We start from the raw sequence: 57347 nt of genomic DNA on the forward strand, positions 1-57347 counted from the left end.
GAGGCGCTGGGCGCCGCGCTGGACGGCTCGGCCGATCTGCGCGACCTGATCGCCTCGCCGGGTTTTGCACCCCCGGACCCCCGCAGGATATTTTTCAGCGATTGGAAACGGTCAGAGTTTGAGACGCGCCATGAGATCTGCGCGCGCGGCCTCGAGGCCGGACCAATCCGCCATCTTCGACGCAAAGAGCGTCGCCTGGCTTTGGTGGATCAGACCGTCCGATAGGATTTTGAGGTGGTTGGCGCGCAGGGTCTCACCCGAGGAGGTGATATCGGCAATCGCCTCGGCGGTGAGGTTCTTCACCGTGCCTTCGGTCGCGCCTTGGCTATCGACAAGTTGATAATCCGCCACACCCTCGCGCGTCAGGAACTCACGCACCAGCCGATGATACTTGGTGGCAATGCGCAGCCGGAACCCATGCGCCGCGCGGAAGGCATGGGCAGCGGCGTCGAGATCTTCGAGCGTATCGACATCCGCCCAGCAGGTCGGGACCGCGATGATGAGATCGGCGTGACCAAACCCCATCGGGGCCAGATCGTCGACCACGGCGTCCCAGTCGGCAAGCTTGTCGCGCACCAGATCAGAGCCGGTGACCCCCATATGGATACGGCCCGCGGCCAGTTCGCGCGGGATCTCGCCCGCCGACAGCAGCACCAGCTCGACGCCGTCGATACCATCGACCGCGCCCGCATATTCGCGCTCCGACCCGGTGCGTTTGAGCGTGATGCCCCGGTCCGCAAACCAGTCGAAGGTCTTTTCCATCAGCCGTCCCTTGGAGGGCACGCCGAGTTTGATGGTGCTCATGCCGTGCCTCCTTCGAGATCGACCAGAAGCCCCGGACGGATCACCCCTCCGACGGCCGGGATCGCCTGACCCTGCCCCAGCACACGGGTCAGCGCGTCATAGCGCCCGCCCGAGGCGACGGGTGGCAGGTCCTCATCCTCTGCGGCGAGGGTGAAGACGAAGCCGTCGTAATATTCCATCGTCGTGCGCCCGTGGCTCGCGTCGAAAGTCAGCTCTTTCAGGTTCACGCCCCGCGCTTCGAGCGCGGCCAGTCGGGTCTCAATCCGCGCAATCGCAGCGTCCAGCCCATCGAGTTTCACGGCGCGCAGACGGGCGGGCGCTTCGGCTGCGGGACAGCGCAGATCGAGGAGCGCCTCGAGCGCGGCAACGGTCTGCGCGGGGATCGGCGCGGCGGCGGCATCCTCGGTCAGGCGCGCGATGCGAGCATCCATTTCCTCGGGGCTGCGCAACCCGATCCAAGGCGCGTCGGAACGTGCCCCCGCGAGCAGGGCCGCGCGGGTTTCGGGCACCGGGGCCTGCCCGGAATAGCGCATCAAAAGCCCATGGAATCGCTTCGGACGCCAGATATGACGCGAGAGCGCACGTTTGCGCGCGGGCAGCGTCTCAAGCCCGGAAATCGCGGCCGACAAAACGCCCAGATCGCCGATCGTGGCGGTCAACGGCAGATGGGCGAGTTGCCCCGCCAGCAGCGCGAAGACCTCGGCATCGGCGGCCTCGGGCGCGGCGCGGTCAAAGACCTCATAGCCGACCTGATTATATTCGGACACACGCGCGGCACCGCGATGATCCTGCTTGCGGAACACCTCACCCAGATAGCAATAGCGCGCAGGCTCGGCGCCGTTGGCCATGTGCTCTTGCACGACCGGCACGGTGAAATCGGGACGCAGCATCTGCTCGCCCCGGATCGGGTCGGCGGTCACATAGGCACGGGCCCGGATATCCTCGCCATAGAGGTCCAGAAGCGCCTCGGCGGGTTGCAGGATGTCGGGCTGGATCTCGACCGCGCCCGCATCCCGGAAGGCGGCGAGGATCTGCGCGCCCCGGGCGCGGGCTGCGGCCTTGGACGCCATCGCTTAGTCCTCGTACCGGGCGAGGAGCGCGCGTACCTCGGCCACCAGATCGGCGCGGGCGACTTCGACCTGCGCAGGCTGCGATTTCCACTCTTCGAGGCTGGCCTCCTGCGCGATTTTCGCGCCGAGGATCAGGTCCTTGAGCTGCACAACGCCGCGCTCGGCCTCGTCGCCGCCCTGAATGACGGCCACCGGGCTTTCGCGCTTGTCCGCGTATTTGAGCTGGTTGCCGAAATTCTTGGGGTTGCCCAGATAGACCTCGGCCCGGATGCCAGCGGCGCGCAGTTCGGAGGCCATAGCGAGATAGTCGCCCATCCGGTCACGGTCCATCACGGTCACGACGACCGGCCCCGGCAGCTTGCCGTGCAGACGGCCCTTGGCGCGCAGCGCGGCCAGGAGGCGGTCGACGCCGATCGAGACGCCCGTCGCAGGCACGGCCTGACCGGTAAAGCGCTTGACCAGATCGTCATAGCGCCCGCCCCCCGCGACCGAGCCGAAGCTGCGCTTGCGGCCCTTCTCGTCGAGAATTTCAAAGGTGAGTTCCGCCTCGAAGACGGGGCCGGTGTAGTAGCCCAGACCGCGCACGACCGAAGGATCAATGACGATACGGTCGGGGCCATAGCCCTGCGCTTCGAGGAGCGAGGCGATGAGCTCGAGTTCTTCGACGCCTTCGGCACCCAGAGCCGACCCAGCAACCAACTCGCGCAGTCGCGCGCAGGTTTCGGCGCCGGTGTCGCGCTTGGCAGCCATGAAGCCCATGACGGTGTCACATTGCGCGTCCGACAGCCCGGCACCCTTGGTGAAGTCTCCGCTTCCGTCCAACCGGCCCGGCCCCATCAGAAGGCGGACGCCCTCCTCGCCGAACTTGTCGAACTTGTCGATGGCGCGGAGCACGGTGCCGCGCTCTTCCTCGAACTTCTCGGGATCGGTCGGATCGAGCACGCCCGCGACCTCCATCACGCCGTTCAGAACCTTGCGGTTATTGACCCGCACGATGTAGTCGCCGCGCGGAATACCCACGGCTTCGAGCGTATCGGCCAGCATCCCGCAGATCTCGGCATCGGCTGCGACCGAAGGCGCGCCCACGGTGTCGGCATCGCATTGATAGAACTGCCGGAAACGCCCCGGCCCCGGCTTCTCGTTGCGCCAGACCGGACCCATCGTGTAGCGCCGATAAGGCGAGGGCAGATCGTTGCGGAACTGCGCGGCGACGCGCGCGAGGGGCGCGGTCATATCATAGCGCAGCGCCAGCCATTTGCCGTCATCTTCCTCTTGCCACGCAAACACGCCCGCATTCGGACGATCCACATCGGGAAGAAACTTGCCCAGCGCCTCGACCGTCTCGACCGCCGAGGTTTCCAGCGGATCGAAGCCATGCGCCTGATAGACCTCGGCGATGGTGGCGAGCATCTCGTTGCGCTCGGTCACCTCGGCACCGAAATAATCACGGAAGCCTTTCGGCGTCTCCGCCTTGGGCCGGGGCTGTTTCTTGTCTTTCGCCATGGGGGTCCCCTGAGTCTTATGAGGCGGCTTTGGCCGGGGTCTAGCGGGTTCGGCCCAATGGGGCAAGGCGCGCGCGCGCGCAATGCGTGCAAACCCTCGCAAAGGCACCGGAAAGCAGCTATCACAACGACAAAGGAGAGCCCGATGAGTGACACGAAAACCGCGCTCGAAGAGCAGGTCGCGCATCTGACGCGGATCGTCGAGGACCTGTCCGACGTGATCGCACGTCAGGACCGCGAGATCGAACGGATCGCGCGGCGGCTGAGCCTCTTGATGGAGCGCGAAGCCGAGCGTGAGGCGGATCAGGGCGGGACGATCCCGCTCGCCGATCAGCGCCCACCGCATTGGTAAGCCGATGCGGCGCGTGCTCTGGTGGTTGGCGAGCGGGTTTCTCGCCATTCAAGCGGTAGCTTTTGTTGCGCTGCTGATCTGGCCGGCGACCGGCGACATGCAGGCCGTGTTGGCGCGGCTCGACATTCTGTTCGGGTTCCATTTCTTCGCCGCTCAGGCGGTGCTTGGCCTGCCGCTCTTGGCGGGGCTGAGTTGGGGGGCGAAGGGTGGCACGGTGCGCGCGCTTCTTGCGCTTTGCCTCGTCGCGGCGGGGATGCTCGCGCTGGCTCCGGCGGTCGAGATCGAGGTGATGAACCGGGCAGAGCCTCCGGCGACGCCCCTGTCCTTGCTCTTGCTGGCGCATTGGGTCGAAGCGGCGCTCGGTCTTGTCGCCTTGGCGCTGCTACAACTCGCGTGGCGGGCGGAACGGCTGCGCTGAGGCTCGGCGTCAGACTTCTTCGACCTCGGCCACACCCCGCAGCGAGCGGATCGCCCCCTTGATCTGCGGGTTTACCGGGTAGTCCTTACCGGTCGAGACCCGGTAGCGGCAGCCGCGTTCGGTATCGTAGACCATGAAACTGATCGGCCCGCGCGCGCGCTGTTTGGCCTCTGCCGCCAGTCGCTCCAGCAGGGCCGCGACCGAGCCCACAGCATCGGGCGTATCGACATGGATACAGAGCCCCGCGCCGCCCGCATCCGCCGCCACCTGGTCGATGGGCTGAGCGCCGCGCGCCAAGAGCTTCAGCGTCTCGCCCTCAAGCGTCGCCTCAACCGTCAGGACAACCGCCATCCCCGTCTCGAGGAATTGCCGCGTGGCCTCGAGCACATCCGAGAACATCGTGACCTCGTAGGGCCCGGTGGAATCGGACAGCGACACAAAGGCAAAGCGATTGCCCTTGGCCGATTTGCGTTCCTGCCGCGCGGCAACGGTGCCCGCGATCTTGCCGATGAACGCGCCGCCCTGCGCCTTCTGGGTGATCTCGTTCAGCGTCAGCACCTGCTTGCGCTTGAGTGCGGGGACGTAATCGTCAAGTGGGTGGCCCGACAGGTAGAAGCCAATCGCCTTGTGTTCCTCGGCCAGCCGTTCGGCCGGCAGCCAGTCATCGGTATCGGCCAGACGCGGCGCCGGCAGATCGTCTCCCGCCTCGCCAAAGAGCGAGACCTGCGCCGAGGCCTTGGCCTCTGCCACGGCCCCGGACCATGCGGCCAGCGCGTCGAGGCTTTCGAACACGCGCTTGCGGTTCGGGTCGAGCTGATCGAAGGCCCCAGCGCGGGCTAGCATCTCGAGCGGCCGCTTGCCGATCCGTTTCAGGTCGCAACGCCGGGCGAAATCGGTCAGATCGCGGAACGGTTCGTCGCCGCGCGCCTCGACGATCAGCTTCATCGCCTCGACGCCCACGTTCTTGAGCGCGCCCAGCGCGTAGACCAGCTTTTGATCGACCACGTCAAACGTCGCCAGCGAGCGGTTCACGCAGGGCGGCACCACCTCGATCTGCAAGCCCCGGCGCACCTCGTTCATGTAGATCGCCAGCTTGTCGGTCAGGTGAATATCGCAGTTCATCACCCCGCCCATGAACTCGACGGGGTGGTTCGCCTTGAGCCATGCGGTCTGGTAGGACACCACCGCATAGGCCGCCGCGTGCGATTTGTTGAAGCCGTAATTGGCGAATTTTTCGAGAAGGTCGAACACCTCCGAGGCCTTCTTCTTGTCGACCCCGTTTTCCGCCGCGCCCTTCTCGAATTTCGGGCGCTCGGCGTCCATCGCCTCTTTGATCTTCTTACCCATCGCACGCCGCAACAGGTCTGCGCCGCCAAGCGAGTAGCCCGCCATGACCTGCGCGATCTGCATCACCTGTTCCTGATAGACGATGATACCCTGCGTCTCTTCGAGAATATGGTCGATGGTCGGATGGACCGACTCGATCTCGCGCTTGCCGTTCTTCACATCGCAATAGACGGGGATGTTTTCCATCGGCCCCGGACGATAGAGCGCGACGAGCGCCACGATATCCTCGATGCAGGTCGGCTTCATCTGGCGCAGCGCCGACATCATGCCCGAGCTTTCCACCTGGAACACCGCGACGGTCTTGGCCTCGGCGTAAAGCTGATATGTCTTTTCGTCATCGAGCGGGATCGCGTTGATCTGGTTCTCCGCCCCCTCTGCGGGTTCGTAAAGCTGGTTGCCCGCCGCATCGACATGGATCGGGCGTCCCGACTTGAAGATCAGGTTCATCGCCGACTGGATCACCGTCAGCGTCTTGAGACCCAGAAAGTCGAACTTCACCAGACCCGCCTGCTCGACCCATTTCATGTTGAACTGGGTCGCTGGCATGTCAGAGCGCGGGTCCTGATAAAGCGGCACCAGCGCGTCGAGCGGCCGGTCCCCGATCACGACGCCCGCCGCGTGAGTCGAGGCGTTGCGCAAGAGCCCCTCGACTTGTTTCGCGTAGTCGAGAAGCCGGGCGACGACCTCTTCGGCCCGCGCGGCCTCGCGCAGACGCGGCTCATCCGCCAGCGCCTTTTCGATCGACACGGGTTTCACCCCCTCGACCGGGATCATCTTCGAAAGCTTGTCGACATGCCCGTAGGACATCTGAAGAACGCGCCCGACGTCGCGCACCGCCGCCTTGGACAAGAGCGCGCCGAAGGTGATGATCTGCCCCACCTTGTCGCGGCCGTATTTCTCTTGCACGTAGCGGATCACCTCTTCGCGGCGATCCATGCAGAAGTCGATGTCGAAGTCCGGCATCGACACCCGCTCGGGGTTGAGGAACCGTTCGAAAAGCAGCGAATAGCGCAATGGATCGAGGTCAGTGATGGTCAGCGCGTAAGCGACCAGCGAGCCCGCGCCCGAGCCCCGCCCCGGTCCCACCGGAATATCCTGATCCTTTGCCCATTTGATGAAATCGGCAACGATCAGGAAGTAGCCGGGGAAGCCCATCTGTTCGATGATTCCCAGCTCAAATTTCAGCCGCTCCTCATATTCTTCGACCGGCGCCGCGTGGGGGATCACATCAAGGCGCGCGCGCAGACCGTCCCAGGCCTGACGGCGCAATTCCTCGACCTCGTCATCGGCGAATTTCGGCAGGATCGGATCGCGCTTATAGGCGGCAAAGGCACAGCGCCTGGCGATCTCGACGGTGTTTTCCAAAGCCTCCGGCAGGTCCGCAAACAGCGCGCACATCTCGGCTTCGGACTTGAAATAATGCTGGGGAGTCAACCGGCGGCGAGGTTCGATCTGGTCAACATAGGCGCCCTCCGAGATGCAGATCAGGGCGTCATGCGCCTCGTACATATCGGATTTTGGAAAGTAGACGTCATTCGTCGCGACCAGCGGCAGGTTCAGGTCATAGGCCATCTCGACGAATGGCCGCTCGGTCAGACGCTCGGCCTCCGTCGGCTTGCCGCCCTCGCCCGGATGGCGCTGCAATTCCACATAAAGCCGGTCGGGATAGATCGCCGCCAGCCGCTCCATCAAGAGCCGCGCTTTGCCGGCCTGTCCGTTGCGCAGGAACCGTCCCACAGGCCCATCCGGCCCACCCGACAAACAGATCAGCCCCTCGGCATGCGCCGCAAGCTCGTCCATGGTGACCTGAACCTGCTCACCATGCTTGTCGACATAGAGACAGCTCGACAGCTTCATCAGGTTCTCGTAGCCGGTCTCGTTCTGCGCCAACAGAACGACGGGCGCGGGCATCCGAGGTTTCTCGCCGGGCTGCGGCGGATCATAGGCGACGGAGACCTGACACCCGACGATCGGCTGCAAGCCCGCCCCCAGCGCAGAGACGGAAAATTCGAGCGCCCCGAACATCGCATTCGTGTCGGTGATCGCGACGGCGGGCATTTTCGCCGCCTCGCACATCTTGATCAGCTTCTTGACCGGCACCGCCCCCTCAAGGAGCGAATATTCGGTATGCACGCGCAAATGGATGAATCGGGGGTCGGACATGGCGGCACGATAAGACGCGGACGCGCCATGCGAAAGCCCTTTGCGGGGCGTCGGCGCCACTGGCCTCCGCGCCCATTCTTTGACCATTCGATCCGAAAATGGGCGCAGCATCCGCGGCTTTCTCTTGCCAGCCTCGCCTCTATGGGCTTTGCTGAACCGATCAGGGAGATCCCCCATTCTACGCCGCATCGGATGGGCCGGACGACAGACCAGGTATCGCGGCGGATACACAGATGAGCATTACGTTTCTTCTCAATGGAGAAACCCGGACCGTGACGGTCCAAGACCCAACGCAATCGGTGCTGGACTGGCTGCGCGCCGAGGGGTTCACCGGCACCAAAGAGGGCTGCAACGAAGGCGATTGCGGGGCCTGCACGGTGATGCTGAGCGATGCACAAGGGGCGCGCGCGCTCAATGCCTGCCTGCTGATGTTGCCGCAACTTCACGGCAAGGCACTGCGCACCATCGAGGGCATTGCCGGGCCCGGCGGCGTACTCCACCCGGTGCAAGACGCGATGATCTCGCATCACGGCTCGCAATGCGGTTTCTGCACGCCGGGCTTTGTGGTCTCGATGGCGACGGCGCATCTGAACGGGCGCCGCGATCACGACGACCTGCTGGCGGGCAATCTCTGTCGCTGCACCGGCTACGCCCCGATCATCCGCGCTGCCGAAGCCGTCGCAGACCGGCCCATCCCCGACTGGATGCACGACCCGGCTCTCACGCTGCCCGAAATATCCTCGGGGGGTGAAGGCGCAGCCGAGGGGGGCGGACAGCCCCCCTTCCTGCCCACCAGCGCCGATGCGCTGGCCGACTGGTATCTCGCCCATCCCGACGCCACGCTGATCGCGGGCGCGACCGATGTGGGGCTGTGGGTCACCAAGCAATTACGCGCGTTGCCAGAGGTCGCCTTCCTTGGCGGTTGCACCGATCTTGCAACGATCACGCCCGAGGTCGGGGGGCACCGGATCGGAGCCTGCGTGACCATCGCGACGCTGCGCGACTGGGCGCAGGACCGCCACCCCGCGCTGGCCGAATTGCTCCGCCGCTTTGCCTCCGAACAGGTGCGCCAGGCCGCAACGCTGGGCGGCAACATCGCAAATGGCTCGCCCATCGGCGACACGCCTCCTGCACTCATCGCGATGGGCGCGACGCTCCGCCTGCGCCGGGGCGACGCCCGCCGCGAGTTACCCCTGGAGACCTATTTCCTCGATTACGGCCGGCAGGATCGCCAGCCCGGCGAGTTTGTCGAGAGCGTCTGGATACCTGACAGCGCGCCCGATCTTGCCTGTTATAAACTGTCGAAAAGGTTCGATCAGGACATTTCCGCGGTCTGCGGTTGCTTCAATCTGACCGTTGAAGGTTCGAAAATTGGAAGCGCCCGCATCGCTTTTGGCGGCATGGCGGGCGTGCCGAAACGGGCCTCTGCCTTCGAGGCGGCCCTGATTGGGCAACCGCTGACTGAGGCCGTCATCGAGGCTGCGCTGCCGGCGCTGACACAGGATTTCACGCCGCTCAGCGACATGCGCGCGAGCGCCGCCTACCGGCTTGAGGCGGCGCAGGGGATGGCGCGGCGCTACATCCGCGCCCGTCTCGGCCAGCCGGTCTCGGTCCTGGAGGTGCAGCCATGAGCGTCACCCGGCCCCTGCCCCACGATTCCGCACGCCTCCATGTGACGGGCGCCGCGCGCTATACCGATGACATCCCGACGCCTGCGGGCACGCTGCACCTCGCCTTCGGGCTCTCGACTGAAGCGCATGCCGAGATCACCGGGTTCGACCTGAGCGCCGTGCGCGCGGCCGAAGGTGTCGTCGCGGTTCTGACGGCGGCGGATATGCCCTTCGCCAATGACGCAAGCCCCTCCGCCCATGACGAGCCGGTTCTCGCGGCGGGCGAGGTTCATTTTGACGGGCAGCCGATTTTTCTTGTGGTCGCGGACAGCCATCTGGCCGCCCGCAAAGCCGCACGGCTTGGCAAGGTCAGCTACGCGCCGCGTCCCGCGATCCTGACTATCGACGAGGCGCTGGCCGCCAATAGCCGTTTCGAGGGTGGCCCCGTGATCTGGAGCCTTGGCGAGCCAGAAACCGCGCTGGCGGACGCCGCGCATCTGGTCGAGGGCGAGATCGAGATCGGCGGGCAAGAGCATTTCTACCTCGAAGGTCAGGCCGCGCTCGCCCTGCCGCTCGATGAGGGCGTCGAGATCAAATGCTCGACCCAGCACCCGACCGAGATCCAGCATAAGGTTGCCGAGGCGCTCGGGCTGTCGTTCCACGATGTCCGCGTCGAGATGCGGCGGATGGGCGGGGGCTTCGGCGGCAAGGAGAGCCAGGGCAACCACCTCGCCATCGCCTGCGCCATCGCCGCCCGCGCGACGGGGCGTCCCTGCAAGATGCGCTATGACCGCGACGACGACATGGTCATCACCGGAAAGCGCCACGATTTCCGCATCCGCTACCGGATCGGCGCGGATGGCAAGGGGCGCTTGCTCGGGGCGGAGTTCGTCCATTATGCCCGCTGCGGCTGGGCACAGGATCTGAGCCTGCCGGTCTGCGACCGCGCGATGCTGCATGCGGATAACGCCTATTTCATCCCGGCGATGCGGATCGAAAGCCACCGGCTGCGCACCAATACGCAATCCGCAACCGCATTCCGGGGTTTTGGCGGCCCGCAGGGGATGCTGGGGATCGAGCGCGCGATGGATCATCTGGCCCACGCGATGGGGATCGACCCGACCTTACTGCGGCACCGGAATTTCTATGCTGACACCGCGCCGGGAGCGCAGGCCCCGGCCCCCCGGAGTATTTCCGGTTCGGTGAAGATGCAGAGCACGCATTACGGACAAACCATCGAGGAGTTCCCGCTCGGCGCGCTCAGTGAAAGGCTGCAAAATTCCGCCGCGTTTCAGGCCCGAAAGGCGGAAGTCGCGCGATGGAATAGCCAAAATCCAACATTGAAGCGCGGGATTGCCTTCAGCCCGGTCAAGTTCGGGATTTCGTTCACACTGACCCATCTCAATCAGGCTGGTGCGCTTGTGCATGTCTATGCCGATGGATCGGTTGCGCTCAATCACGGCGGCACAGAGATGGGACAGGGGCTTCATCAAAAGGTCTGTCAGGTCGCAGCACGCGTTTTTGGCCTGCCGCCCGAGGCCATTCGGATCACCGCGACCGACACGTCGAAAGTGCCAAATACTTCGGCCACGGCGGCATCCTCGGGGGCCGATCTGAACGGAATGGCCGTGAAAGTCGCCTGCGAGACGATCCGCGCACGGCTGGCCGAATTCGCGGCGCAAGAAGGGCGATGCGCCCCCGATGAGGTGATCTTCGAGGCGGGCAAGGTGCGGGCGGGGACGCTGGAGACCCCGTTTGCCGAACTGGTCAGCGCCGCCTATCAGGCACGGGTCAGCCTCTCCTCTACCGGGTTCTACGCAACCCCGAAAATCAGCTGGGATCGGATCAAAGGCCAGGGGCGACCGTTCTATTATTTCGCCTATGGGGCGGCTGTGACCGAGGTGGTGATCGACACCCTCACCGGCGAGAACCGCATCCTGCGTGCCGACATCCTGCATGATGCCGGCCAAAGCCTGAACCCCGCGCTCGATATCGGCCAGATCGAGGGCGGCTATGTGCAAGGCGCGGGCTGGCTGACAACCGAAGAACTGGTCTGGGACGCCAAGGGCGCGCTCAAGACCCATGCGCCCTCGACCTACAAGATCCCCGCCTGCTCGGATCGACCGCGCATCTTCAACGTGTCCCTTTGGGATGCGCCGAACCGCGAGGAGACGATCTACCGCTCCAAGGCGGTGGGCGAGCCGCCCTTCATGTTGGGGATTTCAGCCTATCTGGCGCTGTCGGACGCCTGCGCGGCCTGCGGCCCGCATTACCCGGACCTGCGCGCGCCAGCCACGCCCGAGGCGGTTCTGACGGCAGTTCGCCGTGCACGGGGGGGCGGGCCATGAGGGTCGCAGACTGGCAAGAGGCGCTGGCTGCGCATGGCCCCTTCACCCGCGTCGTGGTGGCGGAGGTCAAAGGCTCTGTACCGCGTGAGCCGGGGGCGGAATTGCGGGTCTGGCCGCACCGCTTCGAGGGCACGATCGGTGGCGGACAACTTGAATTCGAAGCCCTGGCACGGGCGCGCGGACGGATCGGGCGCAGGGTCGAACGTATCCCGCTTGGTCCTGCGATGGGGCAATGCTGCGGCGGCGCGGTGACGCTGTGCTATGAACGGATCACGGAGTCCCAGGTGCCCCGTGCAGGCGAGATGCTGCGAGCCGTTGCGATGACCCCGGAAACCCCCGCCCCACTCTTCGTACACCGGGCGCAGGCGCGCGCGCGCGATCGGGGTGAACGTCCGGCGCTCCGGTTTGGCGGCGGCTGGTTACTCGAACCGGTCGATCCGCCGAAGCAGCCACTTTGGATCTGGGGGGCCGGCCATGTCGGGCGGGCGCTGGTCAACGTGCTCGAACCGCTTGGCACTTTGGCGATCACATGGGTGGATACCGACGCCCGGCGGTTTCCCGAGGCGAGCCAAGGTCCAGCCCGGCTGATCGCGGAAAACCCCGCCGATCTGGTCCCGCTGTCCCCGGCCAACGCGCAGCATGTCATCGCAACCTATAGCCATGCGCTCGACCTGGAGCTGTGCCACCGGCTGCTCAGCCAGGGATTCGCGGGTTGCGGGCTGATCGGATCGGCAACGAAATGGGTCCGGTTCCGCAACCGGCTGCGGATTTTGGGGCATAGTGACGCACAAATTTCACGCATTGCCTGCCCGATAGGCGATCCGACGCTCGGAAAGGCGCCAGAGGCCATTGCGATTGGTATCGCTGGCGCGCTACTGAAAACGCTGAGCGTTCAAAGTGACAGAGCCGGAACGGCCATACCAAGAAAGGGACGCGCCGGGTGACGGGGGAAGACAAGCTGCTGCGGATCGAGGGGCTGACCAAGGCCTATCCCGGTGTCGTGGCCAATGACGGGGTCGGCTTTGCCGTGGCGCCCGGAGAGATTCACGCGCTGCTCGGAGAGAACGGCGCGGGCAAATCCACGCTGGTCAAGATGATCTACGGGCTGGTCAAACCCGATAGCGGCACGATGGAGTTTCGCGGCAGCCCCTACATGCCGCCCGAACCGCGCGCCGCGCGTGCTGCGGGCGTTGCGATGGTGTTCCAGCATTTCTCGCTCTTCGAGGCGTTGAACGTGGCCGAAAACGTCGCTCTCGGCATGGAGAACCCGCCGCCGATCCGGCAACTCGCCCGCGAGATTCGCGAGATTTCCGAGACCTATGGCCTGCCGCTCGATCCGGCGCGGCTGGTGGGGGATCTCTCGGCGGGCGAACGGCAGCGAGTCGAGATCGTGCGCTGCCTGTTGCAGGACCCGAAGCTTCTGATCATGGATGAGCCGACGAGCGTTCTCACCCCGCAAGAGGTCGAGATCCTGTTCCACACCCTGCGCAAACTCGCGCGCGAGGGGACGGCGATCCTTTATATCTCGCACAAGCTCGAAGAAATCCGCAGCCTGTGCGACCACGCCACGATCCTGCGGGGCGGCAAGGTGGTGGGCACCTGCCTGCCGCGCGAGAAAACCGCACGCGAACTGGCCGAGATGATGGTCGGCACCGAGTTCAAATCGACCGATCGCAGTGGGCGCACCCTCGGCGAGACGGTCCTGTCGGTCGCGGGGCTGTCGCTCCCGCCGATGACCCAGTTCGGCCCGGCGCTCAAGGACATCCGCTTCGATCTGCGCGCGGGCGAGGTGCTCGGCGTGGGCGGCGTTGCCGGAAACGGGCAGGAGGAATTGCTCGCGACGCTGGCGGGCGAGCGGGTCTCGGCGCCCAGCACGGTCAAGCTGCACGGGACGGATATTGCGGGCCTTGGTCCGAATGCCCGCCGCGCCAAGGGCGTTCTGGCGGCGCCCGAGGAACGGCTCGGCCATGCGGCTGTGCCGAACATGAGCCTGACCGAGAACGCGATCCTGACCGGCACGGTTCGCAAGCCGCTAACGCGGAAAGGGTTTGTCGATCTGGCCGCCGCGCGCAGCTTTGCCGAGGATGTCATTCGCGCCTTCGACGTGCGCACACCGGGGCCGCATGTGGCCGCGCGGGCGCTCTCTGGCGGGAATTTGCAGAAATACGTGATCGGGCGCGAGGTGCTGCAAGAGCCCGAGGTTCTGATCGTCAACCAGCCGACCTGGGGCGTCGATGCGGCGGCGGCGGCGGCGATCCGGCAAGCGATCCTCGATCTGGCCGCCAAGGGCGCGGCCGTGATCGTGATCTCGCAAGACCTCGATGAGTTGATGGAGATCGCCGACAGTTTCGCTGCGCTGAACGAAGGGCGGATGAGCGCGCCTGTCCCCACCGAGGGCCTGACGCTGGAGCAGATCGGGCTGATGCTGGGCGGCGCGCATGGGATGCAGGAGGCGGCGCTGTGATACAACTCATCAAGCGACCGACGCCCTCCAAAGCCTGGGCCTGGGCGACACCGATCATTGCGGTTTTCGCAACAATGATCGCGGGCGGCATCCTCTTTGCGGCACTCGGCAAGAACCCGTTCGAGGCGATCCGCGTGATCTTCTGGGACCCGCTTTTCGGCTCGAACGCGGCCTATTTCCGGGGCCAGCTTCTGGTCAAGGCCGGGCCGCTGATCCTCATCGCGGCGGGGCTTGCGGTCGGTTTCCGCGCGGGCATCTGGAATATCGGCGCCGAGGGGCAATACATCATCGGTGCAATCTGCGGCGCGAGCCTTGCGCTCTCGGTCTACCCTTCTGAAAGCGCTTGGCTTTTCCCGGCCATGGTGATCGTCGGCGCGTTGGGCGGGTGGCTCTGGGGGATGATCCCGGCGCTCCTCAAGGTGACGTTCGGCACCTCGGAAATCCTTGTCTCCCTGATGCTCGTCTATGTGGCCGAGAACCTGCTGGCCTATATGGCCTTCGGGCCGCTCAAGAACCCCGAAGGCTTTGGCTTTCCGGGGTCGCGCAACCTTCAGCAATATCCCAGCGCCCATAACCCGGAACTGATTGCGGGCACGGGTGCGCATTGGGGTGTCGCCGCTGCGATTGTTGCGATTATTGCAACCTACATCCTGATGCACCGCCATATCGCGGGCTTCCGTATCCGCGTCGCGGGCGAGGCCCCGCGTGCCGCGCGCTTCGCAGGGGTCGTGCCTGCGCGGCTCGTGGTGTTCTGCCTCGGTCTTTCGGGCGCCCTCGCGGGGCTGGCCGGGCTCTTCGAGGTGGCGGGGCCGAGCGGCCAGATCACCGACAGCTTCAACGCGGGCTATGGCTTTACCGCAATCATCGTGGCCTTCCTCGGGCGGTTGCACCCGATCGGCATTCTGCTGGCAGGGCTGCTGATGGCGCTGACCTATATCGGCGGCGACATGGCGCAGCTCATGCTGCAACTGCCCGCCGCGGCCATTCAGGTGTTTCAGGGGATGCTCCTGTTCTTCCTGCTCGGCTTCGATGTGCTCACCAATTATCGCATTCGGATCGGAAAGGCGCAGGCGGCATGATGATCGGCGGTATTGATATCATCGCGTTGATCGCAACGCTCATGGCGGCTTCGACGCCGGTGCTTCTGGCTGCGACCGGAGAGCTGATCGCCGAGAAGTCGGGCGTTCTGAACCTCGGGGTTGAGGGGATGATGATCATGGGCGCGGTCGGCGGTTTTGCGGCCGCCGTGGCGACCGGAAACCCGGTGCTGGGCTTTGTCGCGGGCGCTTTTGCGGGCGCCGCGCTGGCGATGATCTTCGCGCTTCTGACGCAGGTTTTCCTGTCCAATCAGGTGGCGACCGGGCTTGCACTGACCCTATTCGGGCTTGGCCTCTCGGCGCTGATCGGCAAGGGCTATGAGGGCATCCGCCCGCCGCCGACGGCCAAGCTCGACTTCGGGCCGCTCTCGGATATCCCGGGCCTCGGGCAGATCTTTTTCCGCCATGACTGGGTGGTCTATCTCTCGCTGCTGCTGGTCGCGGCAACGTGGTATTTCCTGCGCAAGACGCGCGGCGGGCTGATCCTGCGCGCGGTCGGCGAGAACCATGACGCCGCCCATGCGCTTGGCTACCGGGTGATCGCGGTGCGCTTTGCGGCACTCGCTTTCGGGGGCGCGATGGCCGGTCTTGGCGGCGCTTACCTGAGCCTGGTGCGCGTGCCGCAATGGACCGAAGGCATGACGGCGGGCGCAGGCTGGATCGCGCTGGCTATCGTCGTCTTTGCAAGCTGGCGCGCCGAGCGCGTTCTGATCGGTGCCTATCTCTTCGGGGGCATCACTGCCTTGCAATTGCAGCTTCAGGCGGCTGAATATTCGATCCCGGTGCACCTTCTCTCGATGGCGCCCTATCTCATCACGATCATCGTTCTGGTGATCCTGTCCGCCATTCACCGCCACGGGGTGCAGGCCGCGCCTGCAAGCCTTGGCCGCTCTTTCCACGCCTCGAGCTGAGGCGTTCAACAAACGGGCGCTGCCGCCCATAACCAACGGGGAGTCACCCATGAAGCGCAGATCTTTCCTTGCCACCACCGCCGCAGCGGCGATGCTTGCCGCGACCAGCCTCCCGGCCTTCGCCGAAGAGCCACTGAAAATCGGCTTCATCTATGTCGGCCCGGTTGGCGACATGGGCTGGTCCTATCAGCACGACCAGGGCCGCCAGGCCATCGAAGCCGCCTATGGCGACAAGGTCCAGACCTCGTTCATCGAGTCAGTTCCCGAAGGCCCGGACGCAGAGCGCGCGCTCACCCAGCTTGCCCTCGAAGGCAACAAGCTGATCTTCGCAACCTCGTTCGGCTTCATGGACTCGGTGATGAATGTCGCGGCCAAATTCCCGGACGTGAAATTCGAGCACGCCACCGGCTACAAGCGCGCCGACAACGTCGCCACCTATGACGCCCGCTTCTACGAAGGCCGCGCCGTGATGGGCACCATCGCGGGCCGCATGACCACGTCGAATAAGATCGGCTATATCGGCTCCTTCCCGATCCCGGAAGTTATTCAGGGCATCAACTCGAGCTACCTGCACGCCAAGAAGGTGAACCCGGATGTCGAGATGAAGGTCGTCTGGGCCTACACCTGGTTCGACCCGGCGAAAGAGGCCGATGCCGCCGCCGCACTGATCGCGGAAGGCGTCGACGTGATCCTGCAACACACCGACTCGACCGCGCCGCAAGCCAAGGCGCAGGAAGCCGGCATCTACACCTTCGGTCAGGCCTCCGACATGGGTGCCTTCGCGCCGAAGCCGCGCCTGTCCTCGATCATCGACAACTGGGCGCCCTACTACGTGAAGCGCGCAGGCCAGATGCTCGATGGCACCTGGGCGTCGGAAGGCGCATGGGAAGGCATCGCGGAAGGCGCCGTGGAAATCGGTGAGATCACCGACGAGGTTCCCGCCGAGGTGAAGGCAGAGGCGCTCGCGCTCAAGGACAAGATCGCTTCGGGCGAATACCACCCCTTCACCGGCCCGCTCAACAAGCAGGATGGCTCGGTCTGGCTGGCCGAGGGCGAGACCCCCGCGGATGGCGACCTGGCCGGGATGAACTTCTACCTTGAAGGCATCACCGCCGAACTGCCGAAGTAAGCGCAGCATAGATGAGACACGGACGGGCGGGCCCATCGGTCCGCCCGTTCACATTTCCGAGGTGGGGAACTCGCGGGCGGGGTTTCGGGTTATGATCTCAGCGTGGCGTCGCGCCACAGGAGAGGAGAGCCGATGAAAGCCCTGAGAACCACCACCGCCCTTGTTGCCGGTCTGGCAGCCCTTGTGCCGACCACCGTTCCCGCACAGCAAAGCACGCAGGAAGGGATCGACACCGCGCTGACCGCCTGCATTGCATCCCAGATGGCCGAGGGGGTATCGCAAGCGGAGGCTGAGGCGAACTGCGTCACGACCGAAGTTGATACTGCCGAGCCCGCTCCAGGTGGCGCGCCGGCACCCGGAGGCGAAGCCGCACCGGGCGGCGAGGCTGCGACGGCCGAAGCGGCGCCAGAGGCCGGGGTCGCGCCCGTAGAGGCCGAACCGGCCCCCGCCGAAGCGCAGGCTGAAACGCCCGCCGAGGAAATCCCCACCCCGCCCGTGGCCGAGGCAGAGTTCCAGACTCCGCCCGCCGAGGAACAACCGCCCGCCGAGACCGAATCCGCTGCGGAGCCTGAACCGGAGGTCGCCAGCCCGGCTGAGCCGCAGGCATCCCCTGCGCCCGCAACGGAGACCGCCACCGAAACCGTAACCGAGGAACCGCCGCCCGCCGTCATCGCGGAGGAAGTTCCGCCTGCGGAGGCTCCGGCGGAAGCCACGGAAATCGCGCCGGTGGAACTCTCGCCCGAGGCGGAAGAGGCGGCAGCGGCACTGGCTGCCGCACTTGAGGAGGCACCTGCCGAGGAGGGTGCCCCCGTCGAGAACGAAGCGCTGATGAGCGACCCGGACACCGCGACGCCCGAGGCCGAGGCCAACGCAGACGCGCAGGTGGTCGAAGAGGTGATTACCGAAGACACGGCGCGTAGTTCGGACGAAGATTTCGAGACCACGGTCTCGGGTCAAGCCGCCGCGCCAGCGGCCGCGCCGAAGAAGGATGGCGGCCTCTCGGATGCCGAGAAGCTTGCGATCCTCGGTCTGGGGGCGATTGCCGTCGGCGCGCTGCTCAAGGACGGGCGCGAGGTCGCGGTCAATTCCGGCGACCGCGTGGTCGTGCAGAACCCCGATGGCAGCTATCAGGTGATCAAGGACGACAATGCGCTCCTGCGCCAGCCCGGCTCGACAATCCGCACGCAAAGCTATGCGGATGGCTCGACGCGAACCATTACGACCAAGCCTGACGGCGCGCAGATCGTGACCATCTACGACGCCCAGCGCCGGATCGTTCAGCGCACCCGGATCGAGCCCGATGGCACCCGTTATGTGCTGGTCGATGACTCGGTCGGCGCGGAACCGGTCGAGGTCTCGACCCTGCCGCAAGTGACGACGAGCGTGGACGCGACCGACGCCGATGCCCTGCGCGCCGCACTGGCCGCGCAGAATGCGATCGACCGACGCTTTACCCTTGCGCAAGTGCGCCAGATCCCGTCGGTCCGTGCCCTGGCACCCGCGATCTCGGTCGAGACGATCACCTTTGAGACCGGCTCTGCAGCGATCCGCCCGGATCAGGCGCGCTCGCTGGCGACGCTTGGCAACGCGATCCGTAACCGCATCGCCGAGAACCCGCGGGAGATCTTCCTGATCGAGGGCCACACGGATGCGGTCGGCAACGCCGCCTATAACCTCGCGCTCTCCGACCGCCGGGCGGAATCGCTTGCACTGGCGTTGACCGAGTATTTCGACGTGCCGCCCGAGAACCTCGTGGTGCAGGGCTATGGCGAGCAGTTCCTCAAGGTCGATACGCAAGCCGCCAACGAAGCCAATCGTCGGGCGAGCGTGCGTCGGATTACCGAGTTGCTTCAGGTCGCAACGTCGAATTGAGAGAACAGCACGAACGAAAGGGGCGCCTCGGGGCGCCCCTATGCTATTTGACCTGAGTCATGGCGCTTGACGCAACGATAGCTCACATTCAGGATTGCGCATATTTTGTCGGACGCAGGCGCGACCGGCCAGTGGGGAGGACTAAAATGGCTCATATCGTGGTTCTGGGTGCCGGGCTTGGCGGCGCCATCATGGCCTATGAACTGCGTGACACCGTTCGCGCAGAAGACAAGATCACCGTCATCACCAAGGACCCGAAATACCATTTCGTGCCCTCTAACCCCTGGATCGCAGTGGGGTGGCGCGACCGCAAGGATATTACTGTCGATCTCGCGCCCACGATGAAGCGCAAGAATATCGACTTCATCCCGGTGCCTGCGAAGAAGCTCCATGCCGAGACGAACACGGTCGAACTCGATGACGGTCGCATGGTCGAATACGATTACATTGTCATCGCCACCGGCCCCGAACTGGCCTTCGATGAGATCGAAGGACTTGGTCCCGAGGCGAACACCCATTCGATCTGTCACATCGACCATGCCGAGCAGGCCAAGATCGCCTTCGACCGGTTCTGCGAGAAACCCGGCCCGATCATCGTCGGCGCCGTGCAGGGCGCATCCTGCTACGGTCCGGCCTACGAGTTCACCTTCATTCTCGACACGGCGCTCCGCCGCGCGAAAATCCGCGATCAGGTGCCGATCACCTTCGTCACCTCGGAGCCCTATGTCGGGCATCTCGGGCTCGACGGGGTGGGCGACACCAAGGGTCTCTTGGAATCCGCGATGCGCGAGAAGCACATCAAGTGGATGACCTCTTCGCGGATCAAGAAGGTCGAAGACGGCGTCATGCATGTCGAAGAGATCGCCGATGACGGCTCGGTCAAGGCAACGCATGAAATGCCCTTCGGCTATTCGATGCTGCTGCCCGCCTTCCGCGGCATCCCGGCTGTGTCGGGGATCGAAGGACTCTCGAACCCGCGCGGTTTCACCATCGTCGACAAGTATCAGCGCAACCCGAAGTTCCAGAACGTCTTCGCGGTCGGCGTCTGCGTGGCGATCCCGCCGATGGGGCCGACGCCTGTGCCCTGCGGGGTGCCGAAGACCGGCTTCATGATCGAATCGATGGTCACCGCGACCGCGCATAACATCGGCAATCTGGTGCGCGGCAAGGAGCCGGACGAGGTCGGCACCTGGAACGCCGTCTGTCTGGCCGATTTCGGGGATCAGGGCATCGCCTTCGTGGCTCAGCCGCAGATCCCGCCGCGCAACGTCAACTGGTCAAGCCAGGGCAAATGGGTCCACTGGGCCAAGGCCGGGTTCGAGCGCTACTTCCTGCACAAGCTGCGCAAAGGCACCTCCGAGACCTTCTATGAGCGCACCGCGATGAAGATGCTCGGGATCGACAAGCTCAAGGCCACCCGCAAGGGCTGATCCCATGGGCACAGACAAAAGGCGGGCTTTGGCCCGCCTTTTCGTTTCAACACGCCAATGCGCGAATCCCCAAACCTCTTGGATGCGCCCAAAGGCGTGCGCGGGTCCGAAGAGGGGGAAGAGTGGTGGCGAGGGGGGGACTTGAACCCCCGACCCCACGATTATGAGTCGTGTGCTCTAACCAGCTGAGCTACCTAGCCACTGGTGGGGGGAACTAAGCCAGAGCGCGGCAAGCGTCAAGGGTAGAATCGGACAAATTTGGGCACGCCCCCGCAAAACCGTGACTGGCCAATTGGGCCGCCGCGCATTAGGCCCGAAGAATGAGGACGCGCAGATGACAGAGCCGCAGAAAACCGAGGCAAAGCCACGGATCGTGCTGATCGGCGGCGGACATGCCCATGCGCTGGTCCTGCGCACCTTTGCCGAAGCGCCGCTCGACGGGGCCGAGATCACCCTCATCAATCCCGGACCCCGCGCGGCCTATTCCGGGATGCTGCCGGGTCATATCGCGGGGCACTACCCGCGCGAAGCCCTTGAGATCGACCTGCGCAAACTCGGAAAGGCGGCAGGCGCGACCCTGATCGAGGCGCGCGCCACGGGGATTGACCGAGCAGGAGGCCGGGTGCTGCTCGAAGGCGGCGAGAACGTGCCCTATGATTTTGCGGCGCTGGATATCGGGATCACCTCGGAGATGCCTGCCCTGCCCGGCTTCGTCGAGCACATCACCCCCGCCAAACCGCTCGATGCTTTTGCCGACCGTTGGGAGCATTTTGTGGGTCATGCACCCGCCAATGCGAGCGTGGCAGTGATTGGCGGCGGTGTCGCGGGGGTAGAGCTTGCGCTCGCCTGCGCGCACCGTCTGCCTCAGGCCCGTGTGACGGTCTACGAGGCACAAGATACCGCCCTGACGGCTTTGGGGCGTGGCGCGCGGGCGCGTATGCTGCGCCATGCCGCGCGGCATGGCGTGACGATCCTCACGGGAAAACGGCTCAGAGCCGCAGAGGCGGGGAGCCTCCGTTTCGCGGACGACACGACCGCCGCATTCGACTTCGCCATCGGCACAGGGGCGACACGGCCCGCGCCTTGGCTAACAGAGACAGGGTTGGATCTGCATGAGGGGTTCGTGACCGTGGGGCCGACGCTCCAAAGCTCGGACCCGGCAATCTTTGCCAGCGGTGACATCGCGCATCTGTCGCATGCGCCACGTCCGAAAGCAGGCGTCTTTGCCGTGCGCGAGGCGCCGGTCCTCGCGCACAACCTGCGCGCGGCAGTCGAAGGCGGCACAATGCGCACGTATCACCCGCAGCGCGATTACCTGAAGCTGATCTCGACGGGTGACAAGCGGGCCGTGGCGGATAAATGGGGCCTGCCGCTGGACGGGCGCTGGCTGTGGCGCATCAAGGATCGGATCGACCGGGGCTTCATGGCCGATCTGCATTGAAAAAGGCGCCCACAGGCGCCTTTGTCGAGGTCAGTAGACCGTCACGGGCGTGCCCACCGGCACCTGATCGAACAATGCGATGACGTGGTCATTGACCATCCGGAGACACCCGTTTGACACCGCATGGCCGATCGAGCTGGGCGCGGTGGTGCCGTGGATACGGATCGCCGTGTCGCGCCCGTTCTGATAGAGATAAAGTGCGCGGGCGCCGAGCGGGTTCTGCGGACCGCCCGGCATCCCATCGGCGTATTTCGCGTATTTCGGATCGCGTTCGATCATCTCGGGCGTAGGCTTCCAGCTCGGCCATTCGACCTTGCGCCCAACCACGGCCTGACCACGGAATTTCAGCTCATTCTTGCCGACCGCCACGCCATAGCGCATCGCCTTGCCGGGGGCAGTCACATGATAGAGGAAGAACTTGTCGGAGACGACGATGATCGAGCCGACGGCGAGGTTTGGCTTCACGCGCACCTCACGGGGGTAGAACTGGTCGGCAATGGGCCATTTCTTCTGCACCGGCTCGGACGATGTCTCGATCTCTTGCGCGGCCAGAAACGATGGCGCGCCCAGAGCGGGCAGAATGGCAAAACTGGTCAAAAGGGCACGGCGATTCATCGGTTTCTCCGGATTGCGTAAGGGGCAAACTACCAAAACCCCTATGAACGAACAACCAAAGACCGACCAAACGGTTCCCGTGCCCTTTTGGGCCTCGCGGCCTTATTCGAAGGCGCAGCCCGATTTCACGCCGAACTTGGCGAAAATCTTGGCGGCCGGGCAAAAGCCGGTAAAGGCCGATTGCAGCAGGTTGGCGCCGATGAACACGGTGAACCAGAAGAAGTTCGGGTGAACGAACTGGGTGAGGATCACGCTGAGCAGAACCATAGCGCCGGCAAAAGCGAACATAACGCGGTCGAGGGACATGAGAGACTCCGATCTGGGAAGGTTGACTTGCGCCCGAAGTAGCACTTGTACAGGTTAAATTCAAGTTCTCGAATATGACACATCCGCCTTGACCCCCTTGCCTCAACGCTCCAAGTGACCTGTGAAAGGAAGCGCCATGGCCAGCACAGTTTTCATTGTCGACGGAATGCATTGTGGGGCTTGCACAGGGCGGGTGGAGCGCGCTCTGGCCGCAGAGCCCGGCGTCACCGAGGCAAGTGCCAATCTGATGGCACGCTCGGCCCGCGTCGATTACGAGGCACCCGCCACGCCTGCGCGGCTGTTGGAGGCGCTGGACCGCGCGGGCTACCCTGCGGCGACGGCAGACACCACGCTCGATATAGAGGGAATGACCTGCGCCAGTTGCGCCGGTCGGGTCGAGCGCGCGCTCACCAGCCATGGCGGCACCGTTGCGGCGAACGTGAACCTTGCGACACATACGGCGCGCGTGACCTATATTCAGGGCGCGGTTGCCCCCTCGGAACTTGCGCGGATCGTGACCGAGGCGGGCTATCCCACCCGCGTCAAGACCGAGACCGAGGCCCCCGCCCCCGTTAGCGACCGGCAGGCCCGTGAAGCCGCTGCCCTGCGACGCAACGTGATCATCGCCTCGGTGCTGACATTGCCGGTTTTCGTGCTGGCGATGGGCGCGCATATGATCCCCGGCTTTCACATGGCGATCATGCACAGCATCGGCGAGCGCGCGAGCTGGGTCATTCAGCTTGTTTTGACCGCCCTCGTGCTGGCTTTTCCCGGTCGCGTTTTCCTCCGGCTCGGTATCCCGGCGCTCTTGCGCGGCGCGCCCGAGATGAACTCTCTGGTGGCCCTCGGTTCACTGGCCGCCTTCGGCTACTCGACGGTGGTGACGCTCGCACCGGGGCTGCTCCCCGAAAGCGCGCGGGAGGTCTATTTCGAGGCGGCGGCGGTGATCGTGACGCTGATCCTCGTCGGGCGCTGGATGGAGGCGCGCGCCAAGGGCCGTGCCAGCGAAGCGATCTCGCGTCTGGTTGAACTCCGCCCTGCAACCGCGCGCGTCGAACGTGACAGCGGCGTGATCGAACTGCCCGTGGCGGAACTGGCGGCGGGCGATATCGTGCAACTTGCCCCCGGTGAGCGGGTCGCGGTCGATGGTGTGGTCACGGACGGGCATGGCTGGATCGACGAGTCGATGCTCACCGGAGAGCCGGTGCCTGTTGAAAAGACCCCCGGCACCGAGGTGACAGGCGGGACCGTGAACGGGTCCTCGGCCCTCAGCTACCGGGTGACCGCGACCGGGTCCGAGACCGTGCTCTCGCGCATCATCGCCATGGTCGAGGCCGCGCAGGGCGGCAAACTCCCGGTGCAGGCGCTGGTGGACAAGGTCACGCGGGTCTTCGTACCCGTGGTGATGGCGCTCTCGGTGCTGACCTTCGCGGTCTGGATGCTCGCGGGTCAGGGCCTGACCCATGCGCTGGTCGCGGCCATTTCGGTGATGATCATCGCCTGCCCCTGCGCGATGGGTCTTGCAACGCCGGTCTCTATCCTCGTCGGCACCGGGCGCGGTGCCGAGCTGGGTCTGCTGTTCCGTCGCGGCGATGCGTTGCAGCGGCTGGCCGAGATCGAGACCGTCGCCTTCGACAAGACCGGCACCCTGACCGAGGGCCGCCCGACGCTCACCGATCTTCTCCCCGCGGATCCCGCCATCTCCGCCGATGACGTGCTGCGGCTTGCCGCCGGGGCCGAGGCGCGCTCCGAGCACCCGCTGGCCCGCGCCATTCTTGCAGCCGCCGAAAGCCGTGGCCTGACGCCCGCCGAGGCCCGCCGCGTCAAGGCCCTGCCCGGTCGCGGCCTGAGCGCCCAGACCGAGGGCCGCGCGCTCCTGATCGGCAATACCCGCGCCATGGACGAGGCCGGCGTGGACCTCACCCGGCTTGCTGCGGCGGCCGAGAGCTTGTCGCAAGAGGGCAAGACCCCGATCTGGATCGCACTGGATGGAACGCTCGCGGCGCTGATGGCGGTGTCGGACCCGCTCAAACGCCACGCCGAGGATGCTGTGGCAGCACTGCGATATGACGGTGTCGAGGTCGCCCTGATCTCGGGCGACACGCGCGCCACCGCGCAGGCCGTGGGCCGCAACCTCGGGATCTTGCGGGTGATCTCGGATGTGCTCCCCGAGGGCAAGGTCGAAGCCGTCGAAACGCTGCGCGAACGCGGGCCGCTCGCCTTCGTGGGTGACGGGATCAACGATGCGCCCGCGCTGGCCGCCGCCGATGTGGGCATCGCCATCGGGACCGGCACGGATGTTGCCATCGAGGCGGCCGAGGTCGTCATCATGGGCGGCGACCCGCAAGGGGCCGCGCGCGCCTATGCGCTTTCGCGGGCGGTGATGCGCAACATAAAACAGAACCTGTTCTGGGCCTTTGCCTATAATGCGGCGCTGATCCCGGTGGCGATGGGGGTGCTGGTGCCCTTCGGCGGCCCCGGCCTCTCTCCGATGCTGGCCGCCGGGGCGATGGCCTTCTCTTCGGTCTTCGTGGTGACCAACGCGCTGCGCCTGCGCCGCGCCGGCGCCTAGGCAAAACCTCGCCGAGGACAAACGCCGCGCTTTCCTCACCCCCGGTCACGCGCGTAAATGACACCGTATCTTGCCGGAGAGTGCCATGGGCCTGACGCGTCGTCTTTTTTGTCTTTCTCTGCTGGGGACTGCCGCCTGCGGGCGCAGTGGCCGCAGTTCGACCAAGGCCCCGGCGATGTCACACGACACCCTGCCTCTGCATGCCAATGAGACCCTCGAACTGCGGGGTCTGATCAACCGCTATGCCGACCATTACGAGGTTCCGCGCACGCTCGTCCACCGGGTGATCCAACGTGAGAGCGGCTACCGCCCCGGCGCGCGCAACGGCCCCTATTACGGCCTGATGCAAATCCTGCCGCAAACCGCGCGCGGCATGGGCTTCAAGGGCGAGAACAGCGATCTGCTCGATGCCGAGACCAATCTCAAATATGCCGTCAAATACCTGCGCGGCGCGTGGATGTGCGCCGATGGCTCCGAGACCGAAGCGGTGAAATGGTATGCGAGCGGCTATTACTACGAGGCCAAGCGGCGGGGCATCCTCAAGGAAACCGGCCTGCGCTGAATGCCTCCACCCGCGTCTGGCCAGCGCCGGACGCTCCGCGGGGGATATTTTGAGCAGACTGAGAGAGGCCCCGTGTCAGTCTGCCATAAATATCCCCGCCGGAGGCAAATACCGCCAGCGTGACGCGTCACGGCGTGCCTGCACGCTCCAACAAGGTCAGAACAGTTGGGCCCAACGCCTCGACGATCAGCGTCACCCCCTCCGCCGAGGGGTGGATCGCATCGTCTTGCATATAGTCGCGCGCGGTGCGCTCCCTGAGCGGCAGGTCCATGATCGGTCCGAGGAAGTTCGGCACCAGCAATGTATGGTATTGGGCTGACAGCTCGGGCCAGATCGCGTCGAAGCTTTGCTGATAGCTGGGGCCATAGTTGCCCGGCGCGGGCAGACCGACAAGCAGCGCGGGCAGGCCTTGGGCGGCAAGGTCTTCGAGGATCGCCGAAAGGTTCGCGCGCGCCTCCTCGGGCGGCAACCCGCGCAAGAGGTCGTTCCCTCCCAACGCCACTATCACCGCATCCACCTCTGGCGTAAGCGACCAGCCCAGTCGCGCACGCCCGCCCGCGGTCGTATCCCCCGAGACACCTGCATTGATGATCGTCACATCGGCGCCATTCGCGCGCAGCCATGCTTCGAGTTGCGGCACCAGCCCCTCGTCAGGGGCCAGCCCGTAGCCTTGGGTCAGGCTGTCACCCAACGCCAACAGATGCAGCGGCTCGGCCGAAGCCGGCGCGACAAAGGGAACCAGCAGAAAAATACTTGCGGACAACAGGTTGCGAAGGGCGCGGATTGGCCCATATGCCAAGGAACGGACGAAAAAGCAGGCAGGCATGGCGGATACGGTTCTCTCTTTGACAGATGCGCGGCTCACTTTGGACGGCAATGCCGGCCCGGTCGAGATATTGCGTGGAATCTCACTGACAGTTGAGCGCGGCGAGAGTGTCGGGCTGACCGGACCGTCGGGGTCGGGCAAGTCGTCCTTGCTGATGCTGATGGGTGGGCTGGAACGCGCCACCGGCGGCACGATCACCGCGTTGGGGCATGATCTCTCCTCGATGTCCGAAGATGATCTGGCGCGGTTTCGACGGGGCAATATGGGGATCGTGTTCCAATCCTTCCATCTTGTGCCGACAATGACCGCGCTTGAAAACGTGGCCCTTCCGCTGGAAATCGCGGGCGTGGCGGATGCGTTCGGGCGCGCGGAGGCGGAGCTGGCGGCGGTGGGTCTCGGCCATCGCGGACACCATTATCCCTCTGAAATGTCCGGAGGCGAACAACAGCGCGTCGCGCTCGCCCGCGCGCTCGCGCCGCGCCCGGCGATCCTTCTGGCCGATGAGCCGACGGGCAATCTTGATGCCAGGAACGGGGCGGCGATCATGGAGCTTCTGTTCGGTTTGCAGGCCGATTACGGTGCGACGCTCATCCTCGTCACCCATGCGCCCGAACTGGCCGAACGTTGTTCGCGCGTTGTGCAACTTCTGGATGGGGCGCTGGCATGAGCGCGAGCCTGCGCATTGCCGCCCGCGAGTTACGTGGCGGGCTTCGCGGATTCCGCGTTTTCCTGTTATGCCTGATGCTGGGCGTTGCCGCGATTTCCGCCGTGGGCCTCGTCCGCGAGGCGATCCGGGGCGGCCTGTCGGATCAGGGCGCCGCGCTCTTGGGAGGGGACGCGCAATTTGAATTCACCTACCGCCGCCCCGCGCCCGAGGAACGTGCGTGGATCGACGCGCGGGCGGTCGCAAGCTCCGAGGTGGTGGAGTTCCGCTCGATGCTGCAAACCGGGGCGGGCGAAGCGCTGGAAACCGCGCTGACGCAGGTCAAGGCCGTCGATAACGCGCATCCTCTGATCGGAACGCTTCAGCTCGACCCCCCGCTGCCGGTCTCGACGCTGTTCGCGCAGACCGATGGCCCGTCCGCCATTTTCCTGGACCAGATCCTTGCCGACAGGCTGGGCCTTGCGCCGGGCGATCCGGTGCGCCTTGGCGGGATCACGTTCACCATGGCCGCGCGCATTCAGCGCGAGCCGGATTCGACCGGGGCCGGTACCGGCCTTGGTCCGCGCTCGATCGTGGCACTCCCCGCCATCGAGGACAGCGCCTTGCTGGCACCGGGCGCACTCTATGAGACCGAGCTGCGTGTGACCCTGCCGCCCGATACCGATCTCGATGCGCTACGCGCCGAGGCGCAGGCGCATTTCGACGGCGCAGGGATGCGCTGGCAGGATCGCCGCCGCGCCGCGCCGGGGGCGGATCGTTTCGTGACGCGGCTCGGCTCGTTTCTGGTGCTTGTCGGGCTGGCCGGGCTGGCCGTCGGCGGGGTCGGGATTTCCGCGACCGTCAGCGCATGGCTCGAACGCAAGGCCGAGACCATCGCGACGCTGCGCGCCATCGGCGCGACCGGGGGCATGATACGGGCGATCTTCCTGTGGCAACTCCTTGCGCTCAGCGTCACCGGCATCGCGGCGGGGCTCGTGCTGGGAAGCGCGATGGTGCTGTTTGCGTCAGGCCTCATCGAACGACTGATGCCGATCCCGGTCGATGTGGGGCTAAGCGCGCGCCCGCTGATCGAGGCCGGGCTCTACGGCGCGCTTGTGGCGGCGATCTTTGCGCTCTGGCCGCTGTCGCGGATGCTGGGCCAACGCGCGGCGCGGCTCTATCGGCGCAATCGTACAGGGCGGTTCTCGCTGCCAGCGTTCGGCGCATTGGCCCTGATCGCACTGCTGATCGCCGCTCTGGTGGCGCTCGCCGTGTGGTTCTCGGGAATGGTAATGTTGACGCTCGGCACTCTGGGCGGGATCGCGCTGGCGCTTGGCCTGCTCGCAATTGCCGGTTGGCTCGTGCGCTATGCGGCCCGCGCGCTCTCGCATCTCGCCCGCGGGCGTCCGGCGCTCCGCGCGGCGCTTGCGTCGATTGGCGGGCCGCGCTCCGAAGCGGTGCCGGTGATCCTGTCGCTCGGGCTTGGGCTTTCGGTGCTGGCCGCTGTCGGTCAGGTCGATGCGGGTCTGCGCGGCGCAATCGCGCAAGACCTCCCCGAGGTGGCACCCGCCTATTTCGTGCTCGACATTCAGAAGGATCAGCTCGACCCGTTCCTGACCCGGCTCGATGCCATCGGCGGGGTCGAAAAGGTCGAAACCGTGCCAATGCTGCGCGGCATCATCACCGAGATCAATGGCCAGAACGCGCGCGAGGTTGCGGGCGAACACTGGGTGCTGCGCGGCGACCGGGGCGTAACCTATGCCGAGACGCCGCGCGAGGCACTGACCGCTGGCGACTGGTGGCCCGCTGACTACGCCGGGCCGCCGCTAGCGAGTTTCGCCGCGCAAGAGGCCGAGGAACTGGGGCTGAAGCTGGGCGATATGATCACGGTGAACATCCTCGGACGCGATATCGAGGCAAGGATCACCTCGTTCCGCGACGTCGATTTCTCGACCGCCGGAATCGGCTTCGTGCTGACGCTGAACCCCGCTGCGCTCGCCGCAGCGCCCCATACCCATCTGGCGACGATCTATGCGCCCCCTGAGGCCGAAGCCCCGATCCTGCGCGACTTGGCCGGGGCGTTTCCGAATATCACCGCGATCCGCGTGCGCGATGCGATCGACCGCGTGACCGAGGCGCTTGGCGCGATCGCGCGGGCGACCTCGCTCGCAGCAGGGGTGACGCTGCTCACCGGCTTTGTCGTGCTGATCGGCGCGGCGGCTTCGGGCGAGGCGGCCCGCGCGTGGGAAGCCGCGCTTCTCAAGACGGTTGGCGCGACGCGGCGCACCGTGCTTGCCTCCTTCGCGCTGCGTTCGGCGCTCTTGGGGGCGGCGGCGGGGCTGGTCGCGATCCTGTTCGGTGCGCTGGCGGGCTGGGCCGTGCTGGAGCTGGTGATGGAGGCAACCTTCCGCTTCGCCCCGATCCCGGCGCTCGCTATCGTCAGTGGCGGCGTTCTGGCGACCCTGCTTGCGGGGTTGGTCTTTGCGCTGCGCCCGCTCTCTGCGCGCCCGGCCCGCGTGCTGCGGGCGAGCGAGTGATCTGCCTCCGGCGGGGATATTTTGGGCAGCGTGAAAGGGGTCAGAATCCGCGCGCACCCCGCCGGTCGAGTGCCCAGAGCGCCCCCGCCCCGAGAACCGCCAACCCAGCCCCCAGCCCCGCAGCGAGCGCGTAACCTCCGAGCGCGGCCCCAAGCGCGAAGGTCGCCGCGCAAATCGCATCGCCCGCGAGCTTTTGCAGCGCCATGAGCGAGGCCCCTGCCCCCGGCCGCGCGCCCATCAGGTCCTGAAGATAGGCCATCGGCTGCGTGAGGATGATCGCGCCCCCGGCCGCGCCCGGCAGGATCAGCAACCAAACGAAAGGCGTCGCGGCCAAGAGTGGCAGGAAGGCGAGGTGGATCGCGTAAAGCACCATGCCGATCCAGATCAGCCGGGTGCGCTCGACATGGGGGATGAGCCGGGGCAGTGCGAGCATGAAGGGCACTTCGAGCCCGCCCAGGAACCCCGCATAAAGCGCGATATCCTCGGCCCCGCGCCCGGGCGTTGCGCTAAAGACAAGCCCCATCACCACCATGTAAAGCATGATCGAACCATGCACCGGCCCCAAAGCCAGAACACGGACGAGGATCGGCGGATCGGCCAATTCTCGCAGCCCTTGCGTGAAGCTCAGGCCCGATTTCGGATCAGGCCAGCGGGTCGCGCCGTCACGGGGCCAGAATACCCAGGTCAGTCCAAGAAAGGCGGCGCCCATCGCAAGGCTCACAGGATAGACAAGCATCAGCGGTGCGCCGGTCTGGAAAACCACCGACCAAATCGGCAGCACGACGACCCATGGCAGGGCAAAGAGCGCCCTCAGCGTCGCATTGATCGCGGGACGCTCGGCCTCGGGGCGGGTAGAGGCGGCAAGGCGTCCCAGCGCGAAGATCTGGCCAAAGAGCGACCCGGAGAGCGGGAGGAGCACCGCATGCGCCAGCACGAAGGCCCAAAGCGACTGGCCAAGGTGCACGGTGCCAAGACCCGCGACCAGAAACCCGCCCGAGATCAGGGCAATCGCCCGCCGGTTCGCGCGTTGATCCGCGAGGATGCCAAATCCGACAGAGGCCGACACCGCAAGGATCGAGGCCGCCACCAGAAGCGCCGAATAGGCCCGGTCCGTCATCTCGAACACAGTCACCGCCAAGGCCGAGACATAGGGTGCCATCGTCGCCGCATAGGCGCCAAAGAGCACCAGCAACACTGCCGCGAGCCGCAAGGCAGGATCGGCAAGAATGGGACGAAACGGGGCGATTAAAACACGCATGGCTCAGGGCAGAACCTTGTCGGGGTTAAGGATACCTTTCGGGTCGAGCGCCGCCTTGATGGCGCGCATCACCTCAAGGGCGACCGGGTCCTTGTGACGGGCCATCGTCTGGCGCTTTGACAGGCCAACGCCATGCTCGGCCGAGAACGATCCTCCAAGCGCGACAGTCTGTTCGGCGATGGCGGCGCGCATTTCGGCCTTGAGCGCGGGTCCCGACGTGCCGGGATAGACCGTGTAGTGGATATTTCCGTCGCCCAGATGGGCAATCATCAGGATCTCGGCGGCAGGATCGAGCGCGCCGATCCGCGCCGCCATCCGCTCGACGAAACCGGGCAACCGGTCGAGCGGCAGTGAAATATCGGTGTCGACCAGATCCGGCGTCGTGAAGGTAATCTCCGCGGCGGCCTCGCGCATTGCCCAAAGCTTTGCGCGCTGTGCCTGCGACTGTGCAATGACCGCCTCGGTGATCACGCCTGCCTCCAGATCGGGCAGCAGCAGGGTTTCGAGCCGCGCGACCGGATCCTCGCCCGTGATGGTCGTCGCCGTTTCCAGAAGAATATTCACCGGGGACGGCGCAAACGGACAGGCGAGATCGGGTTTGACCCGCGCGAGCCGCGCCATGTAGGCCTCCGGCATGAACTCGAACGCCTCGACCGCCCCGCCAGTTCCGGCCTGCACCCGGTTGAGCAGCGCCAGCGCCGCTTCAAGATCAGCCATCCCCAAAAGCGCGGTCGCATGGGCGACCGGCGCGGGCTCCAGCCGCATCACCGCCCCGGTTATGATGCCCAGCGTCCCTTCGGCCCCGATCATCAGATCGCGCAGGTCATAGCCGGTATTGTCCTTGTGCAGCGCATTCATCAGGTTCATCACCCGCCCGTCAGCCAGCACCACCTCAAGCCCGAGACACAGGTCCCGCACCATGCCGTAGCGCAGCACGTTCGCACCGCCCGCATTGGTCGACAGCACCCCGCCCAGCGTAGCCGACCCGCTCGCTCCGAAGCGCAGCGGAAAAATCAGACCCGCGCCCTCGACGTGACGGTGCAGCACATCCACGACCACCCCTGCCTCGGCGGTTATGGTGCGGGCCGAAGGGCTGTACGTGCGGATGCGGTTGAGACGCTCGAGCGACAACATCAGCGCCCCTTCCGCCGAGGTGCCACCATTGAGGCCGGTATTGCCGCCCACCGGAACGACAGGTGCCCCTGCTTCGTGCGCAAGCCGCATCACCGCTGCGACCTCTCCGGTCGTGCCGGGGCGCACCAGTGCCAGCGGCCTCCAGCGATAAAGCCCCGTCCAGTCCCGCTGCGGGGCGTCATCACCCGTCAATACATGGGCATCACCGAACAGAGTGCGCAGATCATCCAGGATCGGCATGGACCTTCCCTTCGTGGAGGCGGCCACCGCCGGATGCCTCCGGCGGGGATATTTTCAGCAGCGTGACGAAGCATTCAGTCTGCCACAAATATCCCCCGCGGAGCGTCCCGCGGAAGTCAGGAGCGCACGGGCCAGATGGGCTTAACGCCAGTCGAAAAAGTCCTTGGGCGCACGAGCCAGAAGCTTGCGCGCAATATCGGCGCCAAGATCGGCGGCATCGGCAATCGAGGCACGCCCCTCTTCGAAGAGGGCATCCGACCCGTCCGGACGCAGCACTTCCCCGCGCAGCCAGACCTGATCGCCCTCGAGGAGCGCAAGCCCCGCGATCGGCGTTTCGCATGAGCCGTCGAGCGTCGCGAGATAGGCGCGTTCCGCCGCGAGGCGGTGCCCCGCCGGCGCGTCGTGGATCGCCGCCAGCAGCGCCTCACACATCGCGTCATTGGCGCGCCGTTCGATGCCGATGCAGCCCTGTGCGACGGCGGGTAGCATTTCCTCGGGTTCGATGGCAGAGCGTGCGACCTCGGCCATGCCCAACCGATTGAGACCCGCCATGGCAAGGAATGTCGCCGCCGCGACCTTGTCTTCGAGTTTACGCATCCGCGTCTGCACATTGCCGCGGAACTCGACCATTTTCAGATCGGGGCGGCGATGCGCGAGCTGCGCGCGCCGACGCAGTGAGGACGAGCCGACGACAGCACCCTGGGGCAGATCCGAGATCGAGGCATAGTCGAAGCTGACGAACGCGTCGCGCGTATCCTCACGCGGGAGGTAGCAATCGAGCAAAAGACCGTCCGGCTGCTTGACCGGCATGTCCTTCATCGAATGCACGGCAATGTCGATCCGGCCATCGAGCATGGCCTCTTCGATTTCCTTGGTGAAGAGGCCCTTGCCGCCAAGCTCCTTGAGCGGCTTGTCCGCATCGATCAAGGCTCGGTCATCGCCGGTCGTCTTGATCACCACGATCTCGAACGCATCCTCGGGGAGGTCATGCGCCGCCATCAGGCGGGTGCGGGTTTCATAGGCCTGAGCGAGCGCAAGCGGTGAACCGCGGGTGCCGATCTTCAGGGGCGACTTGGCGTTGGGCATCTGTGTCATGACGCCTTGGTAGCCGCGTCAAAAGGCCCGCGCAAGCGGCGTCGCGCTTGACATTGCGCCGCAGGGGAAATTCAAGGGGGTGCGAAGAGGAGAACGCGATGACCGATAAGACGATCCTGCGCGCCCTGAAGGGCGAAACCCTGCCCACGCCGCCGGTGTGGATGATGCGTCAGGCGGGGCGCTACCTGCCCGAATATCGCGCGACCCGTGCCGAGGCGGGCGATTTCCTGTCGCTGTGCTACAATCCCGACCTTGCCGCCGAGGTGACGTTGCAGCCGATCCGGCGCTACAGCTTTGATGCGGCGATCTTGTTTGCGGATATTCTCCTTTTGCCGCAAGCCCTTGGTGCCGATCTGTGGTTCGTCACCGGCGAAGGGCCGCGGCTTTCGACGATCACCGGGCCAGAGGGGCTGCGCGCGCTCAAGTACAAGGACGACATCCACGACACACTCGCCCCGGTTTATGAAACGGTGCGGATCCTGTCGCGCGAATTGCCGAAAGAGACCACGCTGATCGGCTTTGCGGGCGCGCCCTGGACCGTTGCGACCTATATGATCGCCGGGCGCGGCACGCCCGATCAGGGGCCTGCGCATGCGCTCAAGGCCGAGGACCGCGCGACTTTCGCCGCGCTGATCGACCTGCTGACCGAGTCGACGATCGAGTATCTCTCGAAGCAGGTCGAAGCCGGTGCCGAGGTCGTAAAGATCTTCGATAGCTGGGCCGGGAGCCTCAAGGGTCAGGATTTCGAGGATTTCGCCGTGGCACCCGCCAAGCGGATCATCTCCGAGATGAAGGCCCGCTTCCCGGGGCTGCCGATCATCGCCTTCCCGCGCGAAGCGGGCGAGGGCTATATCGGCTTCCATCAGAAGACCGGCGCGGATTGCGTGGCGATCGACAACTCTGTCAGCCCGGAATGGGCGGCAGCGAATGTGCAGGTCTCGGGCTGCGTGCAGGGCAACCTTGCACCGCATCACATGGTGACGGGCGGTCAGGCTTTGATCGACGCGACCCGCCATGTGGTCGAGGCGTTCCGCAACGGCCCGCATATCTTCAACCTCGGCCACGGGATCACGCCGGATGCAGACCCCGAGAATGTCGCGCTGATGATCGAGACGATCCGCAAGGGCTGAGCGATCAGGACAGATATGACAAGGGGGCCGCGAGGCCCCCTTTTTCATTGCCGCCGATTACTTCGCGCGGCCCGGTTTCTTGCCCGGCTTGGCGGGGCCGCGCTCATATTTGGCCTTGGGCTTCGCGCCGGGCTTCCCCGAAGGCTTGCCGTCGGCTTTGTCCTTCTTCTCCCAAGGTTTCGCCCCTGCCTTGCTGGCAGGTTTGTCCTTTTTTTCCAACGGCTTGCCGGCGGGCTTGTCTTTCTTTTCCCACGGCTTGCCGGCGGGTTTATCCTTTTTCTCCCAAGGCTTCCCGCCTGCGCCCGCCTCGGCATCACGCGGCGAGGCGCCCTTGCGGTGCGGCTTCTTGAACGGCTTGCCGCCCGATTTGAAATCGCCCCGGTCACCCTTGTTCTTGTCCCAGCGCGCCGGACGCGGCGGCGGACGGTCGAGCCCCTCGGGGGCTTCGTCCAGCGTCACGACCTTGCATTTATCCTCAAGCTGCATCGCGGGGCCAAGCGCCTTGAGGAAGCGCGGTGCGGCATCGGCGTGGATCTGAACGAAGCTATGGTCCTGCATGATCCGAATCTGGCCGATATCGCGGCGAGTGAGGTCGCCCGCGCGGCACAGCATCGGCAAGAGCCATTTCGGATCGACATGGGCGTCATGGCCCATCGTCAGACGCAGCCATTGCGCGTTACCGAACTCGGCGCGCTCACGCGGTTTGATCCCGTCGACAGTCACCGGGACGATATCTTCGGGGGCCGAACGCGAGGCCATAAAGTGACGCGCAACGGCAGCCGCCAGAGCCCGCGGCTCAAACCGTTCGAGCAGTGCGGCGACGGTCGCCTCTTCGTCTTCGGTCACCGGCTGTTGCAGTTCGGGCTCTTCGAGGATGCGCTGGCGGTCCTTGGCGATGATTTCCTCGGCGCTCGGGGCGGCGGCCCAGGTCGGCGCGATATTGGCGGTCTTGAATACCCGATCGGCTTTGGCGCGCAGGTTATGCGGCACGATGACAGCCGAGACCCCCTTCGAGCCCGCGCGACCCGTCCGGCCCGAGCGGTGCAGCAGCGCTTCCTTGTTGATCGGCAGGTCGGCATGAACGACCAGTTCCAGACCCGGCAGGTCGATGCCCCGCGCGGCCACATCGGTCGCAATACAGACCCGCGCCCGCCCATCACGCATCATCTGAAGCGCGCGTGAGCGTTCGTCCTGGCTGAGTTCACCGGACAGCGCCACCACCGAGAACCCCCGGTTGAGGAAACGCGTCGTGAGATGCGTCACCGTCGCGCGGGTACCGCAGAACACGATGGCAGTTTTCGCCTCGTAGAAGCGGAGCACGTTGACGATGGCGTTCTCGCGGTCGGATTTGTCGACGAGAAGCGCGCGATACTCGATATCGGCGTGCTGCTCGCGTTTGGCCATGGTCGAAACCCGCTGCGCGTCCTTCTGGAACGTGCGTGCAAGGCGTTCGATCTCGGGCGAGACGGTTGCCGAGAACATCAGCGTCCGGCGCTCTTCATTCGCCGATTCAAGGATGAATTCGAGGTCTTCGCGGAAGCCGAGATCGAGCATTTCGTCGGCCTCGTCGAGCACCGCCACGCGCAGTTCCGAGAGATCCAGCGCCCCGCGACGGATGTGGTCGCAAATCCGGCCCGGCGTGCCGACGACGATATGCGCGCCGCGCTCTAGCGTGCGGCGCTCGAACCGCGCATCCATGCCCCCGACCGCACCCGCGATCACGAGTCCGGCACCCCCGTAAAGCCATTCGAATTCACGGCGCACCTGAAGCGCGAGTTCGCGCGTCGGCGCGATCACCAACGCACGCGGCACATCGGCATAAAGCGCGGGACCCTCGCCCAGCAACTCCGCCGCCATAGCCAGACCGAAGGCCACCGTCTTCCCCGACCCGGTCTGCGCCGACACCAACAAATCCTGCCCGGCCAGATCGGGGGCAATGACGGCTTCCTGGACTGGCGTGAGGGCGGCATAGCCCTTGGCGGCCAGCGCCTCGGAGAGCGCGGGGTGAAGATCGGGAAGGTTGGACATCGGAGGTCTTTCAGAGAGGGGGCCGCAGGGCCAAAGCGCGGCTTCTACGTGGTTTTGCCTTTGCTGTATAGCGGATTCTTGCCTGATCGGCTATCGCCCGGTCTTGACCGCGAACCAGAACGCGATCAGCGCAAGCCCCACCGACAACACGCGGCGCAGCAGGCGCTCTTTGCGCGGATCTTCAAGGAAGGCGCGCGCCGCCCCCGCGAGGGTCACGATGCCCGCGTGGATCACCGTCGCCACCGTCACGTAGATCCCCGACAGCAGAAGCGTCTCGGACAATCCGTCCTTGCCGCTCAGAAAGGTCGGCAGAACCGAGAGATAGAACACCGCCGCCTTGGGGTTGAGCAGGTTGGTGATCAGCCCGCGCCGAAAATAGCGCCAGTCGGATGAACCGGGGGGGGCGTGCTCGATGGTTTCCCCTGCGCCGCGCCAGCCATCATAGGCGAGCCACAGAAGGTAGAGCACCCCGCCCCAGCGCAAGATCTGATAGGCCAGCGGAGAACGCTCGACCAGCGCGGCAAGCCCGAACGCCGCCAATCCACCGACGATCGCAAGACCAAGCGCCACCCCGGCGGTCGCGGCATACCCCCGCCGCCGTCCTTCGGTGGCCGCGATCACCGCGAGATAGGCCATGTTCGGCCCCGGTGTCAGCTCGACCAGCATCGAGGCCAGCGCGAACGCAAAAAGCGTCTCAGGCATCATGGGCAGGAGCGCCTTCGCAAGCTCAATACCATTTCGCGATGGGCGGCAGGCTCATCAGCACGGCATCGGCATTATGCCCGGTCTCCAGCCCGAACTTGGTGCCACGGTCATAGACGAGGTTGTATTCCGCATAGAGGCCACGGTGACGGAACTGGGTCTCACGGTCCTCTTCGGTCCAGGGCGTGTCGCGGCGCTTCTCGGTCACCGGGACGAAGGCGGGCAGGAATGCGGCGCCGACATCGCGCGTGAAGGCGAAATCCGCCTCCCAATCGCCAGTATTCAGATCGTCATAGAAAATCCCGCCGACCCCGCGCGCACGGCCCCGGTGCGGGACAAAGAAATACTCATCCGCCCAAGCCTTGAACTTGGGGTAATAGCCCGGATCATGGGCATCGCAGGCACCGCGCAGGACCGCGTGAAACGCGTCGGTATCCTCGGCATATTCGAGACAAGGATTGAGGTCGGCGCCACCGCCGAACCACCACGCCCCCGGTGTCCAGAACATCCGCGTATTCATGTGAACAGCCGGGGTATGCGGGTTTTGCATATGCGCGACAAGGCTGATGCCGCTCGCCCAGAAGCGCGGGTCTTCTGCCATGCCCGGCACACCGCGCGCCGCCATCGCGGCCTGCGCGCGCGGCGCGAGCGTGCCCCAGACGGTCGAGATGTTCACGCCCACCTTTTCGAAGACGCGCCCGCCCCGCATCACGGACATCTTACCGCCGCCCTGATCCTCACCATCGGGGCCGGTACGGGTGGTGGGCGACACCTCGAAGCGACCCGCCGGCAACGAGGCATGCGGCCCCGTGACCTGTGTGTCCTCCAACGCCTCGAAGGCCGCGACAATGCGGTCGCGCAGCTCCGAAAACCAGGCGCTGGCACGGGCCTTGCGCGCGTCAAACTCGTCTGCGGCGGGTGCGGTCATGGGGGCCTCCTTGAGATTTGATCTTTCCTAACAGGACCGCCGCGCAAGTGGAATTGCCTTTTGCTGCACGGTGACTAAGCTGGCTCGACAGCTTTAGGAGGCCGCCATGAAACGTGCCGCATTCGCCTTGATTCTCAGTGCCGTTGCGCTGACCGCCTGCGGAACTCCGCAAGAGCAATGCATCCAGCGTAACACGCGCGAGTTGCGCACCGTCGAGCGCCTGCTGGCCGAAGTCGAGGGCAATCTCGCGCGGGGCTATGCCTATGAGGAATACGAATGGGTCACGAAACGCTGGGAGGTCTGCGGCTATGACCAGATCACGCGCCCCGATGGCTCTGTCGAACGTAAGGCGCGCCGCTGTCTTGAGGATCACGTTGTGACGCGGACCCGGCAAGTGGCGATCGACCCCGCCTCTGAAACCCGCAAGCGTGACGCGCTGCTCGCCAAGCGTAAGCTATTGGTCCGGCAGGCCGAAGCGGCGGTGCAGGCCTGCAAAGCCGCCTACCCGGAATAGGGCTCAGAAGGCAGGGACACGCACCGCATCGCCCAAGCCCCGCCCGCCATCGACGGTCACGATCTGGCCGGTGACGAAACCCGCGCCGGGCGACGCGAGATACTGCACGGTATGGGTCAATTCGCCCGGCGCCGCGATACGGCCAAGCGGCGTCCCATCCGTCATGGCATCCCGCCAGTCGCCGTGCTCTTTGAGCTGGTTCTGCAAAGACGCGCTCATCACCGACGCAAAGGCCACCCCGTTGACGCGAATCCCATGCGGCGCCAGCGCGACGGCAAGACCACGCGTCGCCTGTTCCTGCGCCGCACAGGCGATGGAGTAAGCCAGAAGCTCGGGCTGCGTGCTTGCATTGGCCGGGGTCGAAATATTGACGATAGCGCCGATTTCCTCGCCGCGCCGACCGTCCTGTTCCGCATGCGAAATCATCCGCTTCGCCGTCATCTGCGACATCCGCAGCATGCCTTTCATGTTGAGCTGCAACATGTCGTCGAGCACGGTTTGCGCCGGATCGAGCGGATCGCTGACCTGAATGCAGCGCGCCGCGTTGACCAGAATGTCGATCCGCTCGAAGGCGTCGATCGTGGCCGAGAGCAGGTTGTTCACCGTCAGCTTCTGGCACAGATCACCTGCGAAATAGCGCGCGGATCCATCCGATTTCGCCTCGGTCCCCAACTCGTCAGCGAGCCGCGCCTCGTCGATATCGGCGAACATGACCTGCGCGCCGCGATCAATGAAATGACGCGCGATTGCGAGGCCGATGCCGTGGGCGGCACCGGTGACGATGGCGGTCTTGCCAGAGATGGACAGCGACATGGGAGCTCCGTTGAATTGGCTGGTTGGACCTTAGCCCGTCTCAGCGCCGGGGGCGAGGGGCTCGTGTGCGGCGCGGCTTGGCCTGTGGCGAGGCGGATGCGGCGCCGACAACCGGGCGCGCCGCACGAATGACACGGAAGCGGCGATCAATGCCGCCCGGTGGGGTGATGTCTTCGATCTCATGGAAAGCCGCCGCCAAGACCGGGTCGTAAGGCAGGTGACGGTTCGCCACCATCCAGAGCGTGCCCGACAGCGAAAGCATCGCCCCCGCCGCCCGGATGAACGCCGCGCCAAGAGCCGGATCGGCATCGCGCGAGGTGTGGAAGGGCGGGTTCATCACGATGGCCCCGAAACGCTCCTGGGGTGTGAAGCGCGTGGCGTCGGCCCAGTGGAAATGCGCGCGCGGATCGGTGACATTCTGCCGCGCGCAGTCCAGCGCGGCATGCTCGGCCTCGATCAGGTGAAGCTCCTCAACGCCCGAATGGCCCAGCACCTGCGCCGAAAGCCAGCCCCAGCCCGCACCGAGATCGGCCACCCGCGCGGGGAGCTTCTCGGGGAGGCACGCCGCGAGCAGCGCCGAGCCCTCATCCACCGCATCCGCCGAGAACACGCCGGGCCAAGTGGTAAAACCGGGCGCGGGCGTCATCGGGGCGCCGGCCCAATCGGCCAGGGCCTCCGCGCCGGCAGCAAACGCGAAAATCTTACCATGTGCCTTGGCGATGGGCGGCGAAACCTCTACCCGTTCGCGGAGCGACTTGAGGATCGAGTCCACACCGTCCGTCTTGGCCCCATCGACCCAGATCGGACCGCCCGGCGCAACGCGCGCGGCGGCCTCCGCCAGAAGCGCACGCGCTTCGGCCTTGGCCCGCGGAACGAAAACGACGGCTGCGGCGTAGTCACCCTCGGCACAGGGCGCGACAGCGTAGCCACGCGCGGCCCAGGCATCGTGATCGGGCTTGAACCCCTGAATGAGGTGCAGGCGCTCACGCAGCAAATCGCTCAGATCGGTGGCCGCTTGCGGACGAAAGACCGCGATACGTCCTTCGGCAGGCAAGGCATCGAACGCATCAAGCGCAAGAGACAGACGAGGATGGCTCATCGGGGATACACGCGCGAGGCGCCCTCTTTCGGTGACTGCACCCTTAGGCGCAGGGTCACTCTTTTTCCATAGTGCATTGCAAGGGATGCTGATGACGGCGCGAGAAATCCATCACCTGCGCGACCTTGGTTTCGGCCACCTCGAAGGAGAACACGCCCACCACCGCAAGACCACGCTTGTGCACGGTCAGCATGATCTCGAAGGCCTGCCCGTGATCCATGCCAAAGAACCGCTCGAGCACATGGACCACGAATTCCATCGGCGTGTAATCGTCGTTCAGGATCAGCACCTTGTAGAGCGGCGGGCGCTGTGTCTTGGCCCGCGTCTTGGTGGCGACCCCGGCTTCGCCTTCGGCATCGTCCTCTCGGTCGGCCATCATGTGAACGGGGTCTCGCACGCGGATAGGGTCCTGAATCGGTTGACTATGTCAGGGGAATATAGGCAACCGCACCAATATGAAAAGCCTTGACGCGGGGAATTGCCAAACCGCGCGTGGGCCCGCATGGTCCGCACAAAGGAGAACTCATGCCGCTGACCACCATCGCCTTCGACGCAGACGACACGCTCTGGCACAATGAGCGTTTCTTCACGCTGACCCAGGAACGCTTCACAGAATTGATGCGCGAGCATGCCGATCCGGATCATCTGAACGAGCGCCTGCTTGCGGCAGAGCGACGGAATATCGGGCATTATGGGTTTGGGATCAAAGGCTTCACCCTCTCCATGATCGAAACCGCAATCGAGGTTTCCGACGGGCGCGTGCCCGGAACGGTCATTGCCGAGATCATGGCGGCGGGACGGGAGATGCATCGCCACCCGATCGAATTGCTACCGCATGTCGGCGAAACCATCGCCGCTCTGGCGGGGCGATTCACCATCTTGCTGATTACCAAGGGTGACCTCCTCGATCAGGAGCGCAAGCTCGCCCAATCCGGTCTTGGCGATCACTTCGACGCGGTCGAGATCGTCTCGGACAAGACGCCGGACACTTACCGGCGGGCCTTCGCGCGCCACGGCTCGGGCGCCGCCGAAGGCATTATGGTTGGCAATTCGCTCAAATCCGACATCCGCCCGATGCTTGAGGCGGGAGGATGGGCCGTGCATGTGCCCCACGATCTGACCTGGGCCCTCGAACATGCCGAAACCCCCACCGAGCATCCGCGCTTTCATGAGCTACCCGATCTCGGCCCCCTCCCCGATCTGATCGACGCGCTGGCACCGGCTTTGAACAGGCGCTGAAGACGCTGGCCGGAAGCCAAGCGGCGCCAAATCGCGGCGCCATCGGCAAGGTCGCGCGCATCCCACAATCGGTTGAGTCGGAAGCGATCTGACCCACGACATCTTGCGGTATTGCATGAAAGCCGCACTCCACCGCGTTGAAACTTCACGGTTTTCAGCATGAGAAACCCGTGCTAGGCTGTAAAACAAGCAACCCCAAATCAAAAATCAACCGGGGTGCATGAGAGGCAGTAAAATGGCAAGAACCGTGACCGCGCTGGGGCGTTGGGTCCGCTATGGGCTATTTGCGATTTCCATGATCTTCGCGCCGATCTTGGCGCAGGCCGCACCTTATGCGGCGCTGGTCATGGATATGCGCACGGGCGAAGTGCTGTATTCCAAGAATGCCGATACCCGGCTGCACCCGGCCTCTCTGACCAAGATGATGACGCTCTATATCACGTTCCAGGCGATCGAGCGGGGCGAGATCAGCCTCGACACGAAGGTCACGGTCAGTGCCAATGCCGCCAGCCAGCCGCCTTCGCGGCTTGGCCTCAAGCCCGGCCAGAAAATCGCCGTGCGCTACCTGATCCGCGCGGCTGCGATCAAATCCGCCAATGATGCGGCCTCGGCGCTTGGGGATGCGATCTCGGGCAATGAGTCGAACTTCGCCGCCCGTATGAACCGCACCGCCAAGGCGCTGGGGATGCGCAACACCTCATTTCGCAATGCTAACGGCCTGACCCGCGCCGGGCATCTCTCGACGGCGCGTGACATGACGCTGCTTGGGCGTCGGCTGTTTTATGATTTTCCGCAATATTACAACATCTTCTCGCGCAAGACCGCCGATGCCGGCATCGCGCAGGTCGCCAATACGAACCGCCGTTTCCTGAGCGCCTATGAGGGCGCGGACGGGATCAAGACGGGCTATACCTCGGCTGCGGGCTTCAACCTGACGGCTTCGGCCAAGCGCGGCAACAAGCGTATCATCGCCACGGTCTTCGGCGGCACCTCGACCGCGCAGCGTAATGCCAAGATGGCAGAACTGCTTGATCTGGGCTTTGGCCGCGCGCCGAACCGCGTGAAAGAGCGCGCCCCGGAGGCACCGCAACTCTTGGCCGAGGCGGCGGCACCCCAGCAGGGCAGCGCCAAGACCATTCGCCTCGTGCGCGCACCGAAATCGAGCCCGCGCCCGCTGCCCCGCCCGGGCGTTGCAACGCATGATGCGGATGCGATCGCCCTCGCACTGGCGGCCGCGCAAGCCGATGCAGCGGCGCAGAAACTGGCCGAGGCGGTGGTGGCGGACGTGACCGTGCAGCCCGAGGCCGTAGCCGCTGCGGCGGGTCTTGCGGCAAGCCCGCGTCCGATGGCCCGGCCCGGCACCATCGTCGCCGCAGCACCCCCTGCGGTCGTGACCGAGGTCGAAGCGGTCGAACTGGCCGAAGCCACGCTTGCACCCGAGCCGAGCCCGGAGCCCAATGGCTTTATTCAGTCGACCGAACCGCAACCGGAAACGCTGACCCTCGCGGCGGCGGTGCTTGAAGACGAAAGCATGGCCGAGGGCGATGCAGTCCCGAACGATCCGATCTTCGCCCGCACCAGCGTGCCGCAGCCCGAAACCCTGGCCATGGCCGCGGGTGCCCCGCCATCGCGCGCGCAGAATGTCATTCTCGCGGCCCTGACGCCGCCCGCACCCGCCCCGCGTCAAAAACAGCAGGTCGTCGCCCGCGCGTCAAGCTCGGGTGGACGTGGGCATGGGATCAGCCTCGGTTTGTTTGCGTCCAACTTCGCGGCAGAGCGCGCGCTGCTGACCACCGCCTTGATGGAAAGCGACACGCTGGGTGATGCCCTGCGCAAGGTGGCGACGCGCAAGACCGGCTACGAGGCAAACTTCGTCGGCATGAGCCGCGATACCGCTGAACTTGCCTGCGCACGGCTAGCAGCGCGGGCGACGGATTGCACGGTGATCGGTCCCTGAGCTTCCCCGTGACGGGACCGCCCTGCAAAAAGCCGCGCACCCTTCTGGCTGCGCGGCTTCTTCGTGTCTGACCCTTGGCTCAGTCTTGCCGGGGGTGGTCGTCGAACTCGTCCGACAGGATACGCTCGGCATCCCCCTTCGGGTCTTCGAACTGGCGCGACCGCAGGGCCCAGAAGAACGCCACCAGCCCCACGCCCCCGAGAAACAGGGAAATCGGGATCAGGAAGGTCAGCGTTTCCATGGCAGGCTCCGGGTCATTTCAGGCGCAGCGAATTCAGAGAGACCGTGATCGACGAGGCCGACATCGCCAACGCCGCCGCAAGCGGTGTTGCCAGCCCGATCAGCGCAATTGGCACCGCAACGATGTTGTAGAGAATCGAGATCGCAAAGTTCTGCTTGATCCGGCGGCGGGCCTGCGTGGCGATCCGAGTCGCATCCGAAACCGGCGCGAGATCCTGACCCAGCAGAACGATATCCGAAGCGGTGCGGGCGGCGTCGAGCGCCGATGCGGGCGAAACCGAGACATGCGCGCGCGCAAGCGCAGCGGTGTCGTTCAGGCCATCGCCCACCATAAGCACATGACGCCCCTGCCCGGTCAACTCTCCGACAAGCTCTGCCTTTTCGTGCGGCAAGGCGCCGGCGCGCCAATGCGAGATGCCGAGCCTTGCAGCCAGATCGGACACCGCCCCCTCGACATCGCCCGACACCAGCCAGACTTCGGCACCAGTCGCCTTGAAAGCGGTGATAGCCTCTTCGGCGCCCGGACGCAGACTGTCGACGAAACGGATTGAGCGGGGCGCGGCCTCGCCTATGCGCAGGTGGGTCGCGGTCGCGTTTCCCGCCTCAGCGCCGATCCAGTCGGCGCGACCAAGGCGGAGGACCTGATCGCCCAGCCGTCCTTCGATCCCGTAGCCGGGCACTTCGCGCAGATCGTCGAGCGGGGTTGGCGCGACGCCCATCGCGCCAGCAGCCTCAAAGAGTGCACGCGCGAGCGGGTGCGAGGAAGCGCCTGCCAGCGCCGCCGCAACCGCGAGCTCCTCCTGCGAGAGATCGTCGAGGTTCTCGGGCGTGGGCGCCCCCATGGTCAACGTGCCGGTTTTGTCGAAGACGACCGTATCGACCTCGGCCAACCGTTCAAGCGCGGTCCCGTCCTTGATCAGCAACCCCTTGCGGAACAAGCGTCCAGATGCAGCGGTCACCACCGCCGGCACCGCAAGGCCCAGCGCACAGGGGCAGGTGATGATCAGCACCGCCGCCGAGATATTGATCGCGTGGCGCACATCGCCGCCGGTCAGCCAGAGCCATGTCCCAAACGCGGTGAAAGACAGCAGGTGGACGATGGGCGAATAGGCGCGCGCGGCACGCTCGGCCAGCGAGGTGTAGCGCGTCTTCGCGCTCTCCGCAGCAGCGACCAAATCCGCCATTCGATGCAGCGAACTGTCTTTGCCCGCGGCGGTCACGCGCAGCAGGAGCGGCCCTGTAAGGTTCACCTCACCGGCCGATAGGATTGAACCGGGGCCTGCGAAGACCGGCAGCGACTCGCCCGTCAGAAGCGAACGGTCGGTTTCGGAATTTCCCTCGATCACCGCGCCGTCCGCCGGGATACGTCCACCCGGGCGCACCCGAATGATCTCGCCGGGTTTCAGATCGCCGACAGGCACGGTTTCTTCGCTGCCGTCTTCGCGCAAACGCGTCGCGCGCGGCACTTCAAGCGCCGCCAGCTCTTCGGCCGCAGACCGGGCCACCGCGCGCGTGCGATAATCGAGGTAGCGCCCGACCAGCAGGAAGAAGGTCAGCATCACGGCCGCGTCGAAATAGGCGTGGTGCCCCGATTGCGAAGTCTCATAGAGCGAGATCGCCGAGGCAAGGATGATCGCGAGCGAAATCGGCACATCCATACCGAGCCGCCCACCCCGCAGCGAGGCCCAAGCGGAGCTGAAGAAAGGTTGCCCCGCGAAGATCACGGTCGGGATCGCAATGGCCGCCGAAATCCAGTGGAACAGATCGCGCGTGGCAGATTCTGCACCAGACCACACCGCAATCGAGAGCAGCATGATGTTCATCATCGCAAAGCCCGAGACCCCGATCCGCATCAGCAGATCGCGCCCACGCTTGTCTGTCTCGGTCGCCGAGAGCATCCCCGCATCAAGCTCATGCGCCTCGTAACCGATCCGGTCGAGCGCTTCGATCAGGGGCGTAGGTTCGACGCCCGGCTCTGCATCAACGGAGACGCGCTTGAGGGTCAGGTTCACCCGCGCAGAGCGCACGCCGGGTTGCTTGTGCAGCTCACGCTCGACATCGCTGATGCAGACCGCGCAATGGGCCGTCGGCAGCGACAGCATGATGCGCGCACCCTTGATATCGCCGGATTTCGCCAGATCTTCGGCGGACGGTGCCGCAAGACAAGCCGGGCAGGCCGAGGCAGAGACATGCTCGTCCATCTGCGCGGCCTGTGAACCATTTACCGTTTGTGTGCCTGTTTCAATGGCCGAAGAGAGGCTCATGGCGTCAGCCCTTCACAAAGAAATCCAGTCGCTGCCGGAATGGCGTGCCATCGCGCGCCTCGGCCGTCAGGTGGATCAGCCAAGCGCCCGGTTCGAGCGCGATCTCCGTCGAATAGATGCCGCCACTATATGCGAATTCGGGGGTCTGGTCATCGCGCACATGGGTGGTGCGACCGATCAGCGCCTCAAGCTTGGCGATTGGCGCGGGCAGGCCCTGGGCATCGCGGATCACGAAGCTGAGCACGCCCTCCGAATAGGTCGGCTCAACGGTCCAGCCAAGCGCCTCCTGCGCGCCGCGCTCTGCATCGAAGCTCTGAGAGGCCACATAGGAATTCTTCACCTCAAGCCCCGGAAAGGTGCCGATCGCCTTGTAGGCCATGAAGACATTAACAGCGATGATCGTGCCGAAAGCGCCGATCAAAATCATGAGGACTTTCTTGCCGGTGAGTTCCTTGGCCATTGTCGTTCCCTGAGCTTTGCATCCTGTTCATACTCTGCCCGCTCTGGGCGGAAAAGCCCCGGGGCCGGTTCGCGCGCCGGCCCCGGGATCACATTTTCATCGGCTCAGCGCTGGCCGGTCCCGTTGAACACGGTCTCCGACGAGTCGCGGTCGGTGGAGCCGGTATCCTCGATCCACAGCCGCAGATCGGTCCGGTCCGCCGTCGCCAGAGGCGAGCCTGCCGGCGCCTCGAGATAAAGCCGCTGGGTCAGCGTTTCATCCGGCGGCACGGTGACGGTGTCGGCATCTTCGCCTTCAAGATGGACCGTGAGCCCGTCAACCGGCTGCCCGTCCACACCGACGATCGACACCTTGAAGGTCGTGTCGTCCCCGGCCTTGTTGCGCAGACGCAGCGTGTAGATGTTGCGCACCGAGCCGTCGCCCTGGATCACGTAGAGCGGATCGCGGTTCGGCGTCACGTTGAAGTCAATGGGCGAACGCATGAACAGCGCGACGACAAGGCCGATGCCGATCGCGGCCCAGAGCCCGAAGTAGAGCAACGTGCGCGGACGGAAGATGTGCTTCCAGATGTTGCGAGGATGACCGCCGGCACGTTCAAGGTTTTCGTCTTTGAGTGCCATGTAACCGATCAGGCCGCGCGGTTTGCCGATCTTGTCCATCATCTCGTTGCAGGCGTCGATGCACAGGCCGCAGGTGATGCACTCAAGCTGTTGGCCGTCGCGGATATCGATCCCCATCGGGCAGACGTTGAAACAGGCCATGCAGTCGATGCAATCGCCTTGCGTCGGATCATGCTCGCCCTTCTTGAGCTTGCCGCGCGGTTCGCCCCGCCACTCGCGGTAGGCGATAACCAGCGTGTCCTCATCCATCATTGCGGCCTGAATACGCGGCCAGGGGCAGGCGTAGATGCAGATTTGCTCGCGGGCAAAGCCGCCGAATGCAAAGGTGGTAAGCGTCGCAACCGCGATCGTCGTGTAGGCGATGGGCGAGGCATCCCCGGTGAACAGGTCTCGCAGCAGCGTCGGCGCATCGGTGAAGTAGAACACCCATGCCCCGCCGGTCGCAACACCGATCAGAAGCCAGATCGTCCATTTGGTGAACCGCTTGCGGATCTTCTCGAAGTTCCATTTCTGGCGCAGCAGACGGATGCGGGCGTTACGGTCGCCTTCGACCCAGCGCTCGACAAGAATGTAGAGATCGGTCCAGACAGTCTGCGGGCAGGCGTAGCCGCACCAGACCCGGCCCGCCGCCGAGGTGAACAGGAACAGGCCCAGGCCCGCCATGATCAGAAGACCCGCGACGAAATAGAATTCGTGCGGCCAGATCTCGATCATGAAGAAGAAGAAACGCCGGTTCGCAAGATCGACGAGCACCGCCTGATCGGGCAGCGCCGGGCCACGATCCCAGCGAATCCACGGCGTGATGTAGTAGATGCCGAGCATCACCGCCAGAAGTGCCCATTTCAGGTTGCGGAAAGCCCCGCTGACGCGCCGCGGGAAAATCGGTTCGCGGGCGGCGTAAAGGGGGGGCGGTTCGACGGGTTCGGTGCTGCTCACGGGTCTTTCTCCGTTGGCGATGATATCAATTCGGTTGGAACCGTTCTGATATGGCTTGCCTTGCATTACTTTGACATGCGTCAAAAAGGCAGATTTGTGATACACATTTCCGCGTGCGCGATCGCAATAGATTCGGAATGCACGTTTTTCATGGGGTTAGCGCGCGCCGGACGTGTCGCCCGCCTTCTTGAAAAGACACCGGCGCCCCCAGGAAACGCGCGAACAGGACGGGGCGCCGGTGCTACCCGAGGGGGCCGAGGCCCCCCCGAATATCTGTGTTATTCGCCGCCACCCAGGCTGTGGACATAAGCGGCCACAGCGCGGATTTCAGCTTCGGACAGGCGCGTGTTCCAGTTCGGCATCACGCCATACCGCGCGTTGTAGATCGTCTCGGTGAGAGTCTCCACATCGCCGCCATAGAGCCAGATCGCATCGGTCAGGTTCGGCGCGCCCTGCGCGCGGTCGCCGGTGCCGTCTTCTGCGTGGCAGCTCGCGCAGTTGTCGATGAACAGCGTCTCGCCGTCACCCAGACCTGCCGAGTCGAACTCCTGACCCGAGAGCTTGCGGACGTATTGCACGACCTGCGCGATCTCTTCATCCGTCAGCAGCTCGTCCTTGCCGAAAGCCGGCATCTGCGAGAAGCGGGCTTCGCCTTCAGGGTCATCCTCGTTCCGGATCCCGTGGGTCACGGTAAAGTGGATGTCCTCGATCGAGCCGCCCCAGAGCCAGTCCTGGTCCAGAAGGTTCGGATAGCCGAGCGATTGCTGGCCGCCCGCACCCGAGCCGTGGCACTGCGCACACCAGGTGCGGAACACTGCCGCGCCTGCGTTCTGGCTGAAGTTGGCCAGTTCCGGGTCTGCCGAAATTTCGGTCAGATCGGCGGCGACCAGCTTGGCTTCGACCCCTTCGTTCGCAGCGTCATAGCGAGCGATTTCCGCCGCCACATCCGCACGGGTCGATGCCCCCAGAAGACCCGGCGTAGCCCCGTTCAGGAGCGGCCAGGCCGGCATGGCGACCGTATACCCGATACCCCAGACGATGCAGGCGTAGAAGGTATAGAGCCACCATTTGGGCAGCGGGTTGTTATATTCTTCGATGCCGTCCCACGAGTGACCCGTGGTCGCGACGTCCTGTTTCTTCGTCGGTTTTTTGCTCATTTCCACGCCTCCTTACAACGTGGCGCCGTCGTCAGAGCAGCTGCCGCGGCAGCTCCCCTGACAGGCGGGTTTGTCATCGTGCCGGAAGGGGATATTCGCCGTATCCTCATGCACGGCCCGCGAGCCCGGACGGAACGCCCAGATCACGACACCGATGAAGGTCCCGAACAGCGCGAGCATCGCCCAGCTATCCGCGAATTCCCGAAGGATATGATAGTCCATCCCCATTCCTCCTTAGCGACTTGCCACGGGTTCGAAGGTCGAGAAATCGACCATCGTGCCCAGAACCTGAAGATAGGCCACGAGCGCGTCCATTTCGGTCAGCGCGGGCTGGCCGTCGAAGTTGCGCACGTTCACGCCCTCGCCGTAACGCTCCAGCAGACCGTCGAAATCGCTTTCGGGATCGGCCTGAGCGGCGAAGTCGGCCTGAGCGGCCTCGATCATCTCGGAGGTATACGGCACGCCGACCATCGCGTCCGTCTTCAGACGGTCACCGATATACTTGGCGTCGATCTCGCGGTTCAGCAGGAAGCCGTATTTCGGCATAACCGATTCCGGCACCACCGATTGCGGGTTGATCAGGTGATCAACATGCCAACCGTCCGAGTAACGGCCACCCACGCGGGCCAGATCCGGCCCGGTCCGCTTGGAGCCCCACTGGAACGGGTGGTCGTACATCGACTCCGCTGCCAGCGAGTAGTGACCGTAACGCTCGACCTCGTCGCGCATCGGACGGATCATCTGCGAGTGGCAGACATAGCAGCCCTCGCGGATGTAAACGTCGCGACCCGTCAGTTCGAGCGGCGTGTAGGGACGCACGCCTTCAACTTCCTCGATCGTGTTCTCGAGGTAGAAGAGCGGCGCGATCTCCACGATGCCGCCAACCGTGACGACCAGGAACGAGAAGATCAGAAGGAGCGTCGGGCTCTTTTCCAGAACCCCGTGTTTATCGAGAATACCCATTGTTTCTCACTCCCTCTTATTCAGCCGGAACAGCGGCGACCGAAGCCGACGCGACGCGCGGCTGACGGGCGACCGTTGCCCAGAGGTTGTAGGTCATGATGATCGCACCGACGAGGTAGAGCACCCCACCAAGCGCACGCACCACATACATCGGGAATTTCGCTTCCACGGTGTCTGCGAAGGCGTTCACGAGGAAGCCTTGTGCGTCAACTTCGCGCCACATCAGGCCTTCCATGATGCCGGTCACCCACATCGAGGCGGCGTAGAGCACGATGCCGATGGTGGCGAGCCAGAAGTGCCAGCTGACCAGCGTGAGCGAGTAGAGGCGCTCACGGGCCCACAGGCGCGGCACGAGGAAGTAGAGGGTCCCGAAGGTAATCATCCCGTTCCAGCCCAGAGCGCCGGAGTGGACGTGACCGATGGTCCAGTCGGTGTAGTGCGACAGCGAGTTCACGGCCTTGATCGACATCATCGGACCTTCGAAGGTCGACATGCCGTAGAAGCCGATCGACACCACCATCATACGAATGACCGGGTCGGTGCGCAGCTTGTCCCATGCGCCCGAGAGCGTCATCAGACCGTTGATCATGCCACCCCAGGACGGCATCCACAGGATCACCGACATCACCATGCCGAGCGTCGAGGCCCAGTCGGGCAGCGCGGTGTAGTGCAGGTGGTGCGGGCCAGCCCAGATATACAGGAAGATCAGCGCCCAGAAGTGCACGATCGACAGCTTGTACGAGTAGACCGGACGTTCAGCTTGCTTCGGAACGAAGTAATACATCATGCCCAGGAAGCCAGCGGTCAGGAAGAAGCCCACGGCGTTGTGGCCGTACCACCATTGCGTCATGGCGTCTTGCACACCGGCGAAGACCTGAACCGATTTCGAGCCGAAGATCGAGACCGGAATGGCGAGGTTGTTCACGATGTGGAGCATCGCGATCGTCACGATAAACGACAGGTAGAACCAGTTTGCCACGTAGATGTGGGGCTCTTTGCGCTTGAAGATCGTGCCGAGGAACACCACCAGGTAGAACACCCAGACGATGGTCAGCCACCAGTCGACATACCACTCGGGCTCTGCGTATTCCTTGGACTGCGTCGCGCCGAGGATGTAGCCGGTCGCGGCAAGCACGATCATCAGCTGATAGCCCCAGAACACGAACCAGGCCATGTTGCCGCCGAACAGACGGGCGGCCGAAGTGCGCTGCACAACATAGAAGGACGAGGCAATAAGCGCGTTGCCACCAAAGGCGAAAATAACCGCCGAGGTGTGGAGCGGGCGCAGTTTGCCGAAGTTCAGATAGCCTTGCGCCCATTCGAGGTTGAGCGCGGGGAAGGCGAGCTGGAATGCGATGATGACCGCAACCAGAAAGCCGACAACGCCCCACAGGGTCGTTGCGATCACGCCGGCGCGAACCACGCCGTCGTTATATTCGTTTTGCGGGGCCGGTTGACGGTCCCCCATGGTGCGAAGCACCCAGATGAATGCGATTGCCGCGGCCAGCATGACCTCGATCGCGTTCACCATATAGGCAAGATCGCGCGCGTAATTGGCCGCGATGGCGGCAAGCACCGCCACAGCGCCCAGCGCGATCAGCTTAATGTAATCCCACATGTTGTGCGTCCCTTCGTCTTGTCCATCTCCCCGACTCAGACTCCGGGCCGGGGGTTTGACTGATGTCCTTGTGGTCCGAGGGTATGCCCGACGCCTTGATCTGCATCAAATCCCCGTGCTCCAGGTGGGCTGTTTCGTCGCAGGCTTGACTTATCACATGGCGCTGATTTCCGGGACCGGACAGGTTTTCGCCCCCTTTTCGGGCGGATCAACCGTGGTCGGCGCGGCCATGCGGCCGTCTTGATCCGCGTCAATGCGACGCGTGCGCGCTCGCGCTAGCGTCAGATTCGGAAACGCAAATGCCGGAGGCAAGCGATGGCTTACAAGACTCTTTTGACAATCGTGACCGATATGGCGGCCGCGCAGTCACAGCTCGAAACCGCGATCGGTCTTGCCCGGCGCGAGGACGCGCATCTCGACGTGATGTGCATGGGCGTTGATCGGACACAGACCGGCTATTACTACGCCGGCGCGACCGCCTTCGTGCAGCAGGAAACCATGGATCGCGCACAAGACGACGCGCGCAAGATCGAGGCCGCCGTGACCGAACGGCTCAAGGCCGAGGATATCCGTTGGGCCGCCGAGGCCGTGGTGAGCCAGATCGGCGCGATCGCCAGTGCGGTCGGGTTGCGCGCGCGCTTCGCCGATCTCGTCGTCGCGGGCCTGCCCTATGGCGAAGGCCGCGGCCCCGAAGTGGAAGCCGTCGTCGAGGCCGCCCTCTTCGAAGGCCACGCCCCCGTTCTGATCGTGCCCGATGGTTACACCGGTGCCGTCAGCGGTAAGCGGGTCGTCGTGGCATGGAACCAATCCAGCGAGGCGATGAACGCGATCCGCAAGGCGCTGCCCGAACTCAAAGCGGCAAATCTGGTCGATATCACCATCATCGACCCGCCTGCGCACGGGCCGGAACGTTCCGATCCCGGAGGCCAGCTCAGCCAGATGCTCTCGCGCCATGGGATCCATGCCGAGGTTTCGGTGCTTGCCAAGACGCTGCCGCGCGTGTCGGACGTGCTCAACCGCCATGTGCGCGACACCAAGGCCGATCTCGTGGTCATGGGGGCCTATGGGCATTCGCGCTTCCGTGAGGCGATCCTCGGCGGGGCGACCCGTTCGATGCTCGAAAAGGCCACGGTGCCGGTGCTGATGGCGCACTAAGCGCACAAACCGAAAGAACGATGCGCGGCGTCCCGGAACGACCGGAGCGCCGATTGCGCTTCAGGCGTTGCCCGGCCACGGTCGGAAAACCGGTTGCCTTCAGATCCCACAAGTCAGACTGTTCTTACCGGATTTAAGGGAGAGCCAGCGCCATGCACGACACGATTTCCGGAAGCTGCCTGTGCGGGCAGGTCACATTCGACATCACGGGCGGATTCGACAGCTTTTTCCTGTGTCACTGCACACGCTGCCAGAAAGATACCGGCTCCGCTCATGCCGCGAACCTTTTCTCGACACAGGCCCGGATCGCCTGGCGATCGGGGCAGGACATGATCAAGACATTTCATTTGCCCGGAACCCGACATGCCAAGAGCTTCTGCCGCGCGTGCGGCTCGGCTTTGCCGATGGTTCAGGGTGAGGGCACCCTTCTGATCGTCCCCGCAGGGTCGCTCGACAGCCCGCTCGACATGCGTCCGAATGCGCAAATCTGCTACGCCAGCCGGGCCGCATGGAGCGACTGTCTTGAGACCGTGCCAAAGCTTGATGGGCTGCCGGGCTAAGCGGCGTCAGACGAGGAAGCCACCATCGCTGTCATCGCCCGCCTCTTCGAGCAGGCGATCCATATTCGGCACCGTCACGTGACGCTTGCCCTCCAGCTCGATGACACCATCGCGCTTGAGCGCGGACATCTGACGCGACACGGTTTCCAGTGTCAGCCCCAAATAATCCGCCATCGCCTCGCGAGTCAGCGGCAGATCGAAGGTCATCCGCCCTTCCGCCGCACGCAGCTTGATCGACGCATCGCGCCGCGCCACGATGGACAGCAGTGAGGCGATCTTCTCACGCGCGGTCTTGCGCCCCAGAAGCAGCATCCATTCCCGCGCCGCATCGAGTTCGTCGAGCGTCATCTGCAACAGGCGCTGCGCGATATGCGGCGTGCGCTCCATCATTTCCTCGAAGGGCTTCTTGCGGAAGCAGCACATCAGAATGTCGGTCGTGGCCGTCACGTTATAGGCCGCGCTCGCGCGCCCCGGACGCCCCACAAAGTCGGACGGCAGAAGCAGACCCACCATCTGCGTGCGCCCGTCTTCAAGGGTCTGTGTCAGCGTCGCGATCCCCGACACGACGGAGGCCACGAAATCCATCTGATCGCCGGCCCAGATCACGGTCTGGCCAGCCTCGAAAGAACGGTAATATTTGATCTCTTCCAGCCGCTCGAGTTCGTCCGTCTCACAACGGGCGCAAACGGCACGGTGCCGGATGGGACAGTCGTTGCACTGCAACGATACCGGTTCCACGTCTTCGCAGGCCATGGCGGCTTTCTTGATTTGGGTCAATTTCTGTTGCGCGTCTTACCTCTATTGATACCCCCATGGAACAGGAATCGCAACTGACCCGGCTCGGTCTCTTCGACGCGCGGGTTCCCCGCTATACCAGCTACCCCACCGCCCCGCATTTCTCGGAGTCGGTGGGCAGCGACATCTTCACCCAATGGGTCGAGGCGATCCCCGAAGGGGCCGCTATCTCCTTGTATATGCACGTTCCTTTCTGCCGAAGGCTGTGCTGGTTCTGTGCCTGCCGGACGCAAGGCACGCAAAGCGACGACCCGGTGCGCGCCTATTCCGAGGTGCTGCTGGCGGAGTTGAAAATGCTCAGGGAGCGGCTGGCGCCCGGCGTCAAATTGTCCAGATTGCACTGGGGTGGCGGCACGCCGACGCTGATGCCCGCTGATATGATGCGCCGAGTCGCGGAAGCTGTATTCGAAGCCGTGCCGATGGGCGAAGGGGCCGAATTCTCCGTGGAAATCGACCCTAACGAGATCGACGACGCCCGCATGGACGCGCTGGCGCAGTCCGGGATGAACCGCGCCTCGATCGGGGTGCAGGATTTCGACCCCGAGATTCAAAAGGTCATCGGGCGGGATCAGAGCTACGAAATCACCAAGCGTGCGGTCGAGATGATCCGGGAACGCGGCGTGGCCTCGCTCAACGCCGATATTCTCTACGGCCTGCCCTACCAGGACAATCGCCGGATTTCCGAATCCGTGCAGAAGCTTCTCTCGCTCGGGCCGGACCGGGTGGCGCTTTATGGCTATGCCCATGTGCCGTGGATGGCGCGGCGGCAGACCATGATCCCCTCCGATCACCTGCCCACCCCGCAAGAGCGCCTCGCTCTGTTTGAAACCGCGCGCCAGCTTTTCGTGGCCGATGGGTATGACGAGATTGGCATCGACCATTTCGCTCTGCCCAGCGACGGGCTCTCCAAGGCGCTGAAGGCCGGCAAGCTGCGCCGCAACTTCCAGGGCTATACGGACGATCTCGCAGAGGCGCTGGTCGGCATGGGCGCGAGTTCAATCTCGCGCTTCCCGCAAGGCTACGCGCAGAACGCATCGGCCACCTCGAAGCACACCGGCGCGATCCGTGAGGGCAAGTTCTCGACCGCGCGCGGGCATGTGTTTTCTGCGGATGACATGATGCGCGCGCGGCTGATCGAGGCGCTGATGTGCGACTTCAAGGTCTCGACGGATGAGCTGGTCCGCGACTACGGTGCAAAACCGACCGAGTTGGCCACCATGTTCGCCGAGTGCGCCGCGAAGTTCGAGGACATGGTCCGCGTGACGACCTCGGGTCTGGAAATCCCCGAGAAGGGCCGCCCGCTGACCCGGATGATCGCCCGGCATTTCGATGCTTATGACCTGTCCAAGGCCGGGCATAGCTCCGCGATCTGAGCCCCTGCTGACCGCCTGTGCTTCGTCCCCGTCGGATGCCTCCGGCGGGGATATTTTCTGGCAGAATGAGGGGCCGGAACTTTTTCTTAAGCTTCTTCGGCTTTGCTGACCGGGCGGTACAGGCGGGGACGCCGATGACCGCGCAGAGTGACGATGCGCCCCCCTTGGTGAGCCGTGTGCAACTTCGGGGGGCGCTGGCGCTCTGTCAGTCTGCCGGAAATATCCTCGGGGGTGAATGGCCGCAGGCCAGAGGGGGCGGATAGCCCCCTGCCCGGCTCAGCGTTCGGTATGCCCCGCACGTTCGACGAATTCGACCAGTTTCGGCAGGCATTTCCCGTGCAGATCGTATGTCTCGACAATCGTGCGACGGGCCGCCGCGCGCTGTGCCTCATAGGCCGCAGGATTGGCCAGAACATCGGTGAGCGCCGCGCTCCAGCCCTCGATGTCGAAGAAATCCACTAGCTTGCCGTTGCGCCCATCCTTGATGACCTCGCGCACCGGATCGGTATCGGACCCGACCACCATGCAACCCGCCGCCATCGACTCCATCAGCGACCAGCTCAGCACGAACGGGTAGGTCAGATAGGCGTGGCAGCGCGAGACCTGAAGCATCGAGAGATAGGTCGGATAGGCCACCCGCCCGAGGAAATGCACGCGCGACAGGTCCAGCCTGTCGCCGACCTCGTCCAGCATCTTCTGCTTCCAGCTCGCGGCATCCTTGGGGGCGGCGCCATAGCTTTGCCCCTCCTCACCGACAATGGCGACATGGGCCTTGGGGCGCGCCTCGAGAACCGCCGGAAGCGCGCGCATGAAGCTATGGAAGCCGCGATAGGGTTCGAGCGAGCGATTGACGAAGGTCAGCAACTCGTCGCCCGGGCGGAAGCTGAGCGTCGTTTCGGGGATCTCGAAAAAGGCGTTTGGATCGGGGCGGACCCGGCCGGTGTCGATGCCGTCATGGCAGATCGTGATCTTGTCGCGGAATTCCGGCTGGAAAGTGGCTGCCTGAAACGCCGTCGGCGCGAGGGCGGCATCGGCCTGCACCATGGACTG

Annotated in this window: 49 protein-coding genes and 1 tRNA gene (1 of these 50 running past the window's edge); 23 read left to right on the top strand and 27 right to left on the bottom strand. The window is 64.8% G+C overall.

Translation table 11 applies throughout. From position 1 onward, the window contains the following. Window positions 1-111: 111 nt before the first annotated feature. The 3 genes from hisG to hisS are packed head-to-tail and all read right to left on the bottom strand — an operon-like array spanning window position 112 to window position 3377. A complete protein-coding gene (gene hisG, locus P0X85_RS00755) occupies window positions 112-804 on the bottom strand; it encodes an ATP phosphoribosyltransferase (protein ID WP_275806975.1) in 693 nt (230 codons plus the stop codon). Continuing rightward, window positions 801-1874 carry an ATP phosphoribosyltransferase regulatory subunit gene (locus tag P0X85_RS00760; RefSeq protein ID WP_275806978.1) on the bottom strand — a complete coding sequence of 358 codons (1074 nt, stop codon included), beginning with the start codon at window positions 1872-1874 and terminating at the stop codon, window positions 801-803. The genes hisG and P0X85_RS00760 overlap by 4 nt, the downstream gene beginning before the upstream one ends. Window positions 1875-1877: 3 nt before the next feature. After that, entirely contained in the window at window positions 1878-3377 is a 1500-nt protein-coding gene (gene hisS / locus P0X85_RS00765; protein WP_275806981.1) for a histidine--tRNA ligase, read from the bottom strand. A gap of 144 nt (window positions 3378-3521) precedes the next feature. Here hisS and P0X85_RS00770 point away from each other — a divergent pair, with 144 nt between their 5' ends. Together P0X85_RS00770 and P0X85_RS00775 are read left to right on the top strand one after the other, a co-directional pair. Beyond that, the gene (locus P0X85_RS00770) at window positions 3522-3728 is read left to right on the top strand and encodes a SlyX family protein (protein ID WP_275806985.1); all 207 of its coding nucleotides are present in this window, start codon (window positions 3522-3524) and stop codon (window positions 3726-3728) included. Window positions 3729-3732: 4 nt separating this feature from the next. Then, complete coding sequence (locus tag P0X85_RS00775; RefSeq protein WP_275806988.1) at window positions 3733-4146, top strand: hypothetical protein; 414 nt, start codon at window positions 3733-3735, stop codon at window positions 4144-4146. A gap of 9 nt (window positions 4147-4155) precedes the next feature. On the opposite strand, the gene dnaE is transcribed toward P0X85_RS00775, so the two are convergent. Further along, complete coding sequence (gene dnaE / locus P0X85_RS00780; protein WP_275806990.1) at window positions 4156-7656, bottom strand: DNA polymerase III subunit alpha; 3501 nt, start codon at window positions 7654-7656, stop codon at window positions 4156-4158. 233 nt (window positions 7657-7889) lie between these two features. On the opposite strand from dnaE, the gene xdhA reads away from it, so the two are divergent. From xdhA to P0X85_RS00825, 9 genes are all read left to right on the top strand, one after another. Further along, complete coding sequence (gene xdhA, locus P0X85_RS00785; protein WP_275806992.1) at window positions 7890-9287, top strand: xanthine dehydrogenase small subunit; 1398 nt, start codon at window positions 7890-7892, stop codon at window positions 9285-9287. Then, complete coding sequence (xdhB, locus tag P0X85_RS00790; protein WP_275806994.1) at window positions 9284-11614, top strand: xanthine dehydrogenase molybdopterin binding subunit; 2331 nt, start codon at window positions 9284-9286, stop codon at window positions 11612-11614. Before xdhA ends, xdhB begins: the two co-directional genes overlap by 4 nt. Next, window positions 11611-12558 (top strand): xanthine dehydrogenase accessory protein XdhC, encoded by a 948-nt coding sequence (gene xdhC, locus P0X85_RS00795; RefSeq protein WP_275806996.1) that lies wholly within the window; start codon window positions 11611-11613, stop codon window positions 12556-12558. Before xdhB ends, xdhC begins: the two co-directional genes overlap by 4 nt. After that, the gene (locus P0X85_RS00800) at window positions 12555-14078 is read left to right on the top strand and encodes an ABC transporter ATP-binding protein (protein ID WP_275806998.1); all 1524 of its coding nucleotides are present in this window, start codon (window positions 12555-12557) and stop codon (window positions 14076-14078) included. Before xdhC ends, P0X85_RS00800 begins: the two co-directional genes overlap by 4 nt. Further along, entirely contained in the window at window positions 14075-15157 is a 1083-nt protein-coding gene (locus P0X85_RS00805; protein ID WP_275807000.1) for an ABC transporter permease, read from the top strand. The genes P0X85_RS00800 and P0X85_RS00805 overlap by 4 nt, the downstream gene beginning before the upstream one ends. Then, window positions 15157-16086 (top strand): ABC transporter permease, encoded by a 930-nt coding sequence (locus tag P0X85_RS00810; protein ID WP_275807002.1) that lies wholly within the window; start codon window positions 15157-15159, stop codon window positions 16084-16086. The genes P0X85_RS00805 and P0X85_RS00810 overlap by 1 nt, the downstream gene beginning before the upstream one ends. A gap of 49 nt (window positions 16087-16135) precedes the next feature. Further along, complete coding sequence (locus P0X85_RS00815; protein WP_275807004.1) at window positions 16136-17215, top strand: BMP family ABC transporter substrate-binding protein; 1080 nt, start codon at window positions 16136-16138, stop codon at window positions 17213-17215. Between the two features lie 132 nt (window positions 17216-17347). After that, window positions 17348-19087, top strand: a complete 1740-nt coding sequence (locus tag P0X85_RS00820; RefSeq protein ID WP_275807006.1) for an OmpA family protein — start codon at window positions 17348-17350, stop codon at window positions 19085-19087. Between the two features lie 146 nt (window positions 19088-19233). After that, on the top strand, window positions 19234-20517 hold the full coding sequence (locus P0X85_RS00825) for an NAD(P)/FAD-dependent oxidoreductase (protein WP_275807008.1): 1284 nt from the start codon (window positions 19234-19236) through the stop codon (window positions 20515-20517). Window positions 20518-20640: 123 nt separating this feature from the next. On the opposite strand, the gene P0X85_RS00830 is transcribed toward P0X85_RS00825, so the two are convergent. Further along, a tRNA-Met gene (locus P0X85_RS00830) sits at window positions 20641-20717 on the bottom strand. Between the two features lie 134 nt (window positions 20718-20851). On the opposite strand from P0X85_RS00830, the gene P0X85_RS00835 reads away from it, so the two are divergent. Beyond that, entirely contained in the window at window positions 20852-21958 is a 1107-nt protein-coding gene (locus P0X85_RS00835; RefSeq protein WP_275807010.1) for an FAD-dependent oxidoreductase, read from the top strand. A gap of 30 nt (window positions 21959-21988) precedes the next feature. On the opposite strand, the gene P0X85_RS00840 is transcribed toward P0X85_RS00835, so the two are convergent. Together P0X85_RS00840 and P0X85_RS00845 are read right to left on the bottom strand one after the other, a co-directional pair. Then, the gene (locus P0X85_RS00840) at window positions 21989-22573 is read right to left on the bottom strand and encodes a L,D-transpeptidase (RefSeq protein WP_275807012.1); all 585 of its coding nucleotides are present in this window, start codon (window positions 22571-22573) and stop codon (window positions 21989-21991) included. 102 nt (window positions 22574-22675) lie between these two features. Further along, entirely contained in the window at window positions 22676-22879 is a 204-nt protein-coding gene (locus P0X85_RS00845) for a YgaP family membrane protein (protein ID WP_275807014.1), read from the bottom strand. Window positions 22880-23015: 136 nt separating this feature from the next. Between P0X85_RS00845 and P0X85_RS00850 the strand changes: the two genes are divergently transcribed. Next, window positions 23016-25451: a heavy metal translocating P-type ATPase gene (locus tag P0X85_RS00850; protein ID WP_275807016.1), complete on the top strand. Its 2436-nt coding sequence runs from the start codon at window positions 23016-23018 to the stop codon at window positions 25449-25451. 175 nt (window positions 25452-25626) lie between these two features. Then, on the top strand, window positions 25627-26013 hold the full coding sequence (locus P0X85_RS00855; RefSeq protein ID WP_338030509.1) for a transglycosylase SLT domain-containing protein: 387 nt from the start codon (window positions 25627-25629) through the stop codon (window positions 26011-26013). Window positions 26014-26140: 127 nt separating this feature from the next. On the opposite strand, the gene P0X85_RS00860 is transcribed toward P0X85_RS00855, so the two are convergent. Next, window positions 26141-26839, bottom strand: coding sequence for an arylesterase (locus P0X85_RS00860; RefSeq protein WP_275807020.1), 699 nt, complete (start codon window positions 26837-26839; stop codon window positions 26141-26143). Between P0X85_RS00860 and P0X85_RS00865 the strand changes: the two genes are divergently transcribed. Continuing rightward, window positions 26838-27506 (top strand): ABC transporter ATP-binding protein, encoded by a 669-nt coding sequence (locus tag P0X85_RS00865; RefSeq protein WP_275807022.1) that lies wholly within the window; start codon window positions 26838-26840, stop codon window positions 27504-27506. The genes P0X85_RS00860 and P0X85_RS00865 overlap by 2 nt on opposite strands. Further along, window positions 27503-30019: an ABC transporter permease gene (locus P0X85_RS00870; protein ID WP_275807024.1), complete on the top strand. Its 2517-nt coding sequence runs from the start codon at window positions 27503-27505 to the stop codon at window positions 30017-30019. Before P0X85_RS00865 ends, P0X85_RS00870 begins: the two co-directional genes overlap by 4 nt. A 40-nt stretch (window positions 30020-30059) precedes the next feature. On the opposite strand, the gene P0X85_RS00875 is transcribed toward P0X85_RS00870, so the two are convergent. The 3 genes from P0X85_RS00875 to hemC form a co-directional block, all read right to left on the bottom strand. Continuing rightward, complete coding sequence (locus P0X85_RS00875; RefSeq protein ID WP_275807026.1) at window positions 30060-31277, bottom strand: MFS transporter; 1218 nt, start codon at window positions 31275-31277, stop codon at window positions 30060-30062. A gap of 3 nt (window positions 31278-31280) precedes the next feature. After that, window positions 31281-32651 (bottom strand): FAD-binding oxidoreductase, encoded by a 1371-nt coding sequence (locus P0X85_RS00880; protein ID WP_275807028.1) that lies wholly within the window; start codon window positions 32649-32651, stop codon window positions 31281-31283. Window positions 32652-32792: 141 nt separating this feature from the next. Further along, the gene (hemC, locus tag P0X85_RS00885; RefSeq protein WP_275807031.1) at window positions 32793-33746 is read right to left on the bottom strand and encodes a hydroxymethylbilane synthase; all 954 of its coding nucleotides are present in this window, start codon (window positions 33744-33746) and stop codon (window positions 32793-32795) included. Between the two features lie 98 nt (window positions 33747-33844). Here hemC and hemE point away from each other — a divergent pair, with 98 nt between their 5' ends. Then, window positions 33845-34876: a uroporphyrinogen decarboxylase gene (hemE, locus tag P0X85_RS00890; protein WP_275807034.1), complete on the top strand. Its 1032-nt coding sequence runs from the start codon at window positions 33845-33847 to the stop codon at window positions 34874-34876. 57 nt (window positions 34877-34933) lie between these two features. Here hemE and P0X85_RS00895 read toward each other — a convergent pair whose 3' ends face one another. The 3 genes from P0X85_RS00895 to hemF form a co-directional block, all read right to left on the bottom strand. Beyond that, window positions 34934-36904, bottom strand: a complete 1971-nt coding sequence (locus tag P0X85_RS00895; RefSeq protein ID WP_275807038.1) for a DEAD/DEAH box helicase — start codon at window positions 36902-36904, stop codon at window positions 34934-34936. Window positions 36905-36994: 90 nt separating this feature from the next. Beyond that, window positions 36995-37606 carry a LysE family translocator gene (locus P0X85_RS00900; protein ID WP_275807041.1) on the bottom strand — a complete coding sequence of 204 codons (612 nt, stop codon included), beginning with the start codon at window positions 37604-37606 and terminating at the stop codon, window positions 36995-36997. Window positions 37607-37631: 25 nt separating this feature from the next. Then, complete coding sequence (hemF, locus tag P0X85_RS00905; RefSeq protein WP_275807044.1) at window positions 37632-38534, bottom strand: oxygen-dependent coproporphyrinogen oxidase; 903 nt, start codon at window positions 38532-38534, stop codon at window positions 37632-37634. 106 nt (window positions 38535-38640) lie between these two features. Here hemF and P0X85_RS00910 point away from each other — a divergent pair, with 106 nt between their 5' ends. Further along, window positions 38641-39048, top strand: coding sequence for a hypothetical protein (locus tag P0X85_RS00910; RefSeq protein WP_275807047.1), 408 nt, complete (start codon window positions 38641-38643; stop codon window positions 39046-39048). Between the two features lie 3 nt (window positions 39049-39051). On the opposite strand, the gene P0X85_RS00915 is transcribed toward P0X85_RS00910, so the two are convergent. The 3 genes from P0X85_RS00915 to clpS are packed head-to-tail and all read right to left on the bottom strand — an operon-like array spanning window position 39052 to window position 41336. Then, window positions 39052-39861, bottom strand: coding sequence for an SDR family NAD(P)-dependent oxidoreductase (locus P0X85_RS00915; RefSeq protein ID WP_275807051.1), 810 nt, complete (start codon window positions 39859-39861; stop codon window positions 39052-39054). Between the two features lie 40 nt (window positions 39862-39901). Beyond that, a complete protein-coding gene (locus P0X85_RS00920) occupies window positions 39902-40960 on the bottom strand; it encodes a class I SAM-dependent methyltransferase (protein WP_275807054.1) in 1059 nt (352 codons plus the stop codon). A 55-nt stretch (window positions 40961-41015) separates the two neighbouring features. Beyond that, the gene (gene clpS / locus P0X85_RS00925; RefSeq protein WP_275807724.1) at window positions 41016-41336 is read right to left on the bottom strand and encodes an ATP-dependent Clp protease adapter ClpS; all 321 of its coding nucleotides are present in this window, start codon (window positions 41334-41336) and stop codon (window positions 41016-41018) included. Between the two features lie 149 nt (window positions 41337-41485). Between clpS and P0X85_RS00930 the strand changes: the two genes are divergently transcribed. Next, entirely contained in the window at window positions 41486-42199 is a 714-nt protein-coding gene (locus P0X85_RS00930) for an HAD family hydrolase (protein ID WP_275807057.1), read from the top strand. A 235-nt stretch (window positions 42200-42434) separates the two neighbouring features. Next, window positions 42435-44156 (top strand): D-alanyl-D-alanine carboxypeptidase family protein, encoded by a 1722-nt coding sequence (locus P0X85_RS00935; RefSeq protein ID WP_275807060.1) that lies wholly within the window; start codon window positions 42435-42437, stop codon window positions 44154-44156. A gap of 79 nt (window positions 44157-44235) precedes the next feature. On the opposite strand, the gene ccoS is transcribed toward P0X85_RS00935, so the two are convergent. The 8 genes from ccoS to ccoN form a co-directional block, all read right to left on the bottom strand. Then, entirely contained in the window at window positions 44236-44397 is a 162-nt protein-coding gene (gene ccoS / locus P0X85_RS00940; protein WP_275807064.1) for a cbb3-type cytochrome oxidase assembly protein CcoS, read from the bottom strand. A 13-nt stretch (window positions 44398-44410) separates the two neighbouring features. Continuing rightward, entirely contained in the window at window positions 44411-46597 is a 2187-nt protein-coding gene (locus P0X85_RS00945) for a heavy metal translocating P-type ATPase (RefSeq protein ID WP_275807067.1), read from the bottom strand. Window positions 46598-46664: 67 nt separating this feature from the next. Next, a complete protein-coding gene (locus P0X85_RS00950; RefSeq protein WP_275807070.1) occupies window positions 46665-47120 on the bottom strand; it encodes a FixH family protein in 456 nt (151 codons plus the stop codon). A gap of 104 nt (window positions 47121-47224) precedes the next feature. Then, window positions 47225-48742, bottom strand: coding sequence for a cytochrome c oxidase accessory protein CcoG (ccoG, locus tag P0X85_RS00955; RefSeq protein WP_420851757.1), 1518 nt, complete (start codon window positions 48740-48742; stop codon window positions 47225-47227). 212 nt (window positions 48743-48954) lie between these two features. Continuing rightward, a complete protein-coding gene (gene ccoP / locus P0X85_RS00960) occupies window positions 48955-49833 on the bottom strand; it encodes a cytochrome-c oxidase, cbb3-type subunit III (RefSeq protein WP_275807076.1) in 879 nt (292 codons plus the stop codon). 12 nt (window positions 49834-49845) lie between these two features. Continuing rightward, entirely contained in the window at window positions 49846-50055 is a 210-nt protein-coding gene (locus P0X85_RS00965) for a cbb3-type cytochrome oxidase subunit 3 (protein ID WP_275807080.1), read from the bottom strand. 12 nt (window positions 50056-50067) lie between these two features. Then, window positions 50068-50796 carry a cytochrome-c oxidase, cbb3-type subunit II gene (ccoO, locus tag P0X85_RS00970; protein WP_275807083.1) on the bottom strand — a complete coding sequence of 243 codons (729 nt, stop codon included), beginning with the start codon at window positions 50794-50796 and terminating at the stop codon, window positions 50068-50070. 16 nt (window positions 50797-50812) lie between these two features. Beyond that, window positions 50813-52414: a cytochrome-c oxidase, cbb3-type subunit I gene (ccoN, locus tag P0X85_RS00975; RefSeq protein ID WP_275807086.1), complete on the bottom strand. Its 1602-nt coding sequence runs from the start codon at window positions 52412-52414 to the stop codon at window positions 50813-50815. A gap of 315 nt (window positions 52415-52729) precedes the next feature. Between ccoN and P0X85_RS00980 the strand changes: the two genes are divergently transcribed. Both P0X85_RS00980 and P0X85_RS00985 read left to right on the top strand, forming a co-directional pair. Further along, window positions 52730-53569 (top strand): universal stress protein, encoded by an 840-nt coding sequence (locus P0X85_RS00980; RefSeq protein ID WP_275807088.1) that lies wholly within the window; start codon window positions 52730-52732, stop codon window positions 53567-53569. A 152-nt stretch (window positions 53570-53721) separates the two neighbouring features. After that, window positions 53722-54129, top strand: coding sequence for a GFA family protein (locus P0X85_RS00985; protein ID WP_275807091.1), 408 nt, complete (start codon window positions 53722-53724; stop codon window positions 54127-54129). Between the two features lie 6 nt (window positions 54130-54135). Here the strand turns inward: P0X85_RS00985 and fnrL are convergent, their stop codons facing one another. Next, window positions 54136-54882 (bottom strand): transcriptional regulator FnrL, encoded by a 747-nt coding sequence (gene fnrL, locus P0X85_RS00990; protein ID WP_275807094.1) that lies wholly within the window; start codon window positions 54880-54882, stop codon window positions 54136-54138. Between the two features lie 59 nt (window positions 54883-54941). On the opposite strand from fnrL, the gene hemN reads away from it, so the two are divergent. After that, window positions 54942-56297: an oxygen-independent coproporphyrinogen III oxidase gene (gene hemN / locus P0X85_RS00995; protein WP_275807097.1), complete on the top strand. Its 1356-nt coding sequence runs from the start codon at window positions 54942-54944 to the stop codon at window positions 56295-56297. A gap of 276 nt (window positions 56298-56573) precedes the next feature. Here hemN and P0X85_RS01000 read toward each other — a convergent pair whose 3' ends face one another. After that, on the bottom strand, window positions 56574-57347 hold the 3' portion of the coding sequence (locus P0X85_RS01000; RefSeq protein WP_275807099.1) for a glycosyltransferase. The gene runs 456 nt beyond the window's last position; 774 of the gene's 1230 nt are visible here — the last part of the coding sequence; its start codon lies beyond the right edge, outside the window; its stop codon occupies window positions 56574-56576.

This window comes from Pseudothioclava nitratireducens, assembly GCF_029210495.1.
Lineage (GTDB): Bacteria > Pseudomonadota > Alphaproteobacteria > Rhodobacterales > Rhodobacteraceae > Pseudothioclava > Pseudothioclava nitratireducens.

Bases quoted from the DNA above. Each gene is read 5' to 3' on its own strand.
- P0X85_RS00980 (WP_275807088.1), top strand. From the start codon at position 52,730: ATGGCTTACAAGACTCTTTTGACAATCGTGACCGATATGGCGGCCGCG.
- hemF (WP_275807044.1), bottom strand. From the start codon at position 38,534: ATGACCGCACCCGCCGCAGACGAGTTTGACGCGCGCAAGGCCCGTGCC.
- P0X85_RS00770 (WP_275806985.1), top strand. From the start codon at position 3,522: ATGAGTGACACGAAAACCGCGCTCGAAGAGCAGGTCGCGCATCTGACG.
- clpS (WP_275807724.1), bottom strand. From the start codon at position 41,336: ATGGCCGACCGAGAGGACGATGCCGAAGGCGAAGCCGGGGTCGCCACC.
- P0X85_RS00875 (WP_275807026.1), bottom strand. From the start codon at position 31,277: ATGCGTGTTTTAATCGCCCCGTTTCGTCCCATTCTTGCCGATCCTGCC.
- P0X85_RS00815 (WP_275807004.1), top strand. From the start codon at position 16,136: ATGAAGCGCAGATCTTTCCTTGCCACCACCGCCGCAGCGGCGATGCTT.
- P0X85_RS00910 (WP_275807047.1), top strand. From the start codon at position 38,641: ATGAAACGTGCCGCATTCGCCTTGATTCTCAGTGCCGTTGCGCTGACC.
- P0X85_RS00835 (WP_275807010.1), top strand. From the start codon at position 20,852: ATGACAGAGCCGCAGAAAACCGAGGCAAAGCCACGGATCGTGCTGATC.
- xdhA (WP_275806992.1), top strand. From the start codon at position 7,890: ATGAGCATTACGTTTCTTCTCAATGGAGAAACCCGGACCGTGACGGTC.
- P0X85_RS00855 (WP_338030509.1), top strand. From the start codon at position 25,627: ATGTCACACGACACCCTGCCTCTGCATGCCAATGAGACCCTCGAACTG.
- P0X85_RS00845 (WP_275807014.1), bottom strand. From the start codon at position 22,879: ATGTCCCTCGACCGCGTTATGTTCGCTTTTGCCGGCGCTATGGTTCTG.
- hisG (WP_275806975.1), bottom strand. From the start codon at position 804: ATGAGCACCATCAAACTCGGCGTGCCCTCCAAGGGACGGCTGATGGAA.
- xdhB (WP_275806994.1), top strand. From the start codon at position 9,284: ATGAGCGTCACCCGGCCCCTGCCCCACGATTCCGCACGCCTCCATGTG.
- P0X85_RS00850 (WP_275807016.1), top strand. From the start codon at position 23,016: ATGGCCAGCACAGTTTTCATTGTCGACGGAATGCATTGTGGGGCTTGC.
- fnrL (WP_275807094.1), bottom strand. From the start codon at position 54,882: ATGGCCTGCGAAGACGTGGAACCGGTATCGTTGCAGTGCAACGACTGT.
- P0X85_RS00760 (WP_275806978.1), bottom strand. From the start codon at position 1,874: ATGGCGTCCAAGGCCGCAGCCCGCGCCCGGGGCGCGCAGATCCTCGCC.
- P0X85_RS00915 (WP_275807051.1), bottom strand. From the start codon at position 39,861: ATGTCGCTGTCCATCTCTGGCAAGACCGCCATCGTCACCGGTGCCGCC.
- P0X85_RS00840 (WP_275807012.1), bottom strand. From the start codon at position 22,573: ATGAATCGCCGTGCCCTTTTGACCAGTTTTGCCATTCTGCCCGCTCTG.
- hemC (WP_275807031.1), bottom strand. From the start codon at position 33,746: ATGACACAGATGCCCAACGCCAAGTCGCCCCTGAAGATCGGCACCCGC.
- P0X85_RS00820 (WP_275807006.1), top strand. From the start codon at position 17,348: ATGAAAGCCCTGAGAACCACCACCGCCCTTGTTGCCGGTCTGGCAGCC.
- P0X85_RS00860 (WP_275807020.1), bottom strand. From the start codon at position 26,839: ATGCCTGCCTGCTTTTTCGTCCGTTCCTTGGCATATGGGCCAATCCGC.
- hisS (WP_275806981.1), bottom strand. From the start codon at position 3,377: ATGGCGAAAGACAAGAAACAGCCCCGGCCCAAGGCGGAGACGCCGAAA.
- xdhC (WP_275806996.1), top strand. From the start codon at position 11,611: ATGAGGGTCGCAGACTGGCAAGAGGCGCTGGCTGCGCATGGCCCCTTC.
- P0X85_RS00895 (WP_275807038.1), bottom strand. From the start codon at position 36,904: ATGTCCAACCTTCCCGATCTTCACCCCGCGCTCTCCGAGGCGCTGGCC.
- hemN (WP_275807097.1), top strand. From the start codon at position 54,942: ATGGAACAGGAATCGCAACTGACCCGGCTCGGTCTCTTCGACGCGCGG.
- P0X85_RS00900 (WP_275807041.1), bottom strand. From the start codon at position 37,606: ATGCCTGAGACGCTTTTTGCGTTCGCGCTGGCCTCGATGCTGGTCGAG.
- P0X85_RS00825 (WP_275807008.1), top strand. From the start codon at position 19,234: ATGGCTCATATCGTGGTTCTGGGTGCCGGGCTTGGCGGCGCCATCATG.
- P0X85_RS00920 (WP_275807054.1), bottom strand. From the start codon at position 40,960: ATGAGCCATCCTCGTCTGTCTCTTGCGCTTGATGCGTTCGATGCCTTG.
- P0X85_RS00810 (WP_275807002.1), top strand. From the start codon at position 15,157: ATGATCGGCGGTATTGATATCATCGCGTTGATCGCAACGCTCATGGCG.
- ccoG (WP_420851757.1), bottom strand. From the start codon at position 48,742: ATGCAAGGCAAGCCATATCAGAACGGTTCCAACCGAATTGATATCATC.
- ccoN (WP_275807086.1), bottom strand. From the start codon at position 52,414: ATGTGGGATTACATTAAGCTGATCGCGCTGGGCGCTGTGGCGGTGCTT.
- P0X85_RS00775 (WP_275806988.1), top strand. From the start codon at position 3,733: ATGCGGCGCGTGCTCTGGTGGTTGGCGAGCGGGTTTCTCGCCATTCAA.
- P0X85_RS00950 (WP_275807070.1), bottom strand. From the start codon at position 47,120: ATGGCCAAGGAACTCACCGGCAAGAAAGTCCTCATGATTTTGATCGGC.
- P0X85_RS00865 (WP_275807022.1), top strand. From the start codon at position 26,838: ATGGCGGATACGGTTCTCTCTTTGACAGATGCGCGGCTCACTTTGGAC.
- P0X85_RS00870 (WP_275807024.1), top strand. From the start codon at position 27,503: ATGAGCGCGAGCCTGCGCATTGCCGCCCGCGAGTTACGTGGCGGGCTT.
- ccoO (WP_275807083.1), bottom strand. From the start codon at position 50,796: ATGGGTATTCTCGATAAACACGGGGTTCTGGAAAAGAGCCCGACGCTC.
- P0X85_RS00965 (WP_275807080.1), bottom strand. From the start codon at position 50,055: ATGGACTATCATATCCTTCGGGAATTCGCGGATAGCTGGGCGATGCTC.
- ccoS (WP_275807064.1), bottom strand. From the start codon at position 44,397: ATGGAAACGCTGACCTTCCTGATCCCGATTTCCCTGTTTCTCGGGGGC.
- dnaE (WP_275806990.1), bottom strand. From the start codon at position 7,656: ATGTCCGACCCCCGATTCATCCATTTGCGCGTGCATACCGAATATTCG.
- P0X85_RS00935 (WP_275807060.1), top strand. From the start codon at position 42,435: ATGGCAAGAACCGTGACCGCGCTGGGGCGTTGGGTCCGCTATGGGCTA.
- P0X85_RS00985 (WP_275807091.1), top strand. From the start codon at position 53,722: ATGCACGACACGATTTCCGGAAGCTGCCTGTGCGGGCAGGTCACATTC.
- ccoP (WP_275807076.1), bottom strand. From the start codon at position 49,833: ATGAGCAAAAAACCGACGAAGAAACAGGACGTCGCGACCACGGGTCAC.
- P0X85_RS00945 (WP_275807067.1), bottom strand. From the start codon at position 46,597: ATGGACGAGCATGTCTCTGCCTCGGCCTGCCCGGCTTGTCTTGCGGCA.
- P0X85_RS00930 (WP_275807057.1), top strand. From the start codon at position 41,486: ATGCCGCTGACCACCATCGCCTTCGACGCAGACGACACGCTCTGGCAC.
- P0X85_RS00880 (WP_275807028.1), bottom strand. From the start codon at position 32,651: ATGCCGATCCTGGATGATCTGCGCACTCTGTTCGGTGATGCCCATGTA.
- hemE (WP_275807034.1), top strand. From the start codon at position 33,845: ATGACCGATAAGACGATCCTGCGCGCCCTGAAGGGCGAAACCCTGCCC.